At 40.3% G+C, this 57671-nt stretch carries 53 protein-coding genes and 1 pseudogene (1 of these 54 only partly in view); 23 read left to right on the top strand and 31 right to left on the bottom strand.

The genetic code is table 11. From position 1 onward, the window contains the following. Positions 1-29: 29 nt before the first annotated feature. Positions 30-608 carry a ribonuclease HII gene (gene rnhB / locus E0H80_RS05505; RefSeq protein WP_131363892.1) on the bottom strand — a complete coding sequence of 193 codons (579 nt, stop codon included), beginning with the start codon at positions 606-608 and terminating at the stop codon, positions 30-32. Positions 609-672: 64 nt separating this feature from the next. Further along, positions 673-1065 carry a hypothetical protein gene (locus E0H80_RS05500; protein ID WP_131363890.1) on the bottom strand — a complete coding sequence of 131 codons (393 nt, stop codon included), beginning with the start codon at positions 1063-1065 and terminating at the stop codon, positions 673-675. 223 nt (positions 1066-1288) lie between these two features. Between E0H80_RS05500 and E0H80_RS05495 the strand changes: the two genes are divergently transcribed. Beyond that, entirely contained in the window at positions 1289-1843 is a 555-nt protein-coding gene (locus tag E0H80_RS05495; RefSeq protein WP_131363888.1) for a cytochrome b, read from the top strand. Between the two features lie 66 nt (positions 1844-1909). Here the strand turns inward: E0H80_RS05495 and E0H80_RS05490 are convergent, their stop codons facing one another. The 4 genes from E0H80_RS05490 to yaaA all read right to left on the bottom strand — a co-directional run bounded on the left by E0H80_RS05490 (position 1910) and on the right by yaaA (position 6357). Beyond that, complete coding sequence (locus E0H80_RS05490) at positions 1910-2269, bottom strand: hypothetical protein (RefSeq protein ID WP_228259952.1); 360 nt, start codon at positions 2267-2269, stop codon at positions 1910-1912. Positions 2270-2368: 99 nt separating this feature from the next. After that, positions 2369-3370 (bottom strand): adenosine deaminase, encoded by a 1002-nt coding sequence (locus E0H80_RS05485; RefSeq protein ID WP_131363884.1) that lies wholly within the window; start codon positions 3368-3370, stop codon positions 2369-2371. 80 nt (positions 3371-3450) lie between these two features. Next, a complete protein-coding gene (locus tag E0H80_RS05480; protein WP_131363882.1) occupies positions 3451-4773 on the bottom strand; it encodes an NCS2 family permease in 1323 nt (440 codons plus the stop codon). A gap of 801 nt (positions 4774-5574) precedes the next feature. Further along, the gene (yaaA, locus tag E0H80_RS05475) at positions 5575-6357 is read right to left on the bottom strand and encodes a peroxide stress protein YaaA (RefSeq protein WP_131363880.1); all 783 of its coding nucleotides are present in this window, start codon (positions 6355-6357) and stop codon (positions 5575-5577) included. A gap of 124 nt (positions 6358-6481) precedes the next feature. Here yaaA and E0H80_RS05470 point away from each other — a divergent pair, with 124 nt between their 5' ends. Together E0H80_RS05470 and E0H80_RS05465 are read left to right on the top strand one after the other, a co-directional pair. Beyond that, a complete protein-coding gene (locus tag E0H80_RS05470; protein ID WP_131363878.1) occupies positions 6482-7111 on the top strand; it encodes an alpha/beta hydrolase in 630 nt (209 codons plus the stop codon). Between the two features lie 363 nt (positions 7112-7474). Beyond that, positions 7475-7915 (top strand): DUF2147 domain-containing protein, encoded by a 441-nt coding sequence (locus E0H80_RS05465; protein ID WP_131363876.1) that lies wholly within the window; start codon positions 7475-7477, stop codon positions 7913-7915. A gap of 160 nt (positions 7916-8075) precedes the next feature. Here the strand turns inward: E0H80_RS05465 and E0H80_RS05460 are convergent, their stop codons facing one another. The 4 genes from E0H80_RS05460 to pheA form a co-directional block, all read right to left on the bottom strand. After that, positions 8076-8453 carry a hypothetical protein gene (locus E0H80_RS05460; protein WP_131363874.1) on the bottom strand — a complete coding sequence of 126 codons (378 nt, stop codon included), beginning with the start codon at positions 8451-8453 and terminating at the stop codon, positions 8076-8078. Between the two features lie 109 nt (positions 8454-8562). Next, positions 8563-10809 carry a bifunctional prephenate dehydrogenase/3-phosphoshikimate 1-carboxyvinyltransferase gene (locus E0H80_RS05455; protein ID WP_131363872.1) on the bottom strand — a complete coding sequence of 749 codons (2247 nt, stop codon included), beginning with the start codon at positions 10807-10809 and terminating at the stop codon, positions 8563-8565. Between the two features lie 3 nt (positions 10810-10812). Beyond that, on the bottom strand, positions 10813-11919 hold the full coding sequence (gene hisC, locus E0H80_RS05450) for a histidinol-phosphate transaminase (RefSeq protein ID WP_131363870.1): 1107 nt from the start codon (positions 11917-11919) through the stop codon (positions 10813-10815). 81 nt (positions 11920-12000) lie between these two features. After that, positions 12001-13110: a prephenate dehydratase gene (gene pheA, locus E0H80_RS05445; RefSeq protein WP_067864382.1), complete on the bottom strand. Its 1110-nt coding sequence runs from the start codon at positions 13108-13110 to the stop codon at positions 12001-12003. Positions 13111-13565: 455 nt separating this feature from the next. On the opposite strand from pheA, the gene E0H80_RS05440 reads away from it, so the two are divergent. Both E0H80_RS05440 and E0H80_RS05435 read left to right on the top strand, forming a co-directional pair. Next, positions 13566-15287, top strand: a complete 1722-nt coding sequence (locus E0H80_RS05440) for a long-chain-fatty-acid--CoA ligase (RefSeq protein ID WP_131363868.1) — start codon at positions 13566-13568, stop codon at positions 15285-15287. A 144-nt stretch (positions 15288-15431) separates the two neighbouring features. Next, on the top strand, positions 15432-15950 hold the full coding sequence (locus tag E0H80_RS05435) for a type 1 glutamine amidotransferase domain-containing protein (protein WP_131363866.1): 519 nt from the start codon (positions 15432-15434) through the stop codon (positions 15948-15950). 34 nt (positions 15951-15984) lie between these two features. Here the strand turns inward: E0H80_RS05435 and E0H80_RS05430 are convergent, their stop codons facing one another. Beyond that, entirely contained in the window at positions 15985-17127 is a 1143-nt protein-coding gene (locus E0H80_RS05430; protein WP_131363864.1) for an acyl-CoA dehydrogenase family protein, read from the bottom strand. Between the two features lie 150 nt (positions 17128-17277). Next, the gene (locus tag E0H80_RS05425; protein ID WP_131363862.1) at positions 17278-18621 is read right to left on the bottom strand and encodes a dicarboxylate/amino acid:cation symporter; all 1344 of its coding nucleotides are present in this window, start codon (positions 18619-18621) and stop codon (positions 17278-17280) included. Between the two features lie 424 nt (positions 18622-19045). Here E0H80_RS05425 and E0H80_RS05420 point away from each other — a divergent pair, with 424 nt between their 5' ends. After that, positions 19046-20050 (top strand): glycosyl transferase family protein, encoded by a 1005-nt coding sequence (locus E0H80_RS05420; protein ID WP_131363860.1) that lies wholly within the window; start codon positions 19046-19048, stop codon positions 20048-20050. 218 nt (positions 20051-20268) lie between these two features. Here E0H80_RS05420 and E0H80_RS05415 read toward each other — a convergent pair whose 3' ends face one another. Continuing rightward, positions 20269-20535 carry a YeaC family protein gene (locus tag E0H80_RS05415; protein WP_131363858.1) on the bottom strand — a complete coding sequence of 89 codons (267 nt, stop codon included), beginning with the start codon at positions 20533-20535 and terminating at the stop codon, positions 20269-20271. A 3-nt stretch (positions 20536-20538) separates the two neighbouring features. Beyond that, positions 20539-21480, bottom strand: a complete 942-nt coding sequence (locus E0H80_RS05410) for an NAD(+) kinase (protein ID WP_131364045.1) — start codon at positions 21478-21480, stop codon at positions 20539-20541. Positions 21481-21883: 403 nt separating this feature from the next. Here E0H80_RS05410 and mrcB point away from each other — a divergent pair, with 403 nt between their 5' ends. Continuing rightward, positions 21884-24280, top strand: a complete 2397-nt coding sequence (gene mrcB / locus E0H80_RS05405; RefSeq protein WP_131363856.1) for a penicillin-binding protein 1B — start codon at positions 21884-21886, stop codon at positions 24278-24280. 33 nt (positions 24281-24313) lie between these two features. Then, on the top strand, positions 24314-24862 hold the full coding sequence (locus tag E0H80_RS05400; protein WP_131363854.1) for a tetratricopeptide repeat protein: 549 nt from the start codon (positions 24314-24316) through the stop codon (positions 24860-24862). Positions 24863-24919: 57 nt separating this feature from the next. Here the strand turns inward: E0H80_RS05400 and E0H80_RS05395 are convergent, their stop codons facing one another. Beyond that, complete coding sequence (locus E0H80_RS05395; protein ID WP_131363852.1) at positions 24920-25819, bottom strand: NUDIX domain-containing protein; 900 nt, start codon at positions 25817-25819, stop codon at positions 24920-24922. Positions 25820-25958: 139 nt separating this feature from the next. Here E0H80_RS05395 and hemP point away from each other — a divergent pair, with 139 nt between their 5' ends. Further along, entirely contained in the window at positions 25959-26129 is a 171-nt protein-coding gene (hemP, locus tag E0H80_RS05390) for a hemin uptake protein HemP (protein ID WP_067864407.1), read from the top strand. 65 nt (positions 26130-26194) lie between these two features. Here the strand turns inward: hemP and E0H80_RS05385 are convergent, their stop codons facing one another. From E0H80_RS05385 to E0H80_RS05370, 4 genes are all read right to left on the bottom strand, one after another. Further along, complete coding sequence (locus tag E0H80_RS05385) at positions 26195-27538, bottom strand: sensor histidine kinase (RefSeq protein ID WP_131363850.1); 1344 nt, start codon at positions 27536-27538, stop codon at positions 26195-26197. Between the two features lies 1 nt (position 27539). Continuing rightward, positions 27540-28199 (bottom strand): response regulator transcription factor, encoded by a 660-nt coding sequence (locus E0H80_RS05380; RefSeq protein WP_131363848.1) that lies wholly within the window; start codon positions 28197-28199, stop codon positions 27540-27542. 155 nt (positions 28200-28354) lie between these two features. Continuing rightward, positions 28355-28717, bottom strand: coding sequence for a NirD/YgiW/YdeI family stress tolerance protein (locus tag E0H80_RS05375; protein ID WP_131363846.1), 363 nt, complete (start codon positions 28715-28717; stop codon positions 28355-28357). A 95-nt stretch (positions 28718-28812) separates the two neighbouring features. Next, a complete protein-coding gene (locus E0H80_RS05370; protein ID WP_131363844.1) occupies positions 28813-30570 on the bottom strand; it encodes a GspE/PulE family protein in 1758 nt (585 codons plus the stop codon). Positions 30571-30825: 255 nt separating this feature from the next. Between E0H80_RS05370 and E0H80_RS05365 the strand changes: the two genes are divergently transcribed. Beyond that, a complete protein-coding gene (locus E0H80_RS05365; protein WP_131364043.1) occupies positions 30826-32076 on the top strand; it encodes an MgtC/SapB family protein in 1251 nt (416 codons plus the stop codon). On the opposite strand, the gene tsaA is transcribed toward E0H80_RS05365, so the two are convergent. After that, the gene (tsaA, locus tag E0H80_RS05360) at positions 32073-32795 is read right to left on the bottom strand and encodes a tRNA (N6-threonylcarbamoyladenosine(37)-N6)-methyltransferase TrmO (protein WP_131363841.1); all 723 of its coding nucleotides are present in this window, start codon (positions 32793-32795) and stop codon (positions 32073-32075) included. The two genes, E0H80_RS05365 and tsaA, sit on opposite strands and share 4 nt — an antisense overlap. A 105-nt stretch (positions 32796-32900) precedes the next feature. Between tsaA and E0H80_RS05355 the strand changes: the two genes are divergently transcribed. After that, on the top strand, positions 32901-33680 hold the full coding sequence (locus tag E0H80_RS05355) for a ferredoxin--NADP reductase (protein WP_067864423.1): 780 nt from the start codon (positions 32901-32903) through the stop codon (positions 33678-33680). 26 nt (positions 33681-33706) lie between these two features. Here the strand turns inward: E0H80_RS05355 and E0H80_RS05350 are convergent, their stop codons facing one another. The 6 genes and pseudogenes from E0H80_RS05350 to E0H80_RS05325 all read right to left on the bottom strand — a co-directional run bounded on the left by E0H80_RS05350 (position 33707) and on the right by E0H80_RS05325 (position 37734). After that, entirely contained in the window at positions 33707-34711 is a 1005-nt protein-coding gene (locus E0H80_RS05350) for a putative phage abortive infection protein (RefSeq protein WP_131363839.1), read from the bottom strand. A 94-nt stretch (positions 34712-34805) separates the two neighbouring features. After that, a pseudogene (locus E0H80_RS05345) lies at positions 34806-35042 on the bottom strand (cation transporter); the annotation flags it as partial. Positions 35043-35047: 5 nt separating this feature from the next. After that, complete coding sequence (gene arsH, locus E0H80_RS05340) at positions 35048-35752, bottom strand: arsenical resistance protein ArsH (protein ID WP_131363837.1); 705 nt, start codon at positions 35750-35752, stop codon at positions 35048-35050. Positions 35753-35854: 102 nt separating this feature from the next. After that, positions 35855-36910, bottom strand: coding sequence for an ACR3 family arsenite efflux transporter (arsB, locus tag E0H80_RS05335; RefSeq protein ID WP_131363835.1), 1056 nt, complete (start codon positions 36908-36910; stop codon positions 35855-35857). An 11-nt stretch (positions 36911-36921) separates the two neighbouring features. Next, positions 36922-37395, bottom strand: coding sequence for an arsenate reductase ArsC (locus E0H80_RS05330; RefSeq protein WP_131363833.1), 474 nt, complete (start codon positions 37393-37395; stop codon positions 36922-36924). Between the two features lie 15 nt (positions 37396-37410). Further along, positions 37411-37734, bottom strand: coding sequence for an ArsR/SmtB family transcription factor (locus E0H80_RS05325; RefSeq protein ID WP_131363831.1), 324 nt, complete (start codon positions 37732-37734; stop codon positions 37411-37413). A gap of 153 nt (positions 37735-37887) precedes the next feature. Between E0H80_RS05325 and yegQ the strand changes: the two genes are divergently transcribed. Both yegQ and E0H80_RS05315 read left to right on the top strand, forming a co-directional pair. Further along, positions 37888-39297: a tRNA 5-hydroxyuridine modification protein YegQ gene (gene yegQ, locus E0H80_RS05320; protein WP_131363829.1), complete on the top strand. Its 1410-nt coding sequence runs from the start codon at positions 37888-37890 to the stop codon at positions 39295-39297. A gap of 13 nt (positions 39298-39310) precedes the next feature. Continuing rightward, entirely contained in the window at positions 39311-39565 is a 255-nt protein-coding gene (locus E0H80_RS05315) for a YfhL family 4Fe-4S dicluster ferredoxin (protein WP_131363827.1), read from the top strand. Between the two features lie 239 nt (positions 39566-39804). Here the strand turns inward: E0H80_RS05315 and ahpF are convergent, their stop codons facing one another. Further along, entirely contained in the window at positions 39805-41370 is a 1566-nt protein-coding gene (gene ahpF, locus E0H80_RS05310; RefSeq protein WP_131363825.1) for an alkyl hydroperoxide reductase subunit F, read from the bottom strand. Between the two features lie 269 nt (positions 41371-41639). Between ahpF and E0H80_RS05305 the strand changes: the two genes are divergently transcribed. Both E0H80_RS05305 and E0H80_RS05300 read left to right on the top strand, forming a co-directional pair. Next, entirely contained in the window at positions 41640-41861 is a 222-nt protein-coding gene (locus E0H80_RS05305) for a DUF1653 domain-containing protein (protein ID WP_131363823.1), read from the top strand. 61 nt (positions 41862-41922) lie between these two features. After that, positions 41923-42513: an O-methyltransferase gene (locus E0H80_RS05300; RefSeq protein WP_131363821.1), complete on the top strand. Its 591-nt coding sequence runs from the start codon at positions 41923-41925 to the stop codon at positions 42511-42513. A 67-nt stretch (positions 42514-42580) separates the two neighbouring features. Here the strand turns inward: E0H80_RS05300 and E0H80_RS05295 are convergent, their stop codons facing one another. Together E0H80_RS05295 and ahpC are read right to left on the bottom strand one after the other, a co-directional pair. Beyond that, positions 42581-42787: a KTSC domain-containing protein gene (locus E0H80_RS05295; RefSeq protein ID WP_131363819.1), complete on the bottom strand. Its 207-nt coding sequence runs from the start codon at positions 42785-42787 to the stop codon at positions 42581-42583. Between the two features lie 265 nt (positions 42788-43052). Further along, positions 43053-43616 (bottom strand): alkyl hydroperoxide reductase subunit C, encoded by a 564-nt coding sequence (gene ahpC, locus E0H80_RS05290; RefSeq protein WP_067866646.1) that lies wholly within the window; start codon positions 43614-43616, stop codon positions 43053-43055. Positions 43617-44157: 541 nt separating this feature from the next. On the opposite strand from ahpC, the gene hrpA reads away from it, so the two are divergent. The 6 genes from hrpA to E0H80_RS05260 all read left to right on the top strand — a co-directional run bounded on the left by hrpA (position 44158) and on the right by E0H80_RS05260 (position 55034). Continuing rightward, positions 44158-48045: an ATP-dependent RNA helicase HrpA gene (gene hrpA, locus E0H80_RS05285; protein WP_416224573.1), complete on the top strand. Its 3888-nt coding sequence runs from the start codon at positions 44158-44160 to the stop codon at positions 48043-48045. Between the two features lie 28 nt (positions 48046-48073). Then, entirely contained in the window at positions 48074-49183 is a 1110-nt protein-coding gene (locus E0H80_RS05280) for a beta-ketoacyl-ACP synthase III (RefSeq protein ID WP_067866650.1), read from the top strand. An 11-nt stretch (positions 49184-49194) separates the two neighbouring features. Further along, a complete protein-coding gene (locus tag E0H80_RS05275) occupies positions 49195-49956 on the top strand; it encodes a lysophospholipid acyltransferase family protein (protein ID WP_131363815.1) in 762 nt (253 codons plus the stop codon). Between the two features lie 166 nt (positions 49957-50122). Continuing rightward, complete coding sequence (locus E0H80_RS05270; protein ID WP_131363813.1) at positions 50123-52129, top strand: hypothetical protein; 2007 nt, start codon at positions 50123-50125, stop codon at positions 52127-52129. Between the two features lie 88 nt (positions 52130-52217). Next, the gene (locus E0H80_RS05265) at positions 52218-53933 is read left to right on the top strand and encodes an AAA family ATPase (RefSeq protein ID WP_131363811.1); all 1716 of its coding nucleotides are present in this window, start codon (positions 52218-52220) and stop codon (positions 53931-53933) included. 117 nt (positions 53934-54050) lie between these two features. Beyond that, entirely contained in the window at positions 54051-55034 is a 984-nt protein-coding gene (locus E0H80_RS05260) for an ion transporter (RefSeq protein ID WP_131363809.1), read from the top strand. An 82-nt stretch (positions 55035-55116) separates the two neighbouring features. Here E0H80_RS05260 and E0H80_RS17115 read toward each other — a convergent pair whose 3' ends face one another. After that, positions 55117-55284 (bottom strand): hypothetical protein, encoded by a 168-nt coding sequence (locus E0H80_RS17115; protein ID WP_416224571.1) that lies wholly within the window; start codon positions 55282-55284, stop codon positions 55117-55119. Between the two features lie 559 nt (positions 55285-55843). Further along, on the bottom strand, positions 55844-55984 hold the full coding sequence (locus tag E0H80_RS17110) for a hypothetical protein (RefSeq protein ID WP_416224570.1): 141 nt from the start codon (positions 55982-55984) through the stop codon (positions 55844-55846). Between the two features lie 624 nt (positions 55985-56608). On the opposite strand from E0H80_RS17110, the gene E0H80_RS05250 reads away from it, so the two are divergent. Next, complete coding sequence (locus E0H80_RS05250) at positions 56609-56971, top strand: hypothetical protein (protein ID WP_131363807.1); 363 nt, start codon at positions 56609-56611, stop codon at positions 56969-56971. A 647-nt stretch (positions 56972-57618) separates the two neighbouring features. After that, on the top strand, positions 57619-57671 hold the 5' end (the start) of the coding sequence (locus E0H80_RS05245) for a LysR family transcriptional regulator (RefSeq protein WP_131363805.1). Its footprint extends 868 nt past the window's final position; 53 of the gene's 921 nt are visible here — the first part of the coding sequence; the start codon lies at positions 57619-57621; its stop codon lies beyond the right edge, outside the window.

The following is a 57671-nucleotide window of genomic DNA, read 5'->3' as shown; positions in this document are numbered from 1 at the left end:
ACTTAAGCCGCTTTAATTTTATCTGGCCATTAGTTTTGTTCACCTAAAGCCAAAGCTTTTTTGACGGGTGCATAACTGCGGCGATGCTGATCAATAACACCATGTTGCGCAATCGCCTCAAAATGAGCTTTGGTTGGATATCCCTTGTGTTTCGCAAAGCCAAACTGCGGATATTGCAGATCCAATTCTATCATTTGATGATCACGTGTAACTTTTGCTAAAATACTGGCAGCTGAAATTTCTGCATGGATGGCATCCCCACCTACCACAGCATCACAGCTCATCATTAGGCCCTGTGGAACTTTATTACCATCGACCAACACATGTTCAGGCTGAATATTTAAAGCCTCTACAGCGCGGCGCATCGCCAGCAATGATGCTTGAAGAATATTGATCTCGTCAATTTCTTCATGACTCGCTTCAGCAATGGCCCAAGCTAGAGCTTTTTCCTGTATTTCGATAAATAACTTTTCACGTTTTTTTGCAGTGAGCTTTTTAGAATCATTTAAGCCCTTAATCGGGTTATTGGGATCTAAAATGACTGCAGCTGCAACCACCGAACCTACAAGTGGGCCACGTCCTGCTTCATCTGCACCAGCAATTTTCATAATTTGTCTGCCTAGCTAAAAAAAGAGGCTGAACAAGTCAGCCTATTTATTACTTCATTAAAGATTATTGCACTGCTTCTGCAACACAGGCATTAATTGTTTTAGTCACTGCATTTGAAACGATTGTGGTACGTGCAGCAGGATCAATTGCTGCAGTTGCCAAATCTACCGCTGTTACGCTTTGCGGTGCTTTTTCACTGACACAACCACAAATTTCAGACTGAATATTTTGTTTTTGAGTTGCAGTCATCAATTTAGTGGCTGTTTGCCATGCCGCAATATTATTCAACTCAGTGGTACATTTTGCATTGATGGCAATTTTAAGTGCAGCAGTACCCAGTTGCTGAGTTGCAGATTGCGTACCTGTTGCACCCGCTGTACCTGACGTTGTGCCAGTTGACACACATGCACTAAGCGCTAAAGTTAAAGGTGCAAGTACAGCAATTAATTTTTTCACAGTTAAATCCTTTGTTATAAAATCTGTTGGGCCTATTCTGCCGAAACTTTTCCCTATAATAAATCTATATTTCAAATGAATTTTCCATGTGTGACTTGCCTGTCTAAAATCCATGCAGCTTTCAGCGTTGCAAGAATTATACGCTTCGTTCCATATTGCCCATTTTTTTAAATATACGGTTTGATTAGGATACGCAGACTTATAAATCACATGTTGGTATAACATGACAAACCCTTCACCATACTATACGCGTACAGCCCAATTGCTTCATTGGCTGATGGCTGTTATTTTTATTGCCGCATGGTTAATTGGTTTTTATAGTGGAAATTTTTTAAGCTATGAGGTGGATGGCAGCTTTAAAGGCCAAGTCATCAGCTTGCATAAGAACATCGCAACCACGATTATATTTCTGGTATTGATTCGTCTGTTTTGGCGCTATACCCATCCTGTTCCAACACTGCCTGATTCCATGTCACCGTTAATGAAAGTTTTGGCACATCTAGGACATTTGGCTTTATATTTAATGTTGCTCGCATTACCGATTACCGGCTGTTTGTTTAGCTGGAGTGCTGGGCATCCTGCACCTGTTTTATATTTATTTGAAATTCCACGTCTGGTTCAGGACAACCCTGAACTTTTAGCCATTGTTAAACCTGTACACATTTATTTGTCATGGTTTGCAGGTTTTCTGGTGATAGGACATATTGTCGCTGCGTTAAAACATCATTTTATCGATAAAGACAATATTTTACGCAGTATGACCCGACAAGAAAAATAGCCCAATAGTGCCCAATAAAAAGCCGCATCAGTTTATGCACGGATGCGGCTTTTTATTAATTAAAACTTATTTCAAAGCGTCTTGAACACAACCTTTAACGCTATTTAACACCGCTTGTTTAATCAGACTATTTTTAACCTCTTCATTAAACGATGCCATGGCGAAGTCTTTCGCAGACACATCATTCAATGCATTGTCACTCACACAACCACAGATCTGTTTTTGCACAGAATTTTGACGCTCCGAACTCATAAACAAGGCAGCCGATTGCCAGATTTTTGAATCGTTTAATTCACTTTTACAAGCTTGTTCAACCACTGGCTTTAACATTTTTTGCATTAAAGTAGAGTTTTTATCCATCACAAAAACCGATACACAACCAATCAATAAAGCAATAACAGCTAGCCAGCAAAGACTCTTTTTCAAAATTAAACCTAACTCTTTACAGGCAATATTATTGACACAATAATTTAAAAAACTAATGAAAAAATCCGCTCAATCTAAAAGCATTTTCAAGTGAATAAATTACGCCAAGGCATCAATCTGGTGTGACCATTTTTGTTTTTCTGCATCAGAAATAAATGATGCTTCAAACGAATTTTTAGCCAATTGCTTCAGTTCATCGTTGGACAGATCTAGCGCTTCAGCAATCGCAATAAAATTGTCATTCATATAGCCACCAAAATATGATGGATCATCTGAATTGACAGTTACATGTGCACCTTGTTGTAATAAACGACGAATATTGTGCTGTGCCATATCATCGACCACGCAGAGCTTTAAATTACTTAAAGGACATACAGTCAACGGCATTTTTTCAGCAATTAAACGCTGCATCAATTTCGGATCTTCTTCTGAGCGTACACCATGATCAACACGATTTACTTTAAGCAAGTCCAGAGCTTCCCAAACATATTCAGCTGGACCTTCTTCACCGGCATGTGCCACCACCAAAAAGCCCTCTTCACGTGCTTTAGCAAATACCCGTTCAAATTTAGCCGGTGGATGCCCGACTTCACTTGAATCCAGTCCTACCGCAATAATTTGATTTTTAAATGGTAAAGCTTGTTCTAAGATTTCAAATGCCGCTTCTTCACTTAGATGGCGCAAGAAACACATGATTAAATGCGATGTAATGCCAAATTTTGCTTTTGCCTCATCACAGGCACGTTGCAAACCATTGATGACGACTGCAAATTCAATCCCACGATCAGTATGTGTTTGTGGATCGAAGAACATTTCAGTATGCACGACTTTATCTGCAGCGCACTTTTCAAAATATGCCATCGCCAGATCATAAAAGTCTTGTTCGACTACCAAAACATTTGCGCCTGCATAATAAATGTCGAGGAACGATTGCAGGTTATGGAAATTATAGGCCTGTTTCACTTCATCTACAGATTTATACGGAATATCAATATGGTTACGTTGAGCAATGGCGAACATCAGTTCAGGCTCAAAAGTCCCTTCAATATGTACGTGTAACTCTGCTTTTGGCAGCGCTTGAATAAGCTCAATCTGGTTCATATCTTATCCTTATAAAATCTTTTTCAAAAAATAAAAAAGGGTGCAAACTTGAGTTTACACCCTACTGTCAATTTGGTGAATTAGCCACCAAATGCAGCAAATTTCAATGCCCAAAGTGCAGCAACAATCCATACCATATATGGAACAGTTTTCGCTTTACCTGTAAATAGTTTGATCAGCGCATAGCTAATGAAGCCCATTGCAATACCATCTGCAATTGAATAAGAAAATGGCATAAACACAATGGTCAAAAACGCAGGTACTGCTTCAGTGATATCATCCCATTCAATATGAACGATACCCTGAATCATCAATACACCGACAAATAACAATGCAGGTGCTGTCGCAAAACTTGGCACCGACTGCGCAAGTGGTGCTAAAAACAGGCATAACAAGAACATGATGCCCACTACAACTGCTGTTAAGCCAGTACGGCCACCTGCCGCAACGCCAGCAGATGACTCAATATAAGGCGTTGTTGAAGATGTACCTAGTGCTGCACCGGCAACAATGGCTGTTGAGTCTGCAAATAGTGCTTTTTTCAAACGCGGCAATTTGCCATCTTTTAATAAACCTGCACGGTGCGATACGCCCACTAAAGTTCCTGTTGAGTCAAACAAATCAACCAAGAAGAATACAAAAATGACTCCGACCAGGCTTGCAGTAAACAATCCCTCAAAGTCCATTTGCAAGAATGTTGGAGCTAGAGATGGAATCTGTCCCACCACACCTTGGAACTGGTTATAACCCAATACTGTAGAAATGGCAGTAATCACTAAAATACTGATAATAATTGCGCCACGCACCCTAAACTGGTGCATCACCACAACCATTAAGAAGCCAAGCAAAGCCAGAAGCACTGAAGGTTGTTTTAAATCACCCAAACCGACTAAGGTTGCAGGGTTATCAACAATAATACCAGCATTTTTTAAGGCAACCAGCGCAAGGAACATACCAATACCGCCACCAATTGCCAGTTTTAATGACATTGGAATTGCGTTGACAATGGCTTCACGAATTTTAAACATGCTGATCGCAATGAAGACCAAACCTGAAACAAATACCGCAGCAAGTGCAGTTTGCCAAGGCACGCCCATTCCCATACATACCGAATAGGTAAAGTAAGCATTCAAGCCCATACCCGGTGCTAGTGCAATTGGATAATTTGCAACAAGTCCCATCACCAGACAACCGATTGCAGCTGCCAGACAGGTTGCGACAAAGACCGCCCCATGATCCATGCCTGTTTCGGACAAAATCATTGGATTGACAATAATGATGTAACACATCGTTAGGAAAGTGGTTACACCTGCAAGAACTTCTGTACGAAAATTAGTTTTATTTTCGCTTAACTTAAATAAACGTTCAAGCATATTCTCTGAAGATGGATTAGGAGTCGTCATGACTTTACCCCGGTAAGTAAACTTTATGCTGTCAGCACGCTATAAAATTAATGATCCGCCAAATACAATCATCATTAATTTTATAGATATTCAAGCAATTGATATGCCATATTTTAATTTCAAAACCAGTAGATTGAACAACTTCTCATTGGGCATAAAAGAACCAAATGACAAAAATTGTAAAACAAAAAAGCTGCATAAATGTTATGCAGCTCTACTTGTTTCAAATAAATCATATACTTAAAAAATAAAGAGAATGATTTAATTATGGTCGCGGCAAATTATAGCACAATGATTTTTTATTGTTTCTAAAATTTATTCTTTAATAAAATTCAATAAGATAACTCAGTTCTAAAATTTATTAATCTACGTAATACAATTAAAGGTGATTTGATTCAGTCATCCATCGTTCTGAAGATTGAACAAGAGCGGACACCTTATTATGATGAGGCATGAAATTATCAGGATATGACTTCACAATATTGAGTGACTGCTGAGTCTCATGAATTAGCTGATTCACCTTATTCTTTTTTTTCATTTCTGCATCCTGATAAACCCAATATCCGAGCACAACCACAGCAAAAATGATGATTAAAATTAATAAATTTTTCATAACAAAATTTTATTATTCAGTAAGCTTTTTATCATAATAACAAACAATCACTATATAGCGTGATGAAATTCACACTTTTAAAAATCGTTTTTTATACTTAAATAGACATGTTTAATAATTAAATACGTTATTTATAAACCAAAAAATCCTGATCAATCTCAGGATTTTTATGACTAACCTAAACAGACTTAAGCCGCCTGTTGCTCATCACGCTTAAACACCAATTCACCTTTAAGTGAACTTTCAGCATCAAAATAATAACCTTCGCTATTAAATGACTTTAAGTCTTCAGCCTGATTTAACTGGTTTTCGATCATATAACGTGCCATCAAACCGCGTGCTTTTTTGGCATAAAAACTAATGACTTTGTATTTTCCATTTTTTTGATCAAGAAAAACTGGCTTGATAATTTCAGCTTTAATTTTGCGCTCAATGACTGACTTATAATATTCATCTGATGCAAGATTGACCAATAACTCTGAATTCGTATGCTCTAAATCATCATTGATTAAGCTGGTAATTCGATCGCCCCAGAATTGATATAAATTATGGCCACGTGGATTGTTCAATTTTGTGCCCATTTCCAGACGATATGGCATCATCAAATCTAAAGGACGTAATAAACCATACAATCCTGACAACATACGCAAATGATTTTGTGCAAATTCAATATGTTGATCATTCAACGCATAGGCATCTAAACCCGTATACACATCGCCTTTAAAGGCAAATAAAGCCTGACGCGCATTGGAGAAATTAAATTCAGACTGCCAGTCATTGAAACGTTCAACATTCAATTTGGCAAGTTTTTCACTCACGCTCATTAAATTGGATAGATCTGCAGCAGACAGTTTGCGACTAACGTCTATAAGTTCTTGTGAATGCTCCAGCAATCTTGGTAAGGTATGCGCATCAGTGGGTAGTGCAGATTCATAATCTAAAGTCTTAGCAGGAGAAATTAAGGCGAGCATGAATAACCTGATCAAAAAATAATTAAACAAACTATAACAGTAGACTTATTTTATTTCCAATTTGTGTTTTTACTGAACATTATCGGTAAAATACCTCATTCTCCTGTTATTTATCGGTTGCTATATGTCCGAGCAAATTTTCATTCAAGGTTCTGCTGGTCAACTTGAAATTTTTGTTGATTATCCACAGGGTGAAGTGAAAGGATTCGCGATTGTATGCCACCCCCATCCCTTACAAGGCGGCACTCCGCAGCATAAAGTGCCGACTCTTTTGGCTCAGATGTTTCTTGAGCGCGGCTGCATTGTGTATCGCCCGAGTTTCCGTGGTTCAGGTCAAAGTGAAGGCTTGCATGATGAAGGTTTTGGCGAAACTGATGATGTGCTAGAAGCCATCAAGCAAATTCGCAGCAAGCATATCAACCTACCTTTTTATGCCGGTGGTTTTAGTTTTGGCGCACATGTCATGGCGAAAAGCTATCACGCCCTGCAAGATGAAATAAAACCTAAACAATTGATTTTATGTGGTTTACCTACAGCCACTGTGGCGGGTCTACGTCATTATGTTACCCCAGCCATCAAAGGCGATATTTTGTTTATTCATGGGGAGGCCGATGAAGTTACTTTATTGTCAGATTTGATTGAATGGGCAAAACCACAACGTCACTTGTTGACGATTCTGCCGGGTGCAAATCACTTTTTTACTGGATATTTAAAGCAATTGCGCATCGCGATTTCACGCTATCTGGTGTCGTAACGGCTTCTTAATAAATGACTCAGCAGTGTCATGGCGAGCCAAATCAATTTTGGCATATGCTGATATTTATTAAAAAAGACTCAGAATATTTCTGAGTCTTTTTCTTCGTGTCTAAAAAAAAGCTTTATACCGAACTTCCTTCCCACTGAAAACATACCTCACAAATTTCTTAAAAAAGCTATTTCTTCCCTTAATTTCAGTAAATTACGTCCTTTATTTCAATCATATAACGAAACACTAAACATCTGAATAGTTAAGCTTTTTTGCAATTCATAACACAATCCATAAATAATATAATCACTGTATGAGTCGGATGCGGCTCCTGTTTAGCCGTAAATTTCATTGCTGTTTTAAAGGGATATTATGAAAACTATTTTCGGGATTATTGCGCTTAGCTTGTTCTATTCTTCAGCTATGGCACAAAATATTGAAGGCATTTGGCGCTATATGGATGATAAAACAGGTGAAGCCAAGGGTTTAGTTAAAATTGAGCAGCAAGTCGATGGCACATACGCAGGTAAGGTACTCAAAGCTACTCCTCGTCAGGGCTATACACCAAAAGAATTTTGTACCAACTGCCCTGCACCCTATACCAACCAGCCTATTATTGGCATGCAAGTCATTAGTAAATTAAAGTCTGTCGACCAAGTTAACTATACAGATGGAAAAATTATCGATCCTGTCTCAGGGAAAATTTACAAACTTAAAGGCAAACTGAATGCTACTGGGAAAAAATTATTTCTCCGCGGCTATATGGGGGTTTCTGCCGTTGGACGCAGCCAGACTTGGCTCCGGGTGGAATAAAATGCCAATAAAAATATAATATTCATAATCAGTTTTACTAAAACTTCTTGATTTTTATATTATTAAATTAATACGGTTTATCTCAAATAAAAAAGTGGCAGATATCACACCTGAGCTATATCTGCCACTTTTTATTTTTAAACTGAAAATTCAGATCAAATTAACCTTTCCATTCAAATCCACTAAATGATTCATCTTCTTTCAAAGTGTTTTCAACCGCTTGCGCCAACTGGTTCAATAAACTTTGTTCAGTGATCCGATCTAGCCAATCCTGCTCTTCATCTGGATACGACGTAATTTCACAGACTAAACGTCCCTCTGCCTCATGACTCTGGCAAGTGACCGATAAAGGCAAAGACTGATTGTCTACACTGACAGCAACCTGATCACCACTTTGTGACAAAGTTTGAAAACCATATTGCCCCAATTCTTTCGATAAAAGATCGGCAACATATTCCTGAGTCACATGACAATCATTGGACTGCTGCGACACATGGTTATGCTTTTCACAGTTTGCAGTAAATTGTAATTTTCTCATCTCTATATCCAAAGGCATTCTTGTTATATGGTTTTAGCATAAGCAATAAAAACAAAACAGCCAAGCAAAAGCTTGGCTGTCGCCTAAAAAATACACAACATTAGACTAATTATTCACTGACTAGAATCGCTAAACCGGCTTGATTGGTCAATTCAGTGAAGCTCGGGAAACTGGTGGCTACCGTTTCTGTACCAACAATTTTGATTTCACCTGAGGTACGCAAGCCTGCCATACTAAAACTCATGGCAATACGATGGTCATGATGCGATTCTATTTCACCGCCATTGAAAATTGCAGACCAGTCACCTGATTTACCTTTACCTTCAATAATGATGCCATCGTTAGTTGGTGTACAGTCGATGCCCATGGTTTTCAGGCCATCTGCCATCACCTGAATACGATCTGACTCTTTCACGCGAAGCTCGGCAGCACCCGTCAAAATGGTTTGACCTTCTGCACATGCAGCCGCGATAAAGAGTGCCGGGAATTCATCAATCGCCAATGGCACTTGATCTTCCGGCATATGAATACCTTTTAAAGTACGCGAGCCTTTGATACGAATATCTGCAATTGGCTCACCACCAGCGACACGTTGATTTTCTACCGTTAAATCTGCACCCATTTGTTTCAGAATTTCAATCACACCGGTACGGGTCGGGTTGATCCCTACCGCCTCTAAAGTAACATCAGAACCTTCGGTAATGGCTGCACCGACCATAAAGAATGCAGCAGATGAAATATCGGACGGTACTTGAATTTCAGTCGCTACAAGTTTTCCACCACCTTGCAGTGAAATGCGGTTACCTTCTGTTTTTACCTCATAACCGAATGCACGAAGCATACGTTCAGAGTGATCACGGGTTGGTTCTGGTTCAGTCACCGAAGTTTCACCCTTTGCCCAAAGACCCGCCAACAAAATGCCTGATTTCACCTGAGCTGATGCCATAGGCAAATCATAGTGAATACCTTGAAGGTTTTGGCTGCCCGTGATTGAAACTGGCGGTGTACCACGTTCACCTGTGGTTTGAATCTGTGCACCCATTTCACGTAAAGGTTTAGCAATACGCTCCATTGGACGTTTAGACAGCGACGCATCACCGGTCATGACAGAATCAAACTTCTGTGCACACAACATGCCTGAAAGCAGGCGCATAGAAGTACCTGAATTACCCATATACAAGGCACTTGCAGGTGCTTTTAAACCATTCATACCGACGCCATGAATCGTCACTTCACCATTTTTAGGCCCTTCAATGCTAACGCCCATATCACGGAATGCCTGAAGGGTTGCTAAAGCATCTTCACCTTCCAAAAAACCGGTCACATGCGTGGTACCTTCAGCAATCGCACCAAACATGATGGAGCGATGCGACACAGATTTGTCACCTGGCACGGTAAATTTACCCTGAAATTTTTTAGCACCCGGCAAAATGGTAAATTGTTGTGTCACTTTATTGTTCTCCATCAAAGGTTTCTTAGAAAGCATGTGATTAAAATGCTGACGTGCCGCTTGGGCATGTTCAAGCAATCCTATCAATGCTTTGGAATCTTCATTTTCAATCAGTTTGCGGATTTGAGTCAGTTGTAGCTCAAAACCATCTACCGCATTCAAAATTGCTTTTTTATTGGCAAAAAAAATGTCATGCCACATCTGTGGATCACTGGCGGCAATGCGTGAAAAATCGCGGAAGCCCCCGGCAGCATAACGAAAAATGTCGAGATTATCTTCACGGTTGGCCAGTTGCTCAACCAGGTTAAATGCCATTAAATGCGGAAGATGGCTGGTATGGGCCAGCACTTCATCGTGCTTGTCGACATCCATACAAATCACTTCTGCCTTTGCCGCTTGCCACAGTTGAACCAGTTTATCCACGGCCCAGTCACCACTGCTTGGAAGCGGTGTCAAAATGACTTTATGGTTGGCAAATAAATCGACCTTACCGGCATGCACACCGGTATGTTCTGCGCCTGCAATCGGATGCCCCGGTACAAAACCTGCAGGCAGGTTCTCACCATATACCGCTTTTGCAGCATCCACGACATTACCTTTGGTACTGCCCACATCAGTAATGATAGTTTTAGCTGACAAATAAGGCTTGATGGTTTCCAGCACTTTTTGCGTTGCCCGAACAGGCAAAGCCAAAACCACCAGATCCGCGCCTTGCACGGCATCAACAGGATTGCTATAGCCTTCCTGAATCAAACCCAGTGCTTTTGCATCATCCAGCGTTTTTTGCGAACGTGTAGAGGCAACAATCTGCTTTGCCAGTTTTTCACCAATCATCACACGAGCCAGACTTGAGCCAATCAGCCCAAGTCCAATAAAGGCAACTTTTTCAAACAGTGGCTGAGACATGGCTTAAGCTTTTTCCTCTACCGCACTGCTGGTCAAATCCAATACTTTGGCAAGTGCTGTCAAGAACTTGGCATTTTCAGCTTCAGTACCAATCGATACACGAAGATGATTTGGTATTCCAACAGGACGCACAATTACGCCTTCTTTGAGCAATGCATTAAAAGTCTGCGCAGGATCAGCTTGCACATCAACCAAAATAAAGTTGGCGCGTGAAGGTACATAATTTAAACCCAGCGCAGCAAAACCTTGTTCAAGCTGCTTCATACTCGCTTTATTAACAACACGCGATTGCTCAATGAAGTCTTCATCTTTGAGTGCCGCGACAGCTGCCACCATTGCAAGATGATTGACGTTAAACGGTTGGCGAATACGGTTCAGGTAATCAGTTACTTCTGCCGATGCCAGTGCAAAACCCACCCGCAGTGCAGCCAGACCATAACATTTAGACAAGGTACGGCTGACAATAATATTTGAATATTGCTCAAGGAATTTCAGGCTGTTGAAGTTTTCAGGGAAATATTCCACATAAGCTTCGTCCAGTACCACAATTACATTGGCTGGAACTTTTTGCATGAAAGCATCAAATTCAGCTTCTTCAAACCAGGTCCCAGTCGGGTTGTTTGGATTGGCAAGAAACACCAGTTTGGTATTGTCTTTAATTGCTGCTGCCATGGCATCCAAGTCATGGGCAAAGCCTTTTGCCGGCACTTCAATCGCTTCTGCATTAATCGCCTGAGTCACCAAGGCATATACAGCAAAAGCATGCTGGCTATACACCACAGAATCGCTTGAAGAAACAAATGCACGGGCAAACATTTCAAGCAAGTCGTTTGAACCATTACCCAAAGTAATACGCTCAGCAGTCACCCCAAATTGAGTCTGAATCTGGTCTTTTAAGATAAAACCGCCACCGTCCGGATATCGTCCAATTTCTGTCAATTCAGCCGCTACAGCTTGTTTGACTTTGTCAGAACAGCCCAATGGGTTTTCATTCGAGGCCAATTTGACGATATCAGTAATCCCTAACTCACGCTCAAGTTCACTAATGGGTTTACCTGGTTGATAAGGCTTTAACTTTGAGATGCCTTCATTGGCAGGGACAAACGACATGTTACTCTTCCAGTTATTTCAAGTGATAAATGGGGGTCAACTTCAATGCAAAAATTGACCACCGCTTTTCAGGAATAAAATTTACAATACTGCAATGGGGTAAGATCCCAAGACTCGAACTTCTTTGACTAGCGGACGAATTTCTTCAAGCGCTGCTTTGACATTTTCTTGCTCAACATGACCTTCTAAATCAATAAAGAAAACATAAGCCCATTTTTCCGGTAAAGCCGGACGAGTTTCAATACTGGTTAGACTAATGTTGTGTTTGGCAAAGGGTGCCAAAATTTCAAGTAATGCACCGGCACGGTCATGTGCAGAAATGAGTAAAGAGGTTTTATCATTGCCACTTGGCGGCACTTTTTCACGGCCAATGACCAAGAAACGCGTAGTATTTTCCGGATTATCTTCGATGTTGCTGTGAAAAATCTCCAAGTCATAAATACTTGCCGCGACATCAGACGCGATTGCGGCTGAATGCCATTCATTGCGAATACGGCGTGCAGCTTCGGCATTTGAACTTAGGGCAACACGTTCAACACCCGGATAATGTGCATCTAGCCAGCCACGGCATTGCGCCAGCGTTTGCTGATGTGCATAAATCTGTTTGATGCTGTCTTTACGGGTATTGGATGACACTAAAAATTGATGATGAATACGCAATTCAACTTCACCAATTACATTTAAATGCGAGGCTTTAAAACAGTCTAAAGTATGGTTGACCACACCTTCAGATGAGTTTTCTACCGGCACCAAACCATAATGCGCACTCCCTGCTTCGACTTCACGGAATACTTCATCAATGGTGGGAAGTGGACGAACAATAGCATCTTGCCCAAAATGTTTAAGCACTGCTGAATGAGTAAAAGTGCCGACAGGACCCAAGAATGCAATACTTTGCGGAGCTTCAAGCGCCAAGCAAGCTGACATGATTTCGCGGAATAAACGCGCCATGGTCACATCAGATAAAGGACCTTCATTACGCTGCATAACATTACGTAAAACTTGCGCTTCACGTTCAGGACGGTAAAACATTGGATTCTCTTCAGAAGCAAATTTTGCTTTTGCCACTGCTTCTGCCAATTTCGCTCGACGATTAATAAGTTGTTGAATCTGCTGATCTACAGAGTCAATATCCTCACGAATTTGAGCAAGGTCAAGAGAAGTCTTTGTGTTTTGATCGTCATGGATCATTGTTATGTCGCCCTTCGAAAACATTATGCAAACAGTATAACAATAGTTAGCTTTCAAATGTTACGCAATAAGACTTTGATTGATTCAGTCTTAAAAACATACAGTTGATTTGATCAGCAATTTTATCCTCCACGTTTTTACCAAGAATATTTAAAATTGATGACTTTTTGCCAATTGAATAAAAGTTAAGCGGCCAGTTTAGATTTTTAAATACACAATACACATGGCAATTTTATGTCATCGGGTTAAATTAAATTATCGGTATTTGCGAATAAGTTGATATTTTAAAGCGCTTAATCTTGATTGCTTTTTTCTTAATTTTTCAATTTTCCTCTCCCTGACTGGCAGAATTGATCATTGCGAAAAATGCCTGTTTAGTCGATGTTAAAAGGTCAATGTCAGGATTGACATAAAAAATCAAAAACAATTTAAAAAGATAAATTTAAGGATATGAGATGAGCCATTACGCACAGCGCCCTTGGGAAAAACATCTGCCTGCATCACTCCATGGCTATCAGCTTCAGTCAGAGCAAGTGCATTCCAATCTAGCAGAATTACTCACCCATACCACGGCGCAATTTTCTCAATCACCTGCATTCAGTGTGGTATTACCTGTTGGCTTAAGCAAGACTTTAACCTTTCAGGAAATTGATGTTTTATCCACGGCATTTGCCAATTATTTACAACATCATCTTCAGCTTAAAAAAGGTGATGTTGTGGGACTGCAAATGCCAAATTCTTTGCACTATCCGATTGCGGTGTTTGCATGCTGGAAAGCCGGACTGATTATCACCAATATCAACCCACTGTATACAGCTCGTGAGCTTGAGTACCAATTGACCGACAGTGGTACAAAAGCACTGATTGTTTCTGATTTATTTTTAGCGACCTTTGAACGAGTAATTCAAAATAATCCTCAACTTAAATCGCTCGCACTGGTCACAGCAAGTTTAAGTGAGTTTTTTGATGAACCGTATAGCAGCATGATTGTCCAAAAAATGCAGGCAGATGCCGAAACTCAAGGTCGCTCACTCAAACCAAGTATTGAATATGCCACCTTCGCAGATGCGTTAGCCATTGGCAAAACTTTAGAACAATACATTCCTATTCAACATGATATTGCCCTGTATCAATACACAGGTGGCACCACTGGACGCAGTAAAGGCGCGGTGATCAGTCATCAAAATGTGGCATCTTTGGTAAAAATTACCGGTGATTATTTACGCGTACATCAATCTGGATTTAATCAGCAGGACTGCATTTTAACGGCTATTCCGCTATACCATATTTTTGCTTTCAGCGTAAATTTCCTGATGTTCTTTGAGGGTGGCTCACATAACCTGCTCATTCCATCACCACGCCCTGTTAGCAATTTAAAACCCGCTTTTGAGAAGTTTAATGTCACTTGGCTAACCGGTGTAGATACTTTATATGCAGGTCTTTTGGCAGAGGACTGGTTCGTGCAGAACCCACCCAAACTAACCTGTGCGATTTCCGGTGGAACGGTACTGCGTCCTACTACGGCTGAAAACTGGAAAGCCAAAGTGGGAACAATTATTGAAGGTTTCGGCATGACTGAAACCAGCTGTGCAGCACTGCTGCATCCACCGATCAGTAAAATTCGCCAAGGTTCAGTCGGTTTTCCACTCCCAGGCTCAGACATTAAAATTGTCAATGCAGAAGGTCAGGAAGTTCCCTTGGGTGAAGCAGGTGAACTATGTATTAAAGGTCCACAAATTGTCTTGGGTTATTTAAACTGCCCAACCGAAACAGCAGAAACTTTTGTTGACGGCTGGTTACATACCGGCGATATTGCCAAAGTGGATGAAGATGGTTTTTGTTACATTTTAGACCGCAAGAAAGATATGGTAATTGTTTCAGGGTTTAATGTTTATCCCAATGAAATTGAGGCTATTCTGGCAGAACATCCCGATGTTATTGAGGCAGCAGTGATTGGCATACCAGATGAACAAACTGGAGAGTCGGTCAAAGCCTTTATTACGTCCAGTAACCCAAATCTTTCAAGCGATCACATTCTAAAACACTGTAAAGAAAACCTAACCGCCTACAAAGTCCCAAAATTCATTGAGATACTAAACGAGTTACCAAAGTCAACGGTCGGGAAAATCCTCCGTGCTGAGCTTCGACAAATACAACAACAACAAAATATCGCTTAGACTCAAGTCATTACAGCACTTACATTTCGCTCAAAAGCCCTATATTTAGGGCTTTTTCTTTTGCAATAGTCCTTTACCAAACTGCATCACAAAACTTGAATGTTTCATCTATAGTCTTTTAATAAAGCAATTCGGAGAATAATAATGTCAAAAAGAATCGCCGTTTTAGTGACTCATGATTTTGAGGATATGGAATATTCAGAACCTGTACAAGCCTTTCGTGCCGCCCGTCATAGTGTTTTGAACGTTGAAAATAGAGCGGGCAATATTGTCTACGGTCATAAACGGAAATCTGCAGTGACCATTGACCAAAGTATTGATGATGTTTCAGTGCATGATTTTGATGCCTTACTTATCCCTGGTGGTCATTCCCCTGACCGCCTGTGTGGAGATGCGCGTTTTGTCAATTTTATACGTAACTTTGCCCATGCCAAAAAGCCTATTATGAGTATTTGTCACAATCCACAGCTACTGATCAGCGCTAAAGTCGTTAAAGGGAGATTAATGACCACGCTTAAAATGTTCGCCACTGATCTGATCAATGCTGGCGCGGTGTATTACGACGTAGGAGTAGTGAATGACAATAATCTGTATATCTCTTCACGTTCGCATGAAGATTTACCCGCTTTTATCGAAGAAAGCCTAATGGTCTTGAGTCAATAACAAAGAGCCATCTGGCTCTTTGTTATTTCATGGATTAGCGACCCAATATACTGCGCGCAACAATCTCTTTCATAATTTCATTGGTGCCGCCGTAAATACGCTGAATACGGGCATCGACAAAGAACCGTGAAATTGGATATTCAGTCATATAGCCATAGCCACCGAACAGTTGTAACAGGTTATCGGCAATTTTCATTTGCATATCCGTTGCAAAACTTTTTAATGCAGCAGCAGTTTCTACATCAAGTTTACCTTGCATGTAGAGTTCAACATTCTGGTTATAAAACGCAGCTGTTGCCAATTCATCAATTTTTGCCTGTGCAAGTACAAAGCGAGTATTTTGAAATTGACTAATTGGCTGACCAAACGCTTGACGCTCTTTTACATAAGCGACAGTGACATCAATTGAACCGCGAATCGCACCAATGGCTGTTGAAGCAATCGCAGTACGTTCGCGTGGTAATTCTTGCATTAAATAGGCGAAACCTTGACCCGGTTGACCCAGTAATTGATCCTTCGGCACTTGGATATTATCAAAGAATAATTCCGAGGTATCTTGTGAATGCAAACCAATTTTGTTTAGGTTGTTGCCCTTTTTAAAACCTTCCAGATGGGTATCGAGTAGCAATAAGGACACCCCTTTTGCACGTGCTTGTGGGTCAGTTTTTGCGGCCAATACCACTAAATCGGCATGTTGTCCATTTGAAATAAAGGTTTTCGAACCATTTAAAAGGTAATGATCGTCCTGCAAAATGGCATTGCTACGCATGGCTTGCAAGTCTGAACCTGCTCCTGGTTCAGTCATGCCAATCGCACCGACCACTTCACCAGAAACCATTTTCGGTAACCAGTATTTTTTTTGCTCTTCCGTCCCAATATGCAAAATATATGGTGCTGCAATTTCGGAGTGACATGAAATACCGGTAGATAATGCGCTAAATCCTGCGCGTGCAGATTCTTCAACCAGCATCAGTGAATAATAGGTTGGAACCCCATAACCACCATACTCTTCAGGTACATCAATACACAAGAAACCATTTTCGCCTAATGCATTCCAGATCGAACGCGGCATAATGCCTTCTTGCTCCCACTGTTCATAATGAGGTGCAACATGCTCATTCATAAAACGTTTAAAGTTATCGCGAAACAGTTCTAAATCTGCATCATAAGCCAACATATAGCATCCTTGTATGGGGTTGTTGTATTTGTTCCTCTCCCCATCCTATTCATTTTATAAAGATCTGTCATGTTCTATAGTCCCGCTATTTCATGACTTTTGGGTCAATAAAAAAGGAAGCCGAAGCTTCCTTTTTAGAGTCAAAGAAAATTAAGCCTGCGGCTTAACTTCTTCTTCCATCAGGTTATCAATTTCACTCGGATTTGCTAAGGCATAATCAAGCTTGTCTTTATCGAGTTGACCGACCCATTTTGCAACCACCAAAGTTGCCAAAGAGTTACCGACCAAGTTGGTCAAGGCCCGGGCTTCTGACATGAAACGGTCAATACCTAGAATCAATGCCAAGCCTGCAACCGGAATATGTCCTACTGCAGACAAGGTCGCAGCCATCACAATAAAGCCAGAACCGGTTACACCGGCTGCACCTTTAGAAGAAATCAACAATACTACAAGTAATGTAATTTGATGTTCAATATCTAAGGGGGTATTGGTGGCTTGTGCAATAAAGATTGCTGCCATGGTCAAATAAATAGAAGTCCCATCCAGATTAAATGAATAACCTGTTGGAATGACCAGACCCACCACTGACTTTTCCGCACCCGCAAGTTCAAGCTTTTTCAACATACGTGGCAATACGGATTCTGAAGATGAGGTACCGAGTACAATCAGCAGCTCTTCACGAATCAGGCGAATCATTTTCATGATGCTAAAGCCTGAGATACGTGCAATGGTTCCTAAAACCAGGAAAATAAACAGCAGGCAGGTAATGTAGAAACAGATGATTAACTGTGCCAACTGTGCCAGTGAACCAATACCGTATTTACCAATGGTAAATGCCATTGCACCAAACGCACCAATCGGCGCTAACTTCATAATCATGTTTACGATATTGAAGAATACATGGGCAATTTGATCGACCAGTTTCAATACTGGTTTACCGGCATCACCGAGTTTATGCAGCGCAAAACCGAACAGAATAGCGAAAAGCAAAACTTGTAGAATTTCACCTTGAGCAAATGCACCCACCACCGTATTCGGAATGATATTCATAAAGAAATCAAGCGTCGACTGCGAAGCACCTGATTCTACATATTTAGAAATACCCGAGGTATCTAAAGATGCAGGATCAATGTTCATGCCTACACCCGGTTTGGCAACGTTAATTACCAGTAAACCAATGAGTAAGGCAATGGTTGATACAATTTCAAAGTAAAGTAAAGCAACGCCACCAGTTTTACCCACTGACTTCATGCTTTCCATACCAGCAATACCGCTGACCACTGTACAGAAGATTACTGGCGCGATGATCATTTTAATCAAACGAATAAAAGCATCACCTAAAGGTTTAAGTTGTTCACCTAAGCCTGGAACATATTGTTCTGCACCATTAATTATTTGCGTTCCGCTTGGCGAAAAATGACCAACCAGAATACCCGCAATAATGGCAACAATCACTTGAAAATAGAGTGACTTATAAATTGGTTTTTTAGCCATGACATTACTTCACGATATATTTCTAAATAAGAAATATTCAGTTTTTGTCTATTTTCAAAAAATAAACAGCCCAAAACCCTTTTGCCAAACAAAAGAGCACCAAAGCATTGAATTCATTCAATGCTGAACAATAATACGTATTATAAATGTGATTAAAATCACGATATTCTGAACTTTTCCAAATTCAAAACTGTTAGATCAGGAGGATTAAAATGTAACAAAAGTCCAACATAGGTTAAATTTTACCTAATTTTTTAGTTTTTGTTTTCCTTTATTTGTTAACAAGACTAAATAATCATCTATTTCTTATTAGACATTGGTCTAAACTCAACCCACCAAGTTTTAGTTTAATTAGGCTGAAATATTCCTGCCAACTTTATAAAATAACGGCATACTTATTTTACTTGCCCATAAAGTTAGCCCTATGCAAACCAAAAAAAACATCTATAAAGATTTTGAACATCCTTTTGCCCAATATGTCCGTATTGTGGGTAAAGGAAAAAATGGTGCGCGTTCACTCAGTTATGATGAAGCCTATCAAGCCTTTAGCATGATCTTAAAAGATGAAGTGTTGGATGTTCAGCTCGGTGCTTTTTTAATGCTGTTACGTGTTAAAGAAGAATCTGTAGATGAGCTGGCGGGTTTTGTGCAAGCCACCCGTGATCAACTTAATTTTAAAAACCTGGACGTCGATTTAGATTGGTCATCCTATGCAGGTAAGCGCAAGCATTATCCATGGTTTTTATTGGCTGCCCTGACTTTGGCACAACAGGGTTATAAAGTGGTGATGCATGGTGCATCGGGTCATACCATTAACCGTCTTTATGCCGAGCAGGTATTGGAATACCTTGGTTATGCGATTTGCCAAAATGACACAGATGTAGAACAACAATTACAACAACGCAATTTTGCCTATATTCCTTTAGAAGCGATTTCACCCATTTTAAGTGATTTGATTGCCTTACGTAACATCATGGGTTTACGTTCACCCATTCACACCCTTGCCCGTTTAATTAATCCTTTCAATGCTAAAGCCACCATGCAAGCGATCTTCCATCCTGCATATCGAACTTCACATCAACAAGCGGCTTTTAAACTCGGCTATAAAAATAGTGCAGTAATTAAAGGTGAAGGTGGAGAATTTGAACGTAACCCTGATGCTAAAACTTTAATCTGCGGCATTAAAAATGGCGAGTTGTACGAATACGAATTACCAAAACTGACTGAAAACCGTAGCCCGATTGAAGAAGAACTGGATTTAGCAGTTTTTAAAGCGGTTTGGGAAGGCCGGCAAAGTCATGAATACGGTGAAATTGCAGTCACTGAAACCATGGGGATTGCGTTATATAGCATGGGCGCTTGTGATTCTTTTGAAGAGGCAATGTTAAAAGCAAACGAGCTTTGGGCAAATCGCAAGCCAAAAAGCTAATTTGCTACTTATTATTCTATTTGATAGGCGACAACACCCTTCGCAATTGTTCGAGGCAAGATGTCAGGGGATAAAAATGGTTGTGCGAAACATTCATCGAGTTTTGTGATGATGATATTTGAAACATGTTTCAAGGTTTAGACACCATTGTACCCTTCAAAAAAATCAAGATAAAAAAAAGACACCACAGTGTCTTTTTTTTATCTACCAATAAATATTTAAACAAAACGAATCGGTTTGAACTCAGGTTCTTCAACATGCGAATCGCAATGTTCATCTTCTTCTTTGGTGCCACGGTCAATATATCCGCTGCGTTCAGACTCAGGTAAATTTTTCATTTCCCATGCATATACTGCTCGCATACAGGTTTGACGCTGTTCAGCCGTTAATGCAATACCGTTAGGCCATTTACCAATTTCTACTGCTGTTTTTAAACGCGAAACAATTTCAGGATCGAGTACGGTCAGCATCTGTTCAATATTCATCATTTAATCCTGCTGTTGTAAAGAGTCAAAATCTTGATTCCACCCCAATTTGGTACGACATGCCATATAGAAGTCATATCCCGGTGGATGAAGCAAATTTAATTTAAAAGGATGTTTACGGATATGTAAACTATCTCCAACATTGAGTGAAACACTATGTTGACCATCCGCACTGACCATGGGCAACACACGATTTTCACGAATGATAATCTTGATTTCACTATGCCCACCGACCACAATCGGACGTGAAGACAAGGTATGCGGATGCATCGGTACTAAAGATATGGCATCCATACTCGGATGGACAATCGGTCCACCACCGGATAAGGCATATGCGGTAGAACCTGTAGGTGTCGAGACAATCAGACCATCACTATGCTGACGATAGACATATTGACCATCAATATTCAGTTCGAAGTCAATCATATGAACCGATCGACCCGAATGTAGAACTATATCATTCAGCGCAATGGCGTCATAAATACTTTCACCTTTGGAACGAATTTCCATTTCCAACAGGAAACGGCGATCCAACTGAAACTCGCCTTTAAGCACTTGGTCGAGCTTGAATATAACTTCGGTCGGCTTAATATCGGTTAAAAAGCCCAAACGCCCACGGTTCACACCAATCACAGGCGTATTATGTTTTACCAATGCACGTGCAGCATGTAATAAAGAGCCATCGCCGCCCACCACAATCACCAAATCAACCACTTCACCCAGTAAAGCACGACTGACGGTTTGTGTATTGGGATAGGGAACCAATGCTGCTGTTTGAGAATCAAAAACAGGATGAAGCCCTAAACTTAAAAGATGGTCATGAATGAGACTTAAAGTTTCAACGACGGAGGATTTATCTGGACGTCCTACTAATCCAATGTTTCGAAAAGTCTTATGTGAAATTTTCACCTGAGTCATCGCTCCGCTCCGATTCCTGCCTATCATAGCATTAACACTATTCATTTTAAAAAACTTTAAATTTGGATATATGATTAATAGGTTACTAAAGAACGATTTGCCTCAGATATATACACGCCTTACAGCAAACATTCTTGCAAGTTTAAGCAATATTTATTTTTTATGATAAAGATCACATTTTATCAGCAGCATCTTGAAGTCTATAATGCTGCTCAATGGCTCAGTTCTGAAAAAGTATTTTAAAATTCACCCAATTTATTGAAATAAAAACCACGCTGTAATAATAATATTTTTTATAAAATCAATAACTCATTATAGGTTCACCGAGTTTTTAATTACTCTATTTTCTCTTCATTCACAGATTAATTATTGCAAAAAAATGAAAAGCTTCGCATGATTAGCACAATTTATCAGGATCTTATATTAATTGATGAAGTCTGAACGTGGTATCGGTTTACTAGCGCTTATTTTTTCAATATTAGTCATTGCTGCTTTCTTGGCTTTTAGCATCTATTTAATACGAATGGATAATATTGTGCGGAATAAGTTTGAAGGACAGCGCTGGGATATTCCGGCAAAAGTATTTGCTCGTCCTCTGGAAATCTATACCAATGCGCCGGTTAATCAGACAGACTTTACTCAAGAGCTGAAATTACTCGGCTATAAGAATTCTGACAGCTATACCAAATCGGGAAATTATGTCACTTCAGGCGATTCACTATATGTGCATACCCGTGGTTTTGATTTCGGTGATAGCGCAGAACCTGAACAGGTTTTAAAAGTTACGTTTAACAATAATCAAGTGGGTGAAGTCAGTGCGACCAAACCCTCATCTACCGGCATCGCTCGTTTAGAACCTTTACTGATTGGCGGCATTTACCCGCAGCATAACGAAGACCGTGTCCTGATTAAACTTGATAAAGTTCCTAAACCTTTAATTGAAGCGCTCATTGCGACAGAAGACCGCAACTTCTATCATCATCATGGGGTTTCAGTTCGCGGTACAGCACGAGCTTTAGTCAGTAATGTGACTGGTGGTAAACGTCAAGGTGGTTCAACCCTAACCCAACAATTGGTAAAGAACTTCTATTTAAGTCCAGAAAGAACCTTGAAACGTAAGGTCAATGAAGCCTTAATGGCACTGCTGATTGAGCTGCATTACGATAAAGATGAAATTCTGGAAGCTTATTTAAATGAAGTGAACTTGGGTCAAAATGGTAACTATTCAATTAATGGTTATGGCCTGGCTTCACAGTTTTATTTCGGTCTACCACTCAGAGAATTAAATACTGCTCAACAAGCGTATTTGGTCGGTTTAGTTCAAGGCCCAACGCTATTTAATCCTTGGAGAAATCCGGAAGGCGCAAAAAAACGTCGTGATATTGTCTTACACAATATGCTGGTCATGGGTTATCTGACTCAGGAACAGTTTGAGCAAGAAGTCGCACGTCCGCTCAATGTCATTGCAAAACCAACCTTAGGCCCGGCTCGCTTCCCCGACTTTCTGGATATTGTCCGTCGACAGCTGCGTACCGACTATCAAGAAGGTGATTTAACCAATCAAGGCTTAAGAATTTTTACTACCCTTGATCCAATTGCCCAAACTAAAGTCCAAGAGGCGTTTAAAACATCTGTTTCCGGTTTAGCCAATGCCAATCCTAAACGCTTAAAAGACTTGCAAGGTGCAGTGTTAATTTCGCATCCTGAAAATGGTGAACTGGTTGCAGCGGTGGGCTCTACACAAGATTTTACCGGTTTCAACCGTGCTTTAGATGCCAAACGTCAAGTGGGTTCTTTACTTAAACCCGTTATTTATTTAAGTGCGATTGAATCGGGACGATATACCTGGGCCAGTCCAATTGAAGATAGTGCGCTGAGTATTGCAAGTGGAGGAAAAACCTGGACGCCTAAAAACTATAGCGGTGGCGACCATGGTGTAGTTCCAATGGCGGAAGCGCTGGCAAATTCATATAACCTTGCCGCAGTGCGTTTAGGTCAGGAATTTGGAGTTTCAACTTTCAGTAATCACCTGAAAAAGTTTGGCGTAAGCTCAGATATTCCTACTTATCCATCTATATTCCTCGGTGCAGTTGATATGTCGCCGATGGAAGTGATGAGTATTTATAGCAATTTTGCTACGGGCGGATTTAAATATCCAATCAAGTCCATTCGTTCTGTAGTGGATGCAAACGGACGTTTATTGGATCGTTACGGTCTGACCGTTCAAAAAACCATAGACCCTTCTGCCGCCTATATTTTGAATTATGGCTTACAGCAAGTGATGAGTTCAGGTACAGGTCGTTCGGCTTATAGCGCATTGCCAACTGATTTAAAACTGGCCGGGAAATCGGGAACCACAAATGATACCCGTGACTCATGGTTTGCCGGTTATTCGGGTAATTACCTCAGTGTAGTTTGGTTAGGTCTGGATGATAATAAAGTTACTGGTTTAACCGGTTCATCAGGTGCTTTGCCTGTTTGGACCAATGTCATGAAGCAGCTGCGTCAGAAACCTGTAAATTTACGTCAAACAGAAAATGTGCAATGGCACTGGATTGACCGCACAACCGGCTATTTATCTGCACAAGGTTGTGAAGGCGCAATGTATATTCCACTATTGCGCAATAATGTGCCACGTCAGGCAACCGGATGTGGTTTACCTTATTATCAAGTAGAACCGGTTTACAATTCTGACACTGAAAACAATCAGGCCGTACCCGAACAAAACGATAGTATTGAAAACTATATTCGTGAAAGTGAAACTGAAATGCCACGTGACTCTTCCAATAACAGTCAGGTCATTTCAAGCGGTAGCTATAATAATTAATGGTGACAATTCATAATGATGTTTCGATTCAACATGTATAAGCAGGTGCTGATCGCTTTAGGCCTAACCATTTTGGCGGGCTGTCAAAGCCTGCCAGCTCCTGAGACCAAGGAACCAACAAAACCTGTACCCTTTGAAAAAAAGGAAATTAAAACGCCTTCTGGGGTGGTGATTACCCCTTATGAGCGTGAAGAAATTCAACGTAAAAAGATGCAAGTGGTCGTGCCTGAGCAAAGAAGTAGGCAGCAATTTGATGATGGCCGTCAACTTCCTGCATTTAAAAAACTCATGCAAAAAACCCAGCTTGCTTATAAACAAGGGCAATGGAATCAAGCTGAAGCTGCGGCACTTCAGGCACAGCGCCTGGCTCCCCAATCTGCCGAGACTTATTTGTATTTGGCTCTGGTGGCCAACAAGAAAAATAAACCCGCAAATGCAGAGGCTTTAGCGCAACGTGGACTGAGCTATGCTCAAAGTAATGCGATGAAGAAACAGCTCTGGTTAGCCATTTTGAAAGCTGCACAACAGCAAAAAGATCAAAAAACCATTCAGCAAGCGCAAAAAGCTCTTAAAACCTTATAATTAAATTTTGGATGTATTGAGCTGCACAATTCACAGCTCCATACATCTTTTTATTTTTTATATAAACCGGATACCTGCAATCCCATAAGCGCCCTGCTGCTGTGCCGTCATTAAATCACCTGCTTGCATTCCACCCAAAGCAAAAACGGGAATTTCGACTTGTGAAGCCAAGACTTTAAACTGCTCCCAGCCTAATACTCGAGCATCTGGATGCGTTTCTGTAGCGACTACTGGACTTAATAAAATGGCATCACAACCAATTTTCTGCGCCTGGTTTATTGAAACCAAATCATGACAAGCCGCGATATAACGCTTACCGCTAATTAAATCGCCCTGCATCAAGGACAGTAATTGCGACTGTTTTAAATGAATGGCTGAAATGGCTTGCTGTTGAATTGAATTTAACTGTTGATAAAGGTCAATGTTCACAATCAGTTTAGATAATTTTTCAACGCTTAAATTTGAAATTTCAATGATCTGTGCCTGAGTACCCTCAACACGCCAATACATCAACTGGTCTAAATGCAACTGCTCTAATGCACTTAACTGATCTGAAATTTTAATCTGATGTTCCCAGTACAATCGTTTAATCATGGCTTGATTGGCTTTGGGAAAATTTAAACTCAGTAATTCATCACGGCTGTACCATGTCCAGGGCTGTTGAATTTCATTCAATAGTGCAGTCGGTACGATGGCATGAAATAAATGCAAATTGACAATCACATCATCATATTCATGCCGAATCACATCAAATGCATGCCAGTCCTGCAACTCGATTCCCACTTCTTCATAAATTTCACGGCGACAGGCCGCTAAGGGACTTTCTGCTTCTTCAACTTTACCCCCTGGAAATTCATGCTTATTTCCCTGATGCTGTTTTGCTTCACGCCATCCTACAAGTACCTTGTCCTGATGCAACAAAATTCCGATTGCAATGTGAATGGTAGGTTTCGACATTCCGTACTCCTTTGCGTGAAAATATTACAGAGTGTAAGCAAATTTAGCTTTTTTATAAAATCTTTAATAATTGATTGACAGGTCTATTCGATAATGATTATCATTTAAAAAGTTCACTATATACCACGGAGTCGACGGAATGAACGCGCCATTTAGCTTATTTACCCGTAATAATGATGTAGCACACTCACTACCTATGCTGTACTCGAATAACTTATTTTCCTTGGGCCGAGAAATTCGAATTATGCATGCCGGAGAAGAATACCGTTTGCGTTTAACCCGTAACAACCGACTGATTCTAACCAAATAAAAGAATAACAAACCAGTTAATAATATTCGTGGAAACAAGCAGTATGTATATACATATACTGCTTTTTAGCGCTGGACATTCAGCGGAAATTGCAGCTCAACTTTTAATCCACCATAATTGGATTGAGAAAAATGCATTTCTGCTGCATGCAATTCAATAATTTTCTGACAAATCGAAAGGCCTAAACCTGAACCTTGAGTTTTTGTTCCTAAAGCACGATAAAAGCGTTCGCCCAAGCGTTGCAAGACCTCTTCCGTCACACCCTGTCCATCATCCTCAATCGTCATCGTTAGCTTTTGATGCCGCTGTTGCACATTAATAAATACCTGACCATTTTGCCCGACATATCGAATGGCATTATCCATCAGGTTTCGCATACAGCTGAAAATGAGTTTTTCATTCGCCAAAATAGGAAGATTAGGCGAAAGCTGAGTCTGAATTTGAATATTTTTCTCGGTAGCAAAGGGTTGTAAGGCCTGAATAACATCGTTTACTACAAGCCCCAAATCAATTTCAGCTTTAGGTAATTGATGGGTATTGGCCGGATCAAGACGAGCAAGTAAAAGCAGGTTTTCTAACACTTGTGTGCCACGACTGACATCATTTTGAATACTGACCAAGTCCTGATTTAAATCTGGATATTTACGTTTTAATACCTGCAAACGCATTTGAATGGCAGATAACGGCGAACGTAATTCATGTGAAGCATCTGCAGTAAAGCGCTGCTCCGCGACCAAGGATTGATTTAATCGTTGTAATAATTGGTTTAGTTGCCATACCATCGGTTGTAATTCTTGTAACTCGGGCACTTGCTGCTGAATCGGAGTGAGATCATCGGCATTTTTTTCAGCAATATTTTTGGACAATTGATGAATGACTTTAAATTGACGCTTTACTGCAAAATGTAAAATCAGCCACTGCGTCAACCAGAGCAAGACCAATACCAGAGCATAACCCATCACATTTTGAGCCAAATCTTTAAAACGCTCTCCTAGCGGTTGTAACACCAATACCGACATATTCAGCTCAGCATCTTCAGCCTTGTACATGCGCCATAATTGTTGCTCTTGCCAAATAAAATCATAGCCCTCAGATACATTGTTTTTGAGCTTTGAGGGCTGTTGCTCTAAATGGAAATCTTTTGATTCGGTCAGCACCTGTTGCTGATCTTTGAGTTGATATTGAATATCAAATTCATCGCTGAGTTTATCCACCTGCTGTTCTGAACTCGCAGTCACATCCGAAATTAACAGCATGTCTGCAATTTCATTCATGAGCTGATCTTGCACCTGCATAGTCTGATATAGCGAAATCCCCATAAACAGCAGCAATGCCAGCACACCCGCCACCATTGAACTGAATAATGAAGTCTTGATCAGGCTGCTTTGTAGAGATACGGCTTGTGACATATTAATCCTGACTCATGCGATAGCCCAAACCGCGAATGGTTTTGATAGATTGGCTGCCGATCTTTTTACGCAATTGATAGATAAACACTTCTATGGCATTACTTTCAATTTCATCGCCCCAGGCATAGAGCGATTCTTCCAGTTGCTCACGGGTCATCACATGTTCAGGCTTTTGCATCAGCTTATGCAAAATCTGAAATTCCTTGGCGGTTAAATTGATGGTTTGATCATCTTGAATAACGGTCTTCGCTTGTGGATCTAACACCAGATTTGCATAACGCAGATATTGATCTGCACTGCCTTGATGTTGTCGTAATTGCGCACGCACACGTGCAGAAAGCTCTTCCAGACTAAAGGGTTTGACCAGATAATCATTCGCCCCTAAATCCAGACCTTCAACACGGTCATGAATACTGTCCCGCGCAGTAATAAAAATTACCGGGATTTGTTGCTGCTGTGCTCTTAACGTTTTAAGAATCTCATCCCCAGTGGCTTTGGGTAGCCCACGATCAAGCAAGACACAATCATACTGATGCTGCTCAATGGCTAAAATGGCATGATCGCCACGATCGACCCAGTCAATATTATAACCATCCATTTCTAACCAGGTTTTAATGCTCTCTGCTTGAGAAGCATCATCTTCTGCCAGTAAGATTCGCATATGTTGTTCTCAAGTATTTGGCATGATTGGCTTTTAACATAGCATGCTTTAATAAAGAGCTTAAATCAAAAAGACCACATGAATCAATCATTCATATGGTCTTGGGAAGAGGCTATTTCAACCACTGAATACTTTATTTTCAACTGCTCAATACTTTAGAACTTAACTGCATCCACATCAATTTCAACACGTTTCGCAGGTCTGTAATCAATGTCGACTTCACCGATGAGGGTCACAGGTGTTTTTGCATTCACGGGTTTCCCCTGCCATAACTCATCGTCGATATCGACAGTAATCGTGCCAGTGTTATCACGGAATTGATATTTCTCATCCCCGACCGCTTTCACCACATAACCCTTAAGCTGTACCTTGGTATCATCTTTTAAAGTTAAGGCATGTTTAACCGTAGTTGTTGTTTGTGGTGCAATAGCAGCTTGATTCACGGCAGTAGTTGCCAAAGCAAAAGTAGATGTGCCCACCAAACCACTAATTAAAGCTGCTTTTAAAATCATGTTCATAGAAATCCTCATCTTTTTGTTCATCATTTCGATGAAGCCATTAAAGCAAATCAAGATGAGGTGAATCTTAAGATTGCTTCATTTCCATAAAACTCTTAATTCAAAGGAACCACGCGTAAAACTTCTTCCAAAGTGGTTAGTCCATCCAGAACTTTACGTGCACCGGCAATACGCAGCGGTTCAACACCCTCTTTCTTGGCTTGCTGGCGTAATTCATTTAGATTGGCATTTGCACCAATCAGTTGTTTGGTCTCTAAACTTAACGGCATAAACTCATAAATCCCGATACGCCCTTTATAACCTGTATGACGACATTCTTCACAACCGACGGCCTGAAATACAAAGCTTGGCATCTCTATTGAAAAATCATAGGTTAAATGCTTCCATTCTTGCTCATTGATAAAAGTTTCTGTTTTACAATGTGGGCACAGCTTTCGTACCAGACGTTGTGCCAATACCCCTAAAATGGTCGCGGCCGTTAAAAATGGCTGTATGCCTAAATCATGTAATCGCGTCAAACTTGACGGCGCATCATTGGTATGTAGCGTGGATAGTACCAAGTGACCGGTTAATGCTGCCTGAATCGCCATATTGGCAGTATCGTGGTCACGAATCTCCCCGACCATAATAATGTCCGGATCCTGACGCATTAAAGCGCGTACACCATCGGCAAAACCCAAGTCAATCCCTTGATTGACCTGCATCTGGTTAAAGCTCGGTTCCAGCATCTCGATGGGATCTTCAATGGTACAAACATTGACTTCTTCTGTGGCCAGCTGTTTCAGTGAAGAATATAGCGTTGTTGTTTTTCCTGAGCCTGTCGGACCCGTCACCAAAATAATTCCGTGACTATGTGCAGTTAAAGCTTTCCAATCATTCAGCAACCCCCCTTCAAAACCCAGTTGCTGAAAACTGCGTACCAGCACTTCCGGATCAAAAATACGCATCACCAGTTTTTCACCAAACGCAGTCGGCAAAGTCGATAGACGCAGCTCGGTTTCTTGTCCTTTGGGCGTACGGGTTTTTAAACGGCCATCTTGCGGTTTGCGTTTTTCCGCAACATTCATCCGACCTAAAATTTTAATCCGCGAAATTACCGCAGTCAGGGTATTGGCCGGCATTTTATAAATGGTATGCAACACCCCATCAATTCGGAAACGCACCTTACCTGCGTCTTTACGCGGTTCCATATGGATATCACTGGCACCTTGCTCAAAAGCGAACTGCAACACCCAATCCACAAGTTTTACAATATGCTGGTCATTGGCATCCGGATTTTGCGTATCTCCCAGTTGTAAAAGCGCTTCTACGCCTTTGTTATCGCGGTCATAAGCACTGGATTTTTGTGATGAATTAACTGCACGGCTCACTTGATAATATTCGACCAGATAACGCTGTAATTGATCTGGGCTTAACAGCACACGCTGGATTTTTTTCGGTGCAATCGTATGTTCAAGATTCGCCACCCACTCCTTTTTAAAAGGTTGATCGGTTGCAATCAGGACTTTATCTGGCTGAATTTCTACCGCCAAAATTTTATTCCGCACGGCAAATTCTTGCGACATGATATTGGTTAAAGCACCGACATCAGCTTTTAAGGGATCAATAATATAAAAAGGAATATTGGCTTTTTCTGCAATCCACTGACACAAACGGTTTAGGGTTAAGGTAGATTGCGGATGGGACAGATCGACCAGATTAAAATGTGCAATCCACTGCAACGGATGCCATTTCAATTGTTCACGTTGACGATGTGTGGTTTGTATCAGTAACTTGTTACGCTCGGTAATACGTCCATCTTTTTGTAGTTGTTCCAGACACCAAGACGTGTCCATTTCAAAATTAAAATTCATTGTTATACGCCCCAAAACCTACCCACACTATAGCAAACTAAATTTCATCTGACTTATAGCAGTTTTAGAAAAAAAATTTCCTTAAGATTTTTTAAAGCCAATCCAACGTGTAGATCACTCAAATGAAAACTATAACTTTTATAGAAATATAATGCTTTTACTTTCATTCCTTTATAGCCAATAATGCTAAATTCCTGCTGAATTATGCAGCACTCTTTTTCCTACTCAAGCGATTGGATGAACCCTTTGAATAATATGCTCGATCAGTCACTGCAAAGCACCTCATTTCAAGAACTGCTGATGATTATGGCAGCAGCTTTAGGTTGTGGTTTGCTGATTGGTTTAGAACGTGAACGCAGCAAGCAACGTGAAAATCAGCATAGTTTCGCCGGGGTTCGCTCCTTTGTGATCTGTGCATTACTCGGTGCTTTATGCTTTAGCTTTGGGTCTATTTTTGGCCTCATAGGTGCGATTATTGTGGGTGGAATAGGCATTTTTTCATTAAAAAACCAGTTAAAAGACCCGGGAGTGACCACTGAACTGGCTTTCGTAATGACCTATTTCATTGGGGCATTATGTATTTTGAATGTCACACTTGCAGCAAGTTTATCGGTAATACTGACTGTTATTTTAATGATGAAGCATTCGATTCATGGGTTTGCAGGCAAATGGATTACTGAAGCAGAATTTAAAGATGGTTTATTTTTACTGGCACTGATTTTAATTGGTCTACCGCTCACTCCCAATACTCCTTTATGGGGTGCAGTTCTTAACCCGCATATTATTTTAAAACTGCTTACCCTGATTCTTGTGGTTCAGGCAGTGGCACATATTGCTAAACGCTTACTGTCAAAAAAAAGAGCACTCATTCTTTCTTCAATCGCTTCGGGATTTGTATCGAGTACCGCAACGATTGCGCATTTAGGTATGCAAGTACGTAATGAAGGGGTTGATGCACGATCAAATGCCGGTGCAGCACTGATGTCCTGTATTTCGACTTTAGTGTTGTTATTGATTGTTGTAGGAGGCGTCTCTTTAGCCTGGTTAAAACTGCTGATTTTTCCCTCGCTCATTGCCATTCTTATTTTGGCGATTTGTGCTTACTGGCTTTTACGTAAAGCAGAACCTGTCGAAGAAAAAGAACCCGCAGATAGTCCGATGTTCAGTTTAAAAGAAGCCGCCATCATTGCAGTGACATTAACCATTATTCAGGCTGGCGTGTATGGCTTAGAGCTTTTACTGGGTGATTCCGGTTTAATTGCAGGTACACTCTTGGCTTCACTGTTTGAAATTCATGCCGCTGCGGCGGCTGTAGTGATTCAAGGTGCACCCACAAACACCAGCTTAGTGTATGCAATAATGTTAGGTTTGGGCGCGCATGCGATCTCTAAATCCATTAATGCAGCTATTAGCGGTGGAATAAAATTTGCACTTTATTTTGCCCCTGTACAACTTCTTCATATGACCGTTTTAATTGGGATCCTTTGGTGGCTGGTGCAGCGCTAAGCTGAAAGTTGAATAATTTCTGTCACAGTAATACAAGCCACTCCCACCCTAAAACTGACATCAAAATGGGCAAAATTCATTTTATAAATCCGCTCTGCATCATCCTGATAAGCCGGTCTTGGATCAAGTGCCAAAACCTGTTCCAATTCATTCATAATTCGGCTGTCCAAGTTTTGACATTTGATTAAATTTTGCTTTTGCTGCTCTGCATTTTCTGTCCAAATAACAGCCATTCGTTCAGGCTGATCCTGTGCATAACCACTTTCTGCATCCAATACTGCATCTGAGTATTGAATATAAGGCTTGATATCGATAATAGGTGTGCCATTCAATAAGTCACTCCCTGTGACATATACACGAACCGACCTACCAACTTTTTTCACTTCTTTCAGTTGTACCACGGACAAACCCATGGGTGCAGGGCGGTACATGCTGCGTGTGGAAAATACGCCTATTTTCTTATTGCCACCTAAACGCGGTGGGCGGACTTGCGGTCGAAATTTTTCCTTAGCTTGTTGATTCTTATTGTCATGAAACTGCCAGATCAGCCACAAATGACTAAATTCATTGATCCCTTCAAATGCCAGTAAATCATTATAAGGTTCCAGCATTTCGATATACGATTCGACCTGAACCAAATTTGGTTGTCTGGGGATACCAAATTTTTCAAGATAGGGAGAATTCATATACCCGATTATTGGCACTTTAATCTCAGTCATAATCACTTTTTCTGATAAGGTCAATTCAATATATTCAGTTTATCGAGAATGTTTTTAGATTAGAATAGTAAGCTGTTCTAATTTGATAATTTATTGAGACCTTTAATGGCTGCTTTCAACGTCGAAAAGATTACTCACGTACACCACTGGAATGACACATTATTCAGTTTTAAAACCACTCGCGACACTGCGTTACGTTTTAAAAATGGTCAATTTGTGATGATTGGACTGGAAGTAAATGGTAAGCCTTTAATGCGTGCTTATTCTATTGCTAGCGCTAACTATGAAGAAGAGTTAGAGTTTTTCTCTATTAAAGTGCCAGATGGTCCTTTAACCTCTATTTTACAAAAAGTAAAAGTGGGCGATGATATTTTAGTATCACGTAAACCAACCGGAACTTTGGTTCTTGACGACTTAAACCCAGGTAAAAACCTGTACCTTCTTTCTTCTGGTACAGGTCTTGCGCCGTTCTTGTCAACGATTCGTGACCCTGAAACCTATGAACGCTTTGAAAAAGTAATTGTGGTTCACGGTACGCGCTTTATTTCTGAATTGGCTTACCAAGACTTGATTCTAAATGAACTTCCAAATCACGAATTTTTTGAAGAGTTGGGGATTAAGGACAAACTGGTGTACTACCCAACCGTTACTCGTGAAGAATTCCACACCCAAGGTCGTGTCACCACTGCCATTGAATCGGGTCAACTGTTTGAGAAAATTGGTTTACCACGTTTCAACCCGGAAACGGACCGCGCAATGTTGTGTGGTAGCCCGGCATTTCTAGATGATGTAGTTGCTTTGCTTGATCAGCATGGTTTAAAAGAATCTCCAAAAATGGGTGTTCTTGGCGACTACGTAATTGAACGTGCATTTGTGGAAAAATAAGTTTTCTGAAATAAAAAAATCGAGGTTTATGCCTCGGTTTTTTTATTTTTTTCAAAAGCTTGCTTCCATGTTTTTGAATTTCCGAACGCTTCTACTTTATAGAATTTTAAGCCAATAGGTTCTAAATTTGCATTATAAATATCACTTAATAAGCTATATTTACAGCATAAAATATTATATGCTTTCTTAAAGCAACCTAACCACATTAGTAGTAATTGCTCTTCTACACTAATAAAGTTTTTTAAAATATTTATATATAATGTCTTTTCACTATCTGATAATGCATCATTTTTTTGAATCAAAGAAAAAAACATACGATAAAATTTAAAGTATGATACTAGCTGATAATCATAACTTTTATGAAGTTTTTTACTAAGTCGATCCCAAGCTAGGTTCATATATTCATCATCATGTATATCTGTGTCAAACTGCTCTCTTAAACTTCGAAATCCTTTTACATATTCAGCAATTACCTCATTACCCTCTAGCTTGCTTCCATCTAATTTTGTAATCACAAGACTACCTAAAATCTTTTGTCTTTGATCAAGTAAAGCATAGTACTGATTTAAAAAAGCTTGTTTTTTTGATTCATCAAATTGTTTTTGAATAAGCTGGTGCTGATTTTCTAAAATTTTATTTTGTTTTTCTGATTCTATTTTTTGCTCTCTCATTACCTCTTTTTGGTCATTCATTTCTTTCCTTGTCGCTTTTAACTCCCTCCCTTGTAAGATAATAGAAATAATTAAACCAGCAAATGCTAATCCTGTGAATAAAGTATTTAATGAACCATATGAGTCACCATATGTCCCATATTTTCCGCCTATTTTCTCTTTATTAGAATTCTCAATAACTTCATTGGGTAACTCTAAGTTATCCATATTTGTTAAATACCAGGGTTTTTCTAAATAAGAAATATTTTTTGAATCTGTCCACTCTAGATAATTTGGATAAAAGTACCAAATACCAAGAATAAAACTAACACTTATAAATAAAATAAATACTGTTCTTTTATAAAAAGGCTGATCTGACATTTTTCTAAAGATGTTTAAAAATATTTCTACATATCATAAATTAAAAACTGAAGCCTGCGATAAAACTTCGGTTTTTTATTTTAATGACATTGTTCTACCTTAATTGCCTGTTTTTCTTCGAATGTTTTTTGATTACCAAATAACCACTACTTAACCCTAGAGTCGCCATAATCATCGCCACAATAATATCTGGCCAAAGACTGCCTGTACCAAATACGCCTACGGCTGCCAAAATGACCGAAAAGTTGCCAATTGCATCATTACGACTACAGAGCCAGACCGATTGCATATTGGAATCCTCATCTCTAAAAACGTATAAAAAGTCTGCTGAATGAATTAAATAGACTGCTGATTAACCCGTTTTGAAAGTTCAGCCACAGATTCTTTACGTTCTGAATAACGATCGGTTAAGTACGCTGCCTGTCCACGCGTCAACAAGGTGAATTTATACAACTCTTCCATCACATCGACAATGCGGTCGTAATAACTGGATGCTTTCATGCGCCCCTCCTCATCAAACTCCATAAATGCTTTAGCAATGGACGATTGATTTGGAATGGTGATCATCCTCATCCAGCGACCCAAAACCCGCATTTGATTTAAAGCGTTGAATGATTGCGATCCACCACAGACCTGCATCAAAGCTAAAGTTTTACCTTGGGTGGCACGAATGGCTCCTGCTGCCAATGGAATCCAGTCAATTTGCGCTTTCAAAATCGAACTCATCGAACCATGCCGTTCCGGAGAACACCACACCATGCCTTCAGCCCACGCCAGCAAGGCATGCAATTCCTGAACTTTAGCATGCGATGTTTCAGCATCTTCGGGTAAAGGTAAACCTTTAGGATGGAAAATTCGTACTTCTGCGCCGAAATACTCAAGAATGCGTCCAGCTTCCAGCACCGCTAGGCGACTATAAGATCGCTCCCGGTTTGAACCATACAGCAATAAGATACGCGCTGGATGGGACAATTCTTTTGCCTGAACCTGCTCAAAGTTAGGTGTCGGCAGTAAGTCTAAATCAATATTCGGTAATGACATTTTAATCTCACATTTATTCTATGAACATTCTTCTTAATCCCCCCACTCTTGTTAGAAAGGATAAAGAATATTTAAATAAGATTTTTTTTCATTCCTTGCTGATTAATCAGCAATATGGGTCTCATTGAGATAAAACTTTTTACGCAGCCAAAGTGACACGCTGACTAAAGCAATCAATACAGGGACTTCCACCAAGGGACCAATAATGGTGGTAAATGCCACAGGCGAAGCCAAACCGAATGTAGCAATGGCAACGGCTAAAGCCAGTTCAAAGTTATTCCCTGCTGCGGTAAAGGAAATAGCCGTGGTAAGTGGATAATCATTTCCCATCCATTTACTCATAAAGAAACTGATAAAGAACATCAGCACAAAGTAAATAGTCAATGGAATCGCAATACGTAAAATATCCATGGGCAAACCAACGACCTCCGCACCTTTCAGACTAAACATCGCCAAAATCGTAAACAGCAGTGCAATCAAGCTGAGGGGACTAATCTTGGGAATAAATTGAGTTTGATACCACAGCAAACCTTTTGCTTTAACCAGAAATAATCGAGTTAAAAAGCCCAACAAAAATGGAATGCCCAAATAGATCAGCACTGCCTGACTAATGGTCCAGAAACTGACATCAATCACTTGTCCGGCCACACCAAAGTAAGGCGGCAAGTAACTTAAAAACAGCCATGCATAAGTACTAAAAAACAGAATCTGGAAAATACTGTTAAATGCCACCAATGCTGCGACATATTGGTTATCGCCACAGGCCAGATTGTTCCAGACCAACACCATGGCAATGCAACGCGCCAAGCCAATTAAAATCAGACCGGTCATATATTCCGGATAATTTTGCAGGAAAATAATTGCAAGACCAAACATCAGACACGGTGCAATCAGCCAGTTTTGCACCAGAGATAAAATCAGGGTGCGTTTATCCTGAAAGACTTGCGGTAAAGCGGCATAATCCACTTTGGCCAGTGGCGGATACATCATTAAAATCAGACCGAATGCGATGGGTAAATTCACCGACCCCACGCTCATTTGATTTAAAGCAGACGATGCTTGTGGCAAATACACACCAATAGCAACGCCTAAAGCCATGGCAATAAAAATCCACAAAGTTAGATTTCGATCAAGAAAAGACAATTTTCTAGCAGTCATAACCTTCTCGATTAGGCAATTTCAGAAATTTTTTCGATTTCTTTACTTAATTTTTCAAAAGATAAATGGGCTAAATCCAAGGCAAAAAAAGCATCAAGACGACGGTTAATATGCTCTACGGTTTGCATAAAGGCCTGCATTTTTTCATCTTCAGCAACCTCTAAATGCGATGGATCTTCCAGTCCCCAATGCGCTTTAATGGCTTTACCCAGATATAAAGGACAAGCCTCTTGAGCTGCTGAACCGCACACGGTAATGACCACTTGCGGATTAAACTGTTCACAATCTTGCATGCTTTTACTGGACAAACCTTGCGTCGAAATTCCCAAACTCTGTAAGGTTCTCAATGTTAAAGGATGGACCGTTCCGGTGGGTTTACTGCCGGCGCTACAGGCACTGAAGCCTTGCGGTGCACGGGCATTAAAAAGTGCTTCCGACAAAATGCTACGGCAGCTATTTCCGGTACATAAAAAGAGAAAATTCATTATTATTCCAATCACTTATTTACAATCATTTAAAGATTCGCAGGCAGATAAACTCACTGCATTAAAACGATCACTTTGTGTAGCAATGCTGTTTAAAACGTCCAGACACCACTGCGGTAAATCTGCTGCCAGGCTATAATAAATCCACTGCCCTTGACGCCGATCTTGCAAAACTCCATTGGCACGTAACAGCGCCAAATGCCGTGAAATTTTGGGTTGGCTTAAGTCCAAAGTCGCGGTTAAATCACAGACACATCGTTCGCCCTGTTTTACAATCAGCATAAGAATATCTAGGCGTGTTTGATCAGCAAGACATTTAAAAAAATTGACTGAGTCCATAAAATATATCTGCATATACGTATTTTCATATATATTAATGAAAATTTGATGACATTACGATGACATGGTGGATAATTCCGAGTTTTTTACTAGGTTGAATCATTTTTTAAGATCCCTACAATAAAGCCATAGTTTTTTTATGCCTTTAACGACATGACCATTTCACACGTAACCGAACTTCTCTCTCCTGCCGGCTCACTGAAAAATATGCGCTATGCTTTTGCCTATGGTGCCGATGCGGTATATGCAGGACAACCGCGTTACAGTTTGCGTGTACGCAACAATGCTTTTGATCATGACAACCTGAAAATTGGCATCGCCGAAGCCCATGCTTTAGGCAAAAAATTCTATGTCGTACTGAACATTCAACCGCATAACTCCAAGTTGAAAAACTTCATTCGTGACTTGGAACCTGTGGTTGCCATGAATCCAGATGCACTGATTATGTCCGACCCTGGTCTGATCATGATGGTGCGTGAGCATTTTCCCGATGTGCCAGTACATCTCTCAGTTCAGGCCAATGCAGTCAACTGGGCAACGGTAAAATTCTGGAAAAACATGGGACTAACACGTGTCATTTTGTCACGTGAACTTTCAATCGAGGAAATTGAAGAAATTAAAAATCATGTTCCTGACATGGAAATTGAAGTTTTCGTGCATGGTGCATTATGTATGGCTTATTCCGGTCGTTGCCTGCTTTCAGGCTATATGAACAAACGTGATGCCAATCAGGGTGCATGCACCAATGCCTGTCGCTGGGATTATAAAATTCACGAAGCAGCAGAAGATGAAACTGGAGATGTGATTCCAGTTACACAAATTGAAGACTCATTCAAAGCTGCGTCATGCTGCAAAAGCAAAGATGCCGACGAGCAACACGCGCTCGAACAACACCAATTTAGCGAGCCGGTTTTATTACAACGCAATGAAGAAGACATGTTTGCCGCCGAAGAGGACGAACATGGCACCTACTTCATGAATTCCAAAGACTTGCGCGCGGTACAGCATGTAGACCGTTTAACCAAGATAGGCATACATTCACTGAAGATTGAAGGTCGGACCAAATCCTATTTCTACTGCGCCCGTACTGCCCAGATTTACCGTAAAGCGATTGATGATGCGCTTGAAGACAAACCTTTTGATCCAGCATTGATGACTCAACTGGAAGGCTTGGCGAATCGTGGTTATACCGAAGGTTTCCTGCGTCGTCATGTGCATAGCGAATATCAGAACTATGAAACCGGTTCATCGCGTTTTGACCATCAGCAGTTTGTCGGTGAAGTTTTAGAGCGTAACGGTGACTACATCAAGATTGATGTGAAAAACCGTTTTGTGCTGGGTGACTCTTTAGAGCTGATGACCACTTCAGGCAATATCACTTTCACCTTGACTGAAATTTTGGATAAAAAAGGCAATTTAATTGAAGATGCCAAAGGTTCAGGTCATGTGGTTGATATTCCGGTTCCTGCCAATGTCGATATGAATTATGCCTTGCTGATTCGCAACTTGCCGCACTCAACGGCAGATATTTCAGCATCTTCTTTAGCTTACCAAGCTGTTTGAGTATCCAGACCAGATGGCTCTCTTGATTACTGATAAATGCATCAACTGTGATATGTGTTTGCCTGAATGCCCGAATGAAGCGATTTATGAGGGCGACAAGGTGTATGAAATTGATGTGAATCGCTGTACAGAATGTGTCGGCTTTTACGAGCACCAAACCTGTCTAGCCGTGTGTCCAATTGAGTGCATTATCCCGCATCCTGAACATGTGGAGACACAACAACAATTGCTGCAGAAGTTTAAGGGTTTGAATTTATTTAAATCTTAATTTTTTTTGGAGTTGGAATAAAACTTGCTTAATTAAACTTAATAGCCTTGGGGAAAGAACAATAAAAAAGACAAAACAAGAAATGTAAAAAATAAAAATAACAAGGGAAAAGATGGTGATAAAAAAAAGGAACTCAGCGTTAGCGCCCTGAGTTCCTATAAAAAGGTAAAACAAAAACTTGGGTAACTAAAGCCAAAGTGTCTATGTCTAAGTCTGCATAGCCACTTTGGCTTTTTTAATTATTGCCCTGAGCGGATAATGTAATCAAAGGCAGACAGTGCTGCTTTGGCGCCTTCACCGGTGGCGATGATGATCTGCTTGTACGGCACAGTGGTACAGTCACCGGCAGCAAACACCCCTTTGACACTGGTTTCGTTACGGTCATTAATCACAATCTCGCCACGGTTAGACAGTTCAACTTTCGATGCTTTCAGGAATTCTGTGTTCGGCAACAAACCGATCTGCACAAAGATTCCGGCCAGTTCAACAGTTTTAATTTCATCAGTGGCACGGTCCTTGTATTTCAGCGCTGTCACCTGTGAACCGTCACCGACCACTTCAGTCGACAAGGCATTCATGATCACTGTGGTATTTGGCAAGCTGTTGAGCTTGTCCTGCAATACCTGATCGGCACGCAGTTTGGTATCGAACTCCACCAAAGTCACATGCTCGACAATACCGGCCAGATCAATTGCTGCTTCCACACCCGAGTTACCGCCACCAATCACCGCAACACGTTTGCCTTTGAACAGTGGACCGTCGCAGTGCGGACAATATGCTACACCACGGGTTTTGTATTCTTGCTCACCCGGAACGTTCATTTCTCTCCAGCGTGCACCGGTTGACAGGATGATGGTTTTCGATTCCAGTTTGGCACCGTTTTCCAGCGTCACTTCAACCAGACCGTTGTTAGTTTCATCGGCACCTTTAATGGCAGCGACTTTTTGCAGGTTCATGATATCGACATCATAAGCACGCACATGCGCTTCCATTTCAGCGGCAAATTTCGGCCCCTGAGTTTTCTGCACCGAGGTGTAGTTTTCAATGTCCATGGTATCCATGACCTGGCCACCAAAGCGTTCAGCCACGATCCCGGTTTGAATGCCTTTACGCGCTGCATAAATCGCCGCGGTGTTGCCTGCAGGTCCGCCGCCAATCACCAGCACATCAAAGGCGCCTTTGGCATTGAGTTTGTCCGTATCTTTGGCTGATGAACCGGAATCCAGTTTGGCTACAATCTCTTCCAGGGTCATACGGCCCTGACCAATGTGTTCGCCATTCTGGAACAGCATCGGTACCGCCATGATTTTGCGCTGTTCCACTTCGTCTTGGAAGAAAGCCCCGTCAATCATGGTTGCGGTTGCACCCGGATTGTAAATCGCAATCAGGTTCAGCGCCTGCACCACGTCCGGACAGTTATGGCAGCTGAGCGAAACAAAGACATCAAAATCATCCGTCAGATTAAGACCCTTGATTTGCGCCAATACCTCATCCGACACTTTTGGGGCATAACCCGAGACTTGCAGCAATGCCAGAATCAAGGAAGTGAATTCATGTCCCATCGGCAAGCCGGCAAAGTTGACCCGTGGCTGTTCACCGACTTTGGCGATTCCGAAGCTGGGTGCACGTGAGTTTGTCCCATCGAAACGGGCAGTGACCTGATCAGACAGTGCCGCAATTTCCATGACCAGTTCCTTGATCTTGTCTGATTTATCAGAAGCGTTCAAAGTCGCCACAATTTCAATCGGGCTTTCCAGACGTTCAAGCAGTGTTTTTAACTGAGCTGAAGTATTTGGGTCTAACATGGCTAACGTCTCCAAGGGAGTAAATGCTTATTGAATAAAGCTATATTAGGATAAATGAATAAATAGGTAAAACAGTTCATATTAATTAATATGATTGGTTTAATAGATCGTCTGTGCATTTACTTGATTTAGCTTTCTACCCTGAAGGTGAGGGTTTAATGTGAATATTCAAGTGTTTATTATCTATTTTTGGCAAAGAAACAGATTTATCTCCTGACTCATAAAAATTTTGATTATGATAAGTGCAAGTTTTTAAGAGGGAACAAGTAATGGATCTTAAATCGGGGATTTATCAACATTACAAAGGCAATTTATATCAGGTATTTCATGTGGCAACCCATAGTGAAACACGTGAAAAGCTTGTGGTCTATCAATGCTTATATGAGGATTATTCTATGTGGGTACGTCCTTTAGCGATGTTTCAAGAAACAGTCACTCTAGCGGATGGTCAAATTCTTCCGCGATTTAAATTGATTCAAGAAACTTCTTAAATACAGACTTCTGACATGGATTAGTTAAACTTACAATCATCACTAAATAGGGGGATCAGATATGAGTATGAGTTTGACATTCCAGCAACGCATGCAAGAGTTGTATCAAAGTTTTATCAAATTTGATGCATTACAACATGAGCGTATTCAGCGTTATCGAAATATTGAGCCAGATTCTGCATTATTTTTAGCGATGCAAATTCGTATCCAACAATCGAAATCAATTTTAGAAATCGGAACCTCTACAGGTTATTCGACTTTATGGCTGGCAAATGCAGCGCAAACTACACAAGGTCATGTAACTACACTTGAAATAGATCCATCACGCACTGCTCAGGCGCAACAATATGCACAAGAATTGGCGTTGGATCAGGTGATTGATTTTTGGGTGGGGGATGCGCAAAAGTTTCTTGAAAAATGTACCGATCAATATGATTTCATTCTGTTAGATGCCGAGCGTGATGCTTATGTTGATTACTGGGCTTATCTGCAAAATATGATTCATCCGCAAGGCGGCGTTTTGATTGTCGACAATGTTATCTCTCATGCGGCAGAAGTGAAAACCTTTATCGAATTAGTCAAAAATGATGGACGTTTCCTCACCCTGACGCTATCCAAAGGAGCGGGTTTGTTTATAATTTGCTATAAATAAAATAATAGCAATACAAAATCGGGTTAATCATAAGTCAGGAAAATTATCCTGGTTTACCGGGTCTGATTTATTGAATTGAAATACGAGTGAATTGCACATCGTATTCCAAATATTTATGTACAAAAGCAGTTTTATCATTACAGCGCAGTAAATTATTATAGATAAATTGAGGGACAGGGTGATATAGCTCACCTGATCCGTTGTTATAAAAAATTTTCAAATAGCGTGAAGACGCGTTGTATTTATAAGAAGTGACAACAAGCATTGTTCCCATAAGCGCTCCTTATTCTCTAATTCTATAAGACAGCATTGCATTGAATGCATAGTTTGAAACTAAGATAAAAGGGTTAGGGAATGTATAGCAGAATTGTAATATTTTGAATAAAACAATATGGCTATATCAACATGACTCGTACTTGCGATTTATGGTTGCATAATTTGAATTGAGCGGAAGAATTGAATATTTTACGTTTTATATAGTGCATAAAAAACCACGCTAAAAAGCGTGGTTTTTTTGAATCATTTCAATCTAATCTAAATTAGATTTTACCCACTAGGTCGATTGAAGGAGCTAAAGTAGCATCGCCTTCTTTCCATTTAGCTGGGCAAACTTCGCCTGGGTGAGCGTGAACGTATTGAGCTGCTTTAACTTTACGAAGAAGTTCTGAAGCATCACGACCAACACCACCAGCGTTGATTTCAATGATTTGGATTTTACCTTCTGGATCGATAACGAAAGTACCACGATCTGCAAGGCCATCAGCTTCGATTAATACATCGAAGTTTTTGGCAAGCGTCCAGTTCGCATCACCCACCATTACATATTGAATTTTTTTGATTTCTTCTGAAGAATCATGCCAAGCTTTGTGCGTGAAGTGAGTGTCAGTAGAAACTGAATAAATTTCAACGCCTAATTTTTGGAATTCAGCATAGTTGTCTGCAAGGTCACCAAGTTCGGTTGGGCAAACAAAAGTGAAGTCAGCTGGGTAGAAGAATACAACAGACCATTTGCCTTTAAGATCAGCTTCAGTTACTTCAATAAATTGACCATTTTGGAATGCAGTTGCTTTAAATGGTTTAACTTCTGTATTAATTAAGCTCATCATTGTCTCCATGATTGAGATTTGTATTTGATATGCAAAAGAATAGCGAATTTTTTGTTATTGGTGAAACAGTATTTTTATATAATTGAAATCGGAAAAACCGAATTAACTATGATAAGGCTCACTATTCCACCAAATCTGATTGATTTATCTATGCAGTTCCATAAAAACAGGACCGAATGACAAAATATCAGTTTTTCAGCTTGCCTAAGAAGATGAAGGCTTAAGTACTAAAATTCAAGGGTAAATTATTTTTAATTAAATTTTTTTTGCAGAATGAATTATTTTTAGATAAATCCTTCTTATTAGACAAAGGATATAACAAGCAGTATGTCGGCTGGATTGAATGATATCACCTGTCGATTTAGCTTTATTAAATGGTTTGTTTTTTATACTTTTGCAGATTCTTTACATCAAACTTCCTCAATAAACATGGCACTGTCTTTCTCTCGAGAGCGTTACAGCGTAAAATATTCAGTTCAATTTTTGGTTTTGGGATAAATTATCTGTGTTAAGTCATTTAAATGTAGATCAATGGGTCATGGCACGTGACCGTCATCGTTTAAATCGGCTACGCAAAGGTAAAGAGGCCAACGAAAAGCAGTATCAAGAATTATTAGAAAAATCGAATCATAAAGTTCGTGAGCGTCTGTCACATGTTCCGAACATCAAGCTCAATCAAGACTTGCCGGTTACCCAATATAAAGACAAGCTGATTGAAGCGATTCAACAGCATCAGGTAATTATTGTGGCGGGGGAAACCGGTTCGGGTAAAACTACACAGTTACCACAAATTGCCATGCTTGCCGGGCGTGGTTTAACCGGCATGATTGGTCATACCCAACCGCGTCGACTGGCGGCGCGTAGTGTATCGCAACGTATCGCTGAAGAAGTTGGTGAAAAGCTGGGTGAATCCATTGGTTTTAAAATCCGTTTTAATGAACAGGGTTCGCAAGATTCCATTGTCCGTTTAATGACAGATGGTATTTTGCTGGCGGAATTGTCCAATGACCGATTCCTCACCAAATACGACACCATTATTATTGATGAAGCGCATGAACGTTCACTCAATATCGACTTTATCATGGGCTATCTCAAACAGCTTTTGCCTAAACGTCGTGATTTAAAAGTTATCATTACTTCAGCAACTCTAGATGTAAACCGCTTTAGCAGCTACTTTTTTGATGCCCCGATTTTTGAAGTCGAAGGACGTAGCTTTCCTGTAGAGCTGCGTTATCGCCCGATTTCAGAAATGACGATTGGCGGTAGTGATGACGATGAATTTGATGACTTTGAAGAGAACCTACCACGTGCAGTGGTTCAAGCGGTCAATGAATGTTTTCAGGATGCGCAGGAAAAAGGCCATCCTGAACATGCCGATATCCTGATTTTTGCCAGCACCGAACAGGAAATTCGAGAACTGCAAGAAACCTTGCAAAAGCATGGGCCACGGCATACCGAAATTTTACCCTTATATGCACGTTTGGCTTTGGCTGAACAGCAAAGGATTTTTAATCCGGGTGGAAGCGGGAGACGCATTATTATTGCCACTAACGTGGCAGAAACGGCTTTAACCGTGCCTAATATTCGCTATGTAATTGACAGCGGTTTTGCACGTATTTCACGTTACAGTTACCGTTCCCGTGTACAACGCTTACCGATTGAAGCAGTATCACAAGCGGCAGCCAATCAGCGTAAAGGTCGTTGTGGCCGTATTGCCCCAGGTGTGTGTATTCGACTGTATTCAAAAGATGACTTTCTCAGCCGTCCTGAATTTACCGAACCAGAAATCAAGCGTACAAATTTAGCCTCTGTGATTTTGCAGATGCAAAGCCTGAATCTGGGCGAGCTGGAAAGTTTCGACTTTATTGAACCGCCAGATCATCGCTTGGTGAATGATGGTCGCAAGTTGCTGATTGAGCTTGGGGCGATGCATGAGAAAAACTCTTCTAAAGCGGAAGAAGAAAAATTATCTTCAAATTCTAGTTCTTCTAAAAAAGTGGGAACACCTGGCGAACTAACCAAAATTGGTCAGCAAATGGCGAAAATGCCGATTGACCCACGTTTGGCCCGCATGATTTTAGGCGGTGCACATTTTGGTGTACTCAATGAAGTGCTGATTATTGTGGCTGCGCTGGCAGTACAAGATCCGCGTGAACGTCCGGCAGATAAACAGACCCAAGCCGATCAGAAGCATGTGTTATTTAAGGAAGCTGATTCTGACTTTTTGTTTTACATCAAGTTATGGGAAACCTTGCAGAATAACCGTACTGCAATGAATGAAAAAAAACGTCGTGATTTTGCCCGTCAGCATTTTTTAAGCTGGTTACGTATACGTGAGTGGAAGAAAACGCATGAGCAATTAACTGAATTAGCTCAAGGTTTAAAACTTTCATTTAATGAGAAAAGCGCTAATTATGAAAATTTACATCGGGCTTTATTGACCGGTTTACTTTCATTTATTGCCAATAAAACCGATGAAAAAAATGTCTATATGGCAGTGCGCCAGCAAAAAGCTCGCATTTTCCCGGCATCGACTTTGCATAAAGCCAGTGCGTCCTGGGTAATGGCTTTTGAGATGGTGGAAACCTCGCAAGTGTATTTGCGGACTTTGGCGAAAATTGAACCTGAATGGATTTTACTCGCGGCACCTGATTTGCTGAAGCATCATTATTTTGAGCCGCATTGGTCGAAGAAAGCCGGTATTGTCAATTGTTATGACCAGATTTCATTATTTGGTTTAATCATCGAGCCGAAGCGTTTGATGAACTATGAAAAGGTGGATCAGCAAGCAGCGCATGAGATTTTCCTGCGTGATGCTTTAACTACGGGTAATTTAGGCATTACCCCGCCATTCTTGAAGCATAACTTGCTCAAGCTTGAAGAAGTGGAGCGTGTGGAAGATAAACTGCGTCGTCGTGATTTGGTGGTGGATGAAGAAACTATCTATCAGTTCTATGCATCTAAAGTACCTGAAGAGGTCGCCAGCCGACGAACCTTTGAAGATTGGCGTGCAACGGTCGAACCGCAACATCCAGATTATTTATTTGTCGATGATGATGCATTGTGGATGAATGATCGTCAAACTACCCAGCAATTCCCCGATTATTTGCACAATGGTTCTTTACGTTTGGCGGCGAGCTATCGCTTTGACCCAAGTCATGATGAAGATGGCGCAACGGTTAAAATCCCAGTTCAGGCATTGCCACAGGTGGATGAAAATATCTGGTCGTGGGGCATACCGGGTTGGCGTCAGAATTTGATTGAAGCGTTGTTAAAATCACTGCCTAAAGATAAACGTCGTCATCTGGTTCCAATTCCGGATACTGCGCGTAAGCTGATGAACGGTATTGATGCGGTACATTTACGTGAGCACATTTTTAGTTATTTAGCTTTTCAGTTACGTGGCGAACAAATCACGGCTAAAGATTTTTCCTTTGATCGGATTGATCAGTATTTGATGCCGTTCATTAAAGTCATTGACGAAAAAGGCCGGGTGCTTGAAAAAGGCCGCGATTTGGCTGAACTTAAAGCGCGTTGCCGTACAGAAACGCATAGTCCGGTGAAACAGCTCAAAGGTGAGTTTAAGACTTTCCCGGATAATTTTACATTTGAAGCCTCACAAAAAGTGACAGGAGTGATTGTTAAGCAATATCAAGCTTTGGTTCCGACTAAAGCCTTTGCAGAACTGAATGCAAAAGATGAGTCTGGGGTGGTGATTCAAACCTTTAATGATCAGGCTGAAGCGATTCGTCAGCACCGGGAAGGGGTGATTCATCTGGTTTATATGCAGTTGGGCGACTTGGTTCGTCAACTGAAAAAACAGATTTCAAAACCACTGGCTTTGGCCTATTCCCCGCTGGGTGACAAAGCTCAATTAGAACAAATGTTAGTATATGCCACACTGCAGATGACAATAAATGAACTTCCTGTCAATGCTGAAGAGTTTCAAAAATTAATTTTAAATGTAAAAAAATCTTTCCTAACGCATGGACAAGAGGCATTATTGGTGCTGAGTGATATTTTTATCCAATGGCAGGATATTCGTCGGAAATTGTTAGTTTTAGACGACTCTCTGTTTGGGAAGAATATCGATGACATTGAAGATCAGCTTGATTTGATGAATCTTTCCGACTTTGTGTATGTGAAATCTTCAGACATCTGGCAGGAATTCCCACGTTATTTAAAGGCATTGATCTTGCGTTTAGAGCGCTTGCCCAATAACCTACAAAGGGACAATTCTGCCATTGAGCAAGTTGACCCCTGGATGGAAAAATTATTTAAGTTTAAAAATGACGTTCGCCTGAAAGAACTGTACTTCATGGTTGAAGAATTTCGCATTAATTTGTTCTCACAGCCAATGAAAACAAAGATGCCGGTTTCTCCAACTCGATTGCAAAAAGTATGGGATCAGTTAGGCATCAGTTAACATAGCGCGATATTAGCAGGAGTTTTACATGGGCATTCGTATCACAGGTACTGGCCTTTATCATCCAGAAGAAGCCATTAGCAATGAAGAATTGGTTGCAAGTTTAAATGCTTATGTGGAACAGTTTAATCAGGACAATGCTGAAAAAATCGCAGCGGGTGAAATTGAAGAACGTCGTGGTTCAAATGCCGAATTTATTGAAAAGGCATCCGGTGTTAAAAGTCGTTATGTTGCTGAAAAGTCAGGGGTGCTAGATCCAAAACGACTATATCCACGTTTACGTGAACGCAGTAATGATGAACTTTCCATTCAGGCAGAATGGGGCGTTACAGCCGCTAAACAGGCAATGGAAAATGCCGGTGTCACGGCCGAAGATATCGATGTAGTTATTCTTTCATGTTCTAACATCCAGCGTGCTTATCCGGCTGTAGCCATTGAAATTCAAACTGCTTTAGGCATTGAAGGCTATGCCTATGACATGAATGTCGCCTGTTCTGCTGCGACATTTGGCCTAAAACAGGCGGCTGATGCCATTAAATGTGGCGCACGCCGTGTACTGCTGGTGAATGTAGAAATTACTTCGGGTCATACCGATTTCCGCTCACGTGACTGCCATTTTATTTTTGGTGATGTCGCAACAGCGTCTATTATTGAAGACACGGAAACTAAAACCGGTTTTGAAATTGTGGATACGCATTTATTCACCCAATTTTCAAACAATATTCGCAACAACTTTGGTTACTTGAACCGGAGTGAAGATGCGGTTGTAGATGACAAATTGTTTCAGCAAGATGGCCGTAAAGTTTTTAAAGAAGTTTGTCCACTGGTTGCGAAAATCATTACCAAGCAACTTGAGAAAAACCAGATTGCACCGACCAATGTGAAGCGTTTCTGGTTACACCAGGCCAATGCCAGCATGAATGATCTGATCTTGAAATACGTCGTGGGTAAAGATGCTGACCGTGCACTGGTGCCTATTATTTTGGATGAGTTTGCCAATACGTCTTCGGCAGGTGTAATTATTGCCTTGCACCGTACTGCACATGAAGTAAATGACGGTGAATACGGTGTACTTTGCTCATTCGGTGCGGGTTATTCTGTCGGTTCGATTCTGGTACAAAAACACGTTGTTGCATAAGGAACACTATATTGCAGGTTGAGCATGATGCAAAATGGATTAAAGGCCTAAGTGCGTTGTCCAAACAGTATTTTACACCCAGCTTTTTCGGTGCTGAACATATTCATGCATCCAAACCTGCAATGTATGTCGGTAATCACACCCTGTATGGAATATTCGATTCACCCATTCTGATTGATTACCTCTATAACAAACATAAAGTGGCTGTGGTCAGTATTGCTGATCATGGCCATTTTTATTTGCCAGGCTGGCGCACCTTGTTTAAAAAATTTGGTGCGGTCGATGGCAATAAAGAATATATCCGTGCCGTGATGCAACAGGGTTATTCAATTCTGGTCTTTCCTGGTGGTGGACGAGAGGTCTTAAAAAGAAAAGGTGAGGCTTATCAGCTGATCTGGAAGCAGCGTTATGGCTTCTTAAAGCTGGCGCAAGAATTTAACTACGACATTGTTCCATTTGCAGCTTTGGGTGGTGATGACGTCTTTGAATTGGGTTTTGATGCCAATTCGATTATTGAAAGTCAATGGTTTCAAAAGCTTTTGAAAGTCCCGCAACTGGATAAATTACTCCGTCATGGTGACGTGATTCCTTCCTTGCCTAAAAATATTATCCCGAAACGATTACCTTTTTATTTTCAATTTATGCCGCGACAAAATTTAATGCAGATTGAAAATTCCGAACAATTGAAAGATTTCCGTGATCAGATTCAGCAACAAATCTACGTCGGATTAGAACAGTTAAAACAACAACGTGAAAATGAAAAGCTTGATTAAGTTTGATCAATATTTTATTTCTAATTTTTTGTAGTGGAAGATCAAATCATTAAGTTAAGTCTGGATGAATGATCGGGCAGGTTTGATTAAACTTTCAAGTCAGCATACAGTGGTTTCATTCTAATATTAAATTCATCTTAGGATGGTTGTTTAATTTGAGGCGAGTATGGAACAGGATCGTTTAGTACCGCAGTATCCATTGATTGCGAAACAGTTACTCAGAATTTCTAAAAGTCTAAATGGAATTTTTCAAGATCAGCTCAATATTGTCGGTGATCTGAATGCCCAAAATATGTTTCGTATCGATCAAGAGCGGCATGTTGTAAAAATAGCCAATGGTTTATTTCAACTCGAATTTCATTCACCAGCCTCAGATTTGAAAAGCATCTTGCAGTGTGATTTTACTTATCTGGGGCAAAAAGCAGAATTAGTTGAAGAATTTATTCTGCATGATCTGTATTTTCTAACCGGTGATTTAAAACTGCAACATTCATTATTTTTACGTCAAAAAGCCCAGCAATTTCGTCAACTGTTACTCGATCAGGTTTATTTGTGGGTCAATGGGGTTGAACGAGTCAGTGCTTATCTAAAATGTCTGTGTGTAGATGAAGCTGAAATTATCGATCAGCTGATGATGAGTGCAGAGATTTATCACTCGAAAGTGCTGACCGATTATGTGCTGAATAAAACGGCTTTGCCTGAAACTGTTGTACAAATGCTGCAACAGGTTTGCTCGATTCAAGTGGTATGTGGTGAGGGATTTTTACCGATCCAGCCCTTGATGGAATGTCTGGATGAATTCTGTTTTAGCGCCTCGCAGTTTTTACCTGCCGCCATGTATCGCATTATGGCACTGTCATTTGAAGAACGCTTTAATTTAAATGAGTTGATGGAACATCAAGATGATATCCAGTTGCTGTATCGGCATGCAGAAGAAAAATCACACTTATTAGGCTTCGTGCGGTTAATGCGCCGTGAACTTTGGCAACGTGATGACCTATTGTCAAAGCATAATTTTCTTCATGCGACATCTACAGTTTGGCAGAAGAAAGTTGCAAAGATGCCATTATTTGATTATCCACGTGCAGTGAACTGGTTGTTTAAACAATCAGGTGAGGTTGTGGATTGGCTCAGTCGCCATATTCAACACAGCAGTGTCAGGGTCGCTGTGACAGCTTTAAGTTTTGTCGATAGCAGTCAGGTTCATCCACAGGTCATTTTAGCTACCTTGCAGTATTTTCAGCACTCTTCAGCGCGTATGTTCATTTATAGCTGTCACTATTTTGCGATGCAAGAAGCTTGGTTTGAGCATGAAAACAATCTCAGTCTGCTGCTTAAAGGCCAGAGGCAAGCCTTGGATGATCATCGTATTGCAATCAGTCCGTCTATTTTGTACCTAGATGAATGGATGGAGCTGATGCGGAATGTCACCAAAGGGAACCAGCAAATCGTAAAAAGGGTCTATTTACGTTTAAGTTGGGTAATGCAAGCTTATATGTTGTATCTACAGAAAATAACATATACCTTACCTGAAGAGTTAATGTTTTATATCCGCCCTGAAACCCATCAAAATCGTGATTTTTATATAGTCTTGCAACGCTATAAAATGCAGCCGGATCAGTTGCGGCAAATCTTTTATTTACGTGAGCAACATGTAAGAGTGTCAGTTTTTGATTCCTATGTGCGGGATTATTTGGTTGATTATTTTACCGACAATAAAATGGTGCTCAAAAGTACCACATGGATGGGGCTGTTTCATCAAGCGATTCATTGGCATGCTTACCTCCAGAAACAGGAAATTATTGCGCAGTTAAAGAAAAATTATGCCGAAGTTGTATGGCAACCCCTGATGGTTGAGAAAAAGATTCAGTTTGCAGGCTGGAGTTTTGAAGAGTTGGCAGACTTAGACCGAATTATCGAAGAATCAAAATGGTGTCATCACTGCCTGGCTGTCAGCTATGCACAGCGAATTATTGACGGTGAATATGTGGCTTTTCATATGGCATCTGAAACAGGGATGCATCATATGACTCTGGGCTGTCATTTACAGGGTGGGCAATTGGTCTATGAACAGTTGGAATATTCACATAATCGAAAAGCTGAATATTTTTTTGTGAATGTCGCTTTACAATTTATCTCCTGGTTAAATGCACAGTTAATATCACTTAAGTGACAGTTGCTGTCGTTAAAATTTTTTCTGGGCTTAACTTTTAGGGAAAAAATCGTTAGGCTATAGCCGTTAATTTACGGTTATAGGTCTTATGAAACAAGAAACTGCACTCAAGCTTTTAAAAGCGGGCGAAAATGTCTTTTTAACAGGTTCGGCTGGTGCAGGGAAAACCTATACTCTCAATCAGTACATCAATTATTTAAAAGTCCGTAAAGTACCGGTGGCCATTACGGCATCGACTGGTATTGCTGCCACGCATATGAACGGCATGACTATTCATACCTGGGCCGGGATTGGCATCAAAGATTTTTTATCCGATGCCGATCTAAAAAACATGAAAGAACGCAAATACTTAAAAGAGCATTTAGAAAATGCCCAAGTGCTGATTATTGATGAAATCTCAATGTTGCATGCCAAGCAGTTGAATCTGGTCAATCAAGTTCTCAAATATTTTAAAGAAAGTGATGAAGCCTTTGGCGGTATTCAGGTCATTGTCGCAGGTGACTTCTTCCAGTTACCGCCAGTGGGTAAAAATGATGAACGCAACCGTGATAAATTCTGCTTTATGTCCGATTCTTGGGTCGAAGCTAAATTTCGCGTTTGTTATTTGACTGAGCAACATCGTCAAGGTAACGATTATTTAAATGACATCTTAAATGCAATTCGTAGTCAAAGTATTACAGCTGAGCATTTACAGGCTTTAGAACAAACCCGCCAGCAAGATATTGGCGAAACTTATACCCGTTTGTATACTCACAATATGGATGTGGATGCGATTAACTTTAAGCATCTGAATGCCATTGAGGCGGATGAACGACAGTTTGAAGCGGTGTGTGATGGCAATGATAAACTGATTGAAACTTTAAAGTCATCCGTGCGTGCGCCAGAAAATCTTAGTTTAAAGAAAAATGCCAAGGTTATGTTTGTGAAGAACAACTTTGACATGGGCTATATCAACGGCAGTTTAGGCGAGGTGATTGGTTTCGAAGAAGATGATGATCATGGCATTTTACCTAAAGTAAAACTGACTGATGGTACAGTGCTGATTGTTCCACCTGAAACTTGGTCGGTAGATAACGATGCCGGTAAAACGATTGCCAGTTTTCAGCAAATTCCACTGCGTTTGGCATGGGCAATTACCATTCATAAATCTCAAGGCATGACCCTGGAAGCGGCTGAAATTAATCTGGCTCACACTTTTGAAAAAGGTCAGGGCTATGTCGCAATATCACGGTTAAAAGCTTTAAGTGGCTTAAAACTGCTCGGAATTAATGAGCAGGCTTTGGAACTGGATAGTTTGGCGATTAAAGCCGATCGACGTTTTCAGGAGTTATCCAGTGAAGCAGAAAATCATTTTGAGTTGATTGATTTAGCGCCGCAACATAAAGCTTTTATTCGTCATTGTGGCGGTACATTGAATGAAACTGAAATCCAGCGCAATGAGAAGAAAATCTCAAAAAGTGCTGGCAAAACCAATTATGCCACGGCAACCTTGGATGAGACGCGTGAGCTGTTTGTTGAAGGTTATGAAATTCAAGATATTGCGGTTGAACGTGGCTTAACGCCTGCAACCATTATTAACCATTTAGCCAAATTGCATAAAGAACAGGGCCTGGATATTTCTGTGGCTCATCCGGGTGAAGAAGTTGTAGAACAAGTGCGGAAAATTTATAAACGTTTGATGAAACGTCAAAGTCCTGAACATTTTAGTGAAGATGGCGTCATTAAACTGCGTCCAATTGTGGAAGCGACTACACCGCGTATGGGTTATGATCAGGTGCGTCTGGCCTTACTTTTTGTTGAATAGGCTGACAGATTATCAGGTTAACGTACTGCAATATATGATTAATTTTTAGAAAATTTCATATCCCAAGCGTCAAGTTACGCTACACTTAAAAATCTTACTCAACAGTAACCCACGGATATGGAATTCAAAGCGTGGTACAAGCTTCGCAGATTTGTTTATGATACTTTGCATAATGATGACTATGAAAGTAATTTTAGTCGCAACGTAAACGTCTTTCTTGTTTTATTGATTATTGGGAATACTGTTGCAGTTTTACTGGAATCGATTAATGATATTTATCTGTCGTACCACGTGTTCTTTGATGCTTTTGAATTATTTTCCATCTTTATTTTTACCGCTGAATATTTATTAAGATTTTGGTCGGTTGCTGAAAAAAATCCGTTTAATAGTGCATGGAAAAATAGATGGTTGTGGGTGCGAAGTGGTGGTGCCATTATCGACTTACTTTCAATTTTACCCGCATACATCAACTTCTTTGTGCATATCGATTTACGTTTCCTGCGGATTCTCAGATTATTTAGACTGCTTAAGCTGACACGTTATTTTGTATCGTTACAAATTTTGTTGCGTGTGATTGAACGTGAAAAAGGTGCATTTCAAGCGGTTGTTTTTATTTTGCTGATTATGATAGTGATGGCAGCAGCTGGAGTGTATGTTGTTGAAAATAAAGCACAGCCAGAAGTATTTAGCTCAATTCCTGCTTCTATGTGGTGGGCCGTGGTCACGCTCACTACAGTAGGTTATGGTGATGTTACGCCAATCACGCCGTTGGGTCGGTTTTTGGGGGCATTGATTACAATTTTAGGCGTCGGTTTGGCTGCACTTCCTGCGGGTATTCTGGCGACTGGTTTGGCGAGTGAGCTTGAGCTGCGTAAGCAAAAGTTAGAATCTAAATTTCGTGAACTTTTACAGGTCGCAGAAATTGATTTTTTTACTGATGCAGAAAAAATTGAAAACTTGCGTAAAGAAGTAGGGCTGACTGTTGAGCAGACACAGGATATTGTATTACAGCTCATTCGTGAGCGTAAGGAAGAAGAATTAGAGCAAGAACGGAATAAATATTGTTTCTGTCCGCATTGTGGGCATAAGCTGCCTGATTAAAGTTCTAGAATTACAGCAAAAAAGAATCGATAATAAAGTCGAAAATTTAAAAAGAGGAAGTATTCGCTTCCTCATTTTTTTATCATTTAGGTTCAGCGGTCATCATGCCTATACCGGCAATCCATTCCTGAATCGGTTCATAGTAATATACTTCTGAATCATATTCACCCCTTGCAGAAAGTGCTGCGAATGCCGCAATCGAAGTACGGATTTCCTGACCCCTGACCGCCATCACGACGAATTTTTTCATCGCTCGTATTGGCTAAGTAATCAAAATCTGAATTTTTAAAGCGTTGTAATAAATCTTTATCCCATTCCGGGTTCAGTGGTTGCCCGGCTGATAGTCACCATCTGCCCGGCTGATAGTCACCATCTGCCCGACTGATAGTCACCATCTGCCCGACGTGGTTTAACTGTAATGATTTTGGATTGGCGATGATCATGTGTTTCTGCTGTCGGGTTATGGCCTGCAATCAAGAATTCCTGAACTTCCGGTGCTGCGGTGCTAATTTGAGGAGGGGGTGGATCATGCGATTAACAACCGAAACCAATAACTAGAACATGCCATCTAAAGTTTTAAGATATTCGCCAATCACTCGTTTGGTTAGTGGCAGTGGTGCAGCAGCGCCATTAATAAATACCGGAACGACGGGATAATGATTGAGCTGACCTTAGCAAAGCAAATCCAACAGTTGAGTAAAACCATGATGGGCCTGCATACGAGAGGAATAGGAACCATCAATATCGCGCTCTAGACAATGTTTAATTAAGTCGAGTGCTTTATCTTCTGGAACATTTAATGGAGCAGGTCAGTAGTTCCAGTCATCTGCAGCAGTTGTGCGTATACCGACACAAAAACTTGGCATCAGGTCATAAAAGAAACCATTAAAGTGATCGGGGCCAAAGACCACAATCAGCGCGGAATTATAAGCCTTAACCTGTTCAGCCATTTTTTGAAATGTTGCGCGTGCAGCTGCTTCTATTTCTGCAGAATGAAATATAAAATCCAGTAATAGCTTGCGCGAAACAAATGAGTTTTATAGTCACTGTTTTCTCAAATCTGCATGTATTAATGCTTTAAGCTTAAATATCAAGAGGAATAAAAATACATTATTTGTCGTAGATCGAACTATAGTCAAAACATTTATATTAAATTGATATTGTTTCGATAAATAATTTGGGTGTATTGAAATATATGTCTTTATTCTATTTTTGATGGATTTGAACTGGAGAATCATTGAAATGAGCATGGCACTATTGCTTTTCATTTCGATAAGATTAAGACCAAAGTTTTAAAGCTGCTCGCGTTTTTTAGTAAATGTTTGATCCATCGCGAATTAAATATTCTTGTGGCATTCAATAGATTAGAAAAAAGAATAAATGAGGTAATGGGGAGAAGTGAAGAAAAGTTAATAAGTAGTGAATTTGGCACATCATAAAATTAATACTTTGCGTTCAAAAATTAATTTGTTATGTTGTTTATGAATAAAAATAATTTGAATCATTTTTAAAATAGAAAATAGGATGATTTTTCTATAATTCAAAACAATTAAAAAAATAAAAGGGAAGAATTTATGAAACATTATCAGAGAGCTGCTCTAGCATTAGTGGTTGCCAAGCTTGAATTTGGTAATACTAAATCCAATATTTATGATTATAACGAAAGCGTATATCCTCAAATAAGCGGCAATGTAAATCAACAGGAAGCCAAACTTTTTGATTATCATAGATCGGTCATTTTTGAGGGACGAAATACTGGTCGAGAGTTCAATTTATATGATTATGGCCATAGTGAATTTATCAGTTTAAAAAAGAAAGGCGTAAAAAAATACGAAGGTTATCATTATGGCAGTTCCAGTTATTTTGAGATCACCATTTCAGGTTCTACCTTAAGTTTTTATGACTTTGGCACTGAGCAATATTTTCGTTTTTCTTAGTAGATGATCTATTTTATCTCATATTAAAATAATCCCTAAAAAGGGGCCATGTTTGCTTTGAAATACCTGACCGCAGTCAATTATGCAGCCTCAGTCAATTCTTCATTAACTTGTAGTGCCCTTTTAATCGCCAAGTCACGTATTTTTAAATCACAGTCTAGATTCCCCATACGCATTAAGCATGATATCTGTATCCACCGTGATGATTTGCGGCAAGCAGTCTTTAAAGTCCGAATAACCTCTATAGGTAAGAATCAGAGTATGTTTTTATTGCTATTTAAATAGGGTTTGAATGATTTCATTGCCCAATCCCAGTATTCGATCTGATTCATTTTATGTGGCGCTAAGCCTTCATGAATACGGCTTCATCAATCTGGATAATTACCACACCGGCATCATCTTTTTTTTTCTTCAGTAAATTTAAGTTCCTGTTTCACCCCAACCTTTGAATAGCCAAGAACATGACAATTAATAACCATGAGGTTTTCTTGCATGCTTATTCTTTTTACGGAAAACATCATTAAATAAAAAATGAAAATTACTCATTATTTTTATGCTAAAATTAATTTAATTCATTATGTGTTTTTATAGTTTTGGGCTTCCTCATACCAAGCTCAAAATATACGCTTTGTTGGAATTTTATTTATATGCTGGAAATTCGCCATTTAAAAACACTTACTGCTTTACGTGAGCATGGTTC

This window comes from Acinetobacter sp. ANC 4779 (assembly GCF_004331055.1).
Classification (GTDB): domain Bacteria; phylum Pseudomonadota; class Gammaproteobacteria; order Pseudomonadales; family Moraxellaceae; genus Acinetobacter.
This window is presented reverse-complemented; position numbering and strand designations above follow the sequence as displayed.

Excerpts from the sequence above, each read along its gene's own strand:
- rnhB (WP_131363892.1), bottom strand. The coding sequence starts at position 608 with ATGAAAATTGCTGGTGCAGATGAAGCAGGACGTGGCCCACTTGTAGGT.
- E0H80_RS05495 (WP_131363888.1), top strand. The coding sequence starts at position 1,289 with ATGACAAACCCTTCACCATACTATACGCGTACAGCCCAATTGCTTCAT.
- E0H80_RS05485 (WP_131363884.1), bottom strand. The coding sequence starts at position 3,370 with ATGAACCAGATTGAGCTTATTCAAGCGCTGCCAAAAGCAGAGTTACAC.
- E0H80_RS05480 (WP_131363882.1), bottom strand. The coding sequence starts at position 4,773 with ATGACGACTCCTAATCCATCTTCAGAGAATATGCTTGAACGTTTATTT.
- yaaA (WP_131363880.1), bottom strand. The coding sequence starts at position 6,357 with ATGCTCGCCTTAATTTCTCCTGCTAAGACTTTAGATTATGAATCTGCA.
- E0H80_RS05470 (WP_131363878.1), top strand. The coding sequence starts at position 6,482 with ATGTCCGAGCAAATTTTCATTCAAGGTTCTGCTGGTCAACTTGAAATT.
- E0H80_RS05465 (WP_131363876.1), top strand. The coding sequence starts at position 7,475 with ATGAAAACTATTTTCGGGATTATTGCGCTTAGCTTGTTCTATTCTTCA.
- E0H80_RS05460 (WP_131363874.1), bottom strand. The coding sequence starts at position 8,453 with ATGAGAAAATTACAATTTACTGCAAACTGTGAAAAGCATAACCATGTG.
- E0H80_RS05455 (WP_131363872.1), bottom strand. The coding sequence starts at position 10,809 with ATGTCTCAGCCACTGTTTGAAAAAGTTGCCTTTATTGGACTTGGGCTG.
- hisC (WP_131363870.1), bottom strand. The coding sequence starts at position 11,919 with ATGTCGTTTGTCCCTGCCAATGAAGGCATCTCAAAGTTAAAGCCTTAT.
- pheA (WP_067864382.1), bottom strand. The coding sequence starts at position 13,110 with ATGATCCATGACGATCAAAACACAAAGACTTCTCTTGACCTTGCTCAA.
- E0H80_RS05440 (WP_131363868.1), top strand. The coding sequence starts at position 13,566 with ATGAGCCATTACGCACAGCGCCCTTGGGAAAAACATCTGCCTGCATCA.
- E0H80_RS05435 (WP_131363866.1), top strand. The coding sequence starts at position 15,432 with ATGTCAAAAAGAATCGCCGTTTTAGTGACTCATGATTTTGAGGATATG.
- E0H80_RS05430 (WP_131363864.1), bottom strand. The coding sequence starts at position 17,127 with ATGTTGGCTTATGATGCAGATTTAGAACTGTTTCGCGATAACTTTAAA.
- E0H80_RS05425 (WP_131363862.1), bottom strand. The coding sequence starts at position 18,621 with ATGGCTAAAAAACCAATTTATAAGTCACTCTATTTTCAAGTGATTGTT.
- E0H80_RS05420 (WP_131363860.1), top strand. The coding sequence starts at position 19,046 with ATGCAAACCAAAAAAAACATCTATAAAGATTTTGAACATCCTTTTGCC.
- E0H80_RS05415 (WP_131363858.1), bottom strand. The coding sequence starts at position 20,535 with ATGAATATTGAACAGATGCTGACCGTACTCGATCCTGAAATTGTTTCG.
- E0H80_RS05410 (WP_131364045.1), bottom strand. The coding sequence starts at position 21,480 with ATGATAGGCAGGAATCGGAGCGGAGCGATGACTCAGGTGAAAATTTCA.
- mrcB (WP_131363856.1), top strand. The coding sequence starts at position 21,884 with ATGAAGTCTGAACGTGGTATCGGTTTACTAGCGCTTATTTTTTCAATA.
- E0H80_RS05400 (WP_131363854.1), top strand. The coding sequence starts at position 24,314 with ATGTATAAGCAGGTGCTGATCGCTTTAGGCCTAACCATTTTGGCGGGC.
- E0H80_RS05395 (WP_131363852.1), bottom strand. The coding sequence starts at position 25,819 with ATGTCGAAACCTACCATTCACATTGCAATCGGAATTTTGTTGCATCAG.
- hemP (WP_067864407.1), top strand. The coding sequence starts at position 25,959 with ATGAACGCGCCATTTAGCTTATTTACCCGTAATAATGATGTAGCACAC.
- E0H80_RS05385 (WP_131363850.1), bottom strand. The coding sequence starts at position 27,538 with ATGTCACAAGCCGTATCTCTACAAAGCAGCCTGATCAAGACTTCATTA.
- E0H80_RS05380 (WP_131363848.1), bottom strand. The coding sequence starts at position 28,199 with ATGCGAATCTTACTGGCAGAAGATGATGCTTCTCAAGCAGAGAGCATT.
- E0H80_RS05375 (WP_131363846.1), bottom strand. The coding sequence starts at position 28,717 with ATGAACATGATTTTAAAAGCAGCTTTAATTAGTGGTTTGGTGGGCACA.
- E0H80_RS05370 (WP_131363844.1), bottom strand. The coding sequence starts at position 30,570 with ATGAATTTTAATTTTGAAATGGACACGTCTTGGTGTCTGGAACAACTA.
- E0H80_RS05365 (WP_131364043.1), top strand. The coding sequence starts at position 30,826 with ATGCTCGATCAGTCACTGCAAAGCACCTCATTTCAAGAACTGCTGATG.
- tsaA (WP_131363841.1), bottom strand. The coding sequence starts at position 32,795 with ATGACTGAGATTAAAGTGCCAATAATCGGGTATATGAATTCTCCCTAT.
- E0H80_RS05355 (WP_067864423.1), top strand. The coding sequence starts at position 32,901 with ATGGCTGCTTTCAACGTCGAAAAGATTACTCACGTACACCACTGGAAT.
- E0H80_RS05350 (WP_131363839.1), bottom strand. The coding sequence starts at position 34,711 with ATGTCAGATCAGCCTTTTTATAAAAGAACAGTATTTATTTTATTTATA.
- arsH (WP_131363837.1), bottom strand. The coding sequence starts at position 35,752 with ATGTCATTACCGAATATTGATTTAGACTTACTGCCGACACCTAACTTT.
- arsB (WP_131363835.1), bottom strand. The coding sequence starts at position 36,910 with ATGACTGCTAGAAAATTGTCTTTTCTTGATCGAAATCTAACTTTGTGG.
- E0H80_RS05330 (WP_131363833.1), bottom strand. The coding sequence starts at position 37,395 with ATGAATTTTCTCTTTTTATGTACCGGAAATAGCTGCCGTAGCATTTTG.
- E0H80_RS05325 (WP_131363831.1), bottom strand. The coding sequence starts at position 37,734 with ATGGACTCAGTCAATTTTTTTAAATGTCTTGCTGATCAAACACGCCTA.
- yegQ (WP_131363829.1), top strand. The coding sequence starts at position 37,888 with ATGACCATTTCACACGTAACCGAACTTCTCTCTCCTGCCGGCTCACTG.
- E0H80_RS05315 (WP_131363827.1), top strand. The coding sequence starts at position 39,311 with ATGGCTCTCTTGATTACTGATAAATGCATCAACTGTGATATGTGTTTG.
- ahpF (WP_131363825.1), bottom strand. The coding sequence starts at position 41,370 with ATGTTAGACCCAAATACTTCAGCTCAGTTAAAAACACTGCTTGAACGT.
- E0H80_RS05305 (WP_131363823.1), top strand. The coding sequence starts at position 41,640 with ATGGATCTTAAATCGGGGATTTATCAACATTACAAAGGCAATTTATAT.
- E0H80_RS05300 (WP_131363821.1), top strand. The coding sequence starts at position 41,923 with ATGAGTATGAGTTTGACATTCCAGCAACGCATGCAAGAGTTGTATCAA.
- E0H80_RS05295 (WP_131363819.1), bottom strand. The coding sequence starts at position 42,787 with ATGGGAACAATGCTTGTTGTCACTTCTTATAAATACAACGCGTCTTCA.
- ahpC (WP_067866646.1), bottom strand. The coding sequence starts at position 43,616 with ATGAGCTTAATTAATACAGAAGTTAAACCATTTAAAGCAACTGCATTC.
- hrpA (WP_416224573.1), top strand. The coding sequence starts at position 44,158 with ATGGCACGTGACCGTCATCGTTTAAATCGGCTACGCAAAGGTAAAGAG.
- E0H80_RS05280 (WP_067866650.1), top strand. The coding sequence starts at position 48,074 with ATGGGCATTCGTATCACAGGTACTGGCCTTTATCATCCAGAAGAAGCC.
- E0H80_RS05270 (WP_131363813.1), top strand. The coding sequence starts at position 50,123 with ATGGAACAGGATCGTTTAGTACCGCAGTATCCATTGATTGCGAAACAG.
- E0H80_RS05265 (WP_131363811.1), top strand. The coding sequence starts at position 52,218 with ATGAAACAAGAAACTGCACTCAAGCTTTTAAAAGCGGGCGAAAATGTC.
- E0H80_RS05260 (WP_131363809.1), top strand. The coding sequence starts at position 54,051 with ATGGAATTCAAAGCGTGGTACAAGCTTCGCAGATTTGTTTATGATACT.
- E0H80_RS17115 (WP_416224571.1), bottom strand. The coding sequence starts at position 55,284 with ATGAAAAAATTCGTCGTGATGGCGGTCAGGGGTCAGGAAATCCGTACT.
- E0H80_RS17110 (WP_416224570.1), bottom strand. The coding sequence starts at position 55,984 with ATGGCTGAACAGGTTAAGGCTTATAATTCCGCGCTGATTGTGGTCTTT.
- E0H80_RS05250 (WP_131363807.1), top strand. The coding sequence starts at position 56,609 with ATGAAACATTATCAGAGAGCTGCTCTAGCATTAGTGGTTGCCAAGCTT.